Here is a 54,512-nt window from a genome sequence, read left to right as displayed (position 1 = left end):
CGCGAAAGTCCCGCCTGTGGTTAGGGTTAGGGCGGGACGATGCCGAGCAGGGTTGATAGTTTATGGGCGGTTATTTTAGGGGGAACCCCCTAAAATATGTTCGAACTGACTCGAGAACACACCGCCAATTTTGATAAGGGGCGCTGTCAAGATAACGACGGAAGGTTCCTTCCGTCGTGAAATTTAGCTGGCGCTCTTTTAATATAAAGTTCGACGAAAGGAGCTTTGCCCTATATGAGATACTTCTTATATGCTCGTAAGTCTACTGATGATGAGGATAGGCAGATCCTATCTATCGAGGCTCAGCTTGTGGAGCTTAGACAGTATGCTACCCGCGAGAAGGTCCAGGTAGTTAAGGAGCTCGTCGAGGCTAAGACTGCTAAGAAGCCCGGTAGGCCTATCTTCAACGATATGCTCCTACAGATAGAGCGAGGTGCTGCTGACGGGATTCTCGCATGGCATCCTGATAGACTCGCCCGTAATAGCGTCGATGGCGGCAAGATCATCTACTCTGTAGACCAGGGCATCATCAAGAGCCTACTCTTCCCTACTTACCGCTTTGATGATAATGCTCAAGGAAAGTTCATGCTCTCTATAGCTTTCGGGCAGAGTAAGTACTATATAGACGCTCTCTCGGAGAATATCAAGCGAGGGATACGGCTCAAGCTCTCGAAGGGTATCTGGCCACAGTGGGCGCCTATAGGATACCTCAATGATCCGAAGACACACAGTATCATTAAAGACGAGGGCAAAGCTCCTTTCATCGCGAAATCTTTCGCCCTATACTCTACCGGGCAATATACTCTGCAACAGTTGCGGGATAAGATAAACTCAGCCGGCATGAGAGGCCGCAGAGGCATACCTCTTAGCCCCTGGCAATACCAGCGTATCTTGAGTAACCCTCTCTACTACGGAGTCTTCCGCTACAATGGCGAGAGTTACGAGGGAATTCACGAACCAATTATCACAAAGAAACTTTTTGATAAGTGCCAGGAAGTCATGGCCGGGCGAGCTAAGCCGAAGAAGGTAAAACACCCTTTTGCACTGCGAGGATTTATGAGGTGCGGCGAGTGCGGGCGCATGATCACAGCCGAGTTACAGAAGGGTTATGTATATTACCGTTGCACGAAGCGCCAGAGAACCTGCTCTCAGCGATATACACGAGAAGAAATCCTCGCTACTCAGATACATGATATCCTTCAAAAAGTTTCTTTGTGTGATGATTGGACACAAAAAATTTTAAGGGAGCTTGAGAAAGATAAGGCGTTGGAAGTCCAATCATCACGCCCCCAGCAGCAAAATTTCGAGAGCCAAATCGTCACTATGGACGGAAAGATAAACAAACTCATCGACATATATCTTGAAGGCAGTCTCTCGCTCGAAGAATACCAGCGAAAGAAAGAGGCATATCTAAACGAAAAGAAGGATTTACAGGAGAAACGAAAGGATTTTGCTGCTGGGGGCGATACTTGGTTCGAACGGGCGAGAGATTTCGTAACCGATTTAAATAGAGTAGGTTACACGCTTCGAGAAGGAAATATCGAGTCACAGCGTGAAATTCTCGAGAAAATCGGTTCGAACTTTATATTAAAAGAGCGCCAGCTAAATTTCACGACGGAAGGAACCTTCCGTCGTTATCTTGACAGCGCCCCTTATCAAAATTGGCGGAGAGGGAGAGATTTGAACTCTCGAGGCCTTTAGAGCCTACGCGCTTTCCAAGCGCGCGCCATAAACCGGACTAGGCGACCTCTCCGATTTGTTACAGTCTCACTCGGGCAAATCGGATCTCGAGCCCCGAAGGGGCGAGAGATCTCATTTGCCGATTCATATCTCTCACCCCGCTTCGCGGGGTTCGAGATGATTTTGCTGGAAGTGCAGCCATTGCAAAATCACATCTAAATCTTACTACTTGAACCTTATTACACCTACGAGGAGTGTCCCGCCAATTCTTTTACTCGGGGCGGGATCCCGCCCCGAGTCATATTCCGGGCGGGGATTACTTAGACTAGTCACACCTCGCAGGTGATTATTTCGCGAATTCCTTCTTCAACACAGCTAATAACTTGTCGTTCCTGGAGTAGTTCTCGGTCCGCCAGGAATATATCATCCGTCCCTTCTCTTTGGACCACTGTTCGGCGAAGGTCTCCCATCCTGTAAGCGGGCCTTCCCTGTGGACCCACGGCGGATTTTCGATATACCTGTAAATCCCGTCAGGCTGCGTATAATTCGCAACGGTCTTGTATGTCCAATACGTCCAGCTCCATCCGTATTTTTTAAATATAGAGAGCGCATCCTTCAACCACCGCACTTCGCCGTAATATCCGTCGCGGGCGTTAACGCCGAATTCGCCGACGTAGAGCGGCACTTTGACCGACTCCGCGAACCTGTGGTACGGCCATGCTATCATGTTGAACCGGTCCTTGTTCCACGTTATGCCGTACGCCTTGCCCGGATAACGCGAACCCGGCACCAGGTTAAAGACGAACGGCGGAGGAGGATACGCATGCACGCTGTAAACGGTATTGTCGTCTTTCGGCTTCCCCAAAAACTTTATCCTCTGGGCGAAAACGTTGCCCTCCAGGAATATGATCTGCTTCGAACCGCTGTCGCGGATTTCTTTTGTGACCTTTTCGTAAATCTCTTTAAGTTTCGGCTCGTCGAAGACCGGGATAACGGGCTCGTTCATCACATCGTAGCCGGCGACGGCGCTGACGTCCTTATAACGGGTTGCGATGAAGTGCCACAGCCTGAGATACCGGTTCTGGTTAAATTCGTTCGTGAAGAAATCCGGCCCGCCTACGCAATCCGAATGCCAGTCCGGGTTCTGCGCGCCGGGCACCGCATGCATATCCAGGATGCAATAGAGGCCGTTCTCGATACACCACCCGACCGCCTTATCCAGGAATGCCAGGCCTGCCTCGTTAAGGCTGAACGCCCTATCCTCGAATTCCAGCAGCCTGTAATTGAACGGTATCCGGACGCAATTCGCGCCCCAGCTCTTTATCTGGCTAAAATCGTCCCCTCGTATGAACGTCTCCCTGAAACACTGCGTGAAATCCGCGAGCGCGTCCTTGCCCAGCGCTCTCTCGAACGACTCCCTGAACAACTTTTCCGGGATATTTCGGCCGGCGGTCATGTAGCCTTCCATCATGAGCCAGCCGCCCAGGGAAACGCCCTTCAGGATAAGCGGCTTCGCTGCCTCATCGACTACGGTCAATCCTTTGAGCTTCAAAAACGGAAGTCTCTTTGACATCGGCGCGATATTCCTTTCTCTTCGTCGGAGATAGGTTACAACTTAAATCCGATACTGTCAAGAAATTAGTAACAAACCTAGCTGAGAGAAGTTCTCGACTCGCCTGTTTTAAAACCATTGCTCGCTCGAACAATAAAGCATGTCGTTTCTCTATTCTAATCTATTACAGAAATTAGGATTTTACGGGCAGGGTAAAATAAAAGCGAGACCCCTTCCCCTTCCCGGGGCTCTCGAACCACATCTTTCCGCCGTGCAGTTCGATAAATTTTTTGGAAAGCGGCATCCCGAGGCCCGTCCCGGCGTATTTACGCGAATACTCGCTGTCGATCTGCTCGAATTCCGCGAAGACTTTCGCGGCGTCCTTCTCCTCGATGCCTATCCCCGTATCCCAGATCGTTACCGTCACCTCGCCGGAGGCGGATCTCTTCGCCTCGATACCCACCTTACCTCCTTCAGGGGTGAACTTCACGGCATTCGACAGGAGGTTGAAGACCACCTGCTTTATCTTCCTCTCATCCGCCCTGATAGTACCCAGGTCATCTGTGACATCGTTCACGGGATGTATGCCCTGCAACAGGGCCTTCTCCCTTATCAATAAGAAACAACTTTTAAGGAGCTCTCTTATATTAAATTCGCCCAGCTCAAGTTCCATCTTTCCGGCTTCTATCTTCGAAAGGTCGAGAATGTCGTTTATGAGCGACAGGAGATGCTTGCCGCTCGTCGATATATAACCTGCATACTCCTTCTGCTTGTCGGTGAGTTGCCCCGCAAGGCCGTCCTTCATCAATTCCGAAAAACCGATGATCGAGTTAAGCGGTGTCCGGAGCTCGTGGGACATATGAGCGAGGAACGTGCTCTTGGCCTTGTTGGCGCTTTCAGCGGCGTCCTTTGCCTTCAGCATCTCATCCTCAGCCTGTTTGAGTTTCGTGATCTCGTTGCCAACGCAGAGTATCTCGCGCAAGACGCCTTCCTTATTGACAATGGGCCTGTTGGTCCAGGCTATCCAGACGCGATTCCCGCCGCGGACCATGTTCTCGTTCTCATTATTGATGTATTTGCGCGGATTACGCATTATATCGTCGATCATCACCCGCAGATCACGGCCCGCGCTGTCCGTCAAAGGCACTATTGTGCCGATAACGTTTTTTCCTATAATCTCACGTCCCTCATAGCCGAAGAAGGCCTGCGCGAACTCATTAAAGAACGTTACGCGGCCCTCGACGTCCATCCGCATGATTATGCTGTTGGCGTCCTCCACGACCTCACGGTACTTCTCCTCGCTTTTCTTAATCTCCTCGTTCTTGCGGGCAAGCTCATCCAGGCCATCCAGCACCCTTCTTTCCATGGCCGCGCGATCGTCGTCTGTCCGGGAGAGCGTCTTCGCCGTCGATATGGATATGTAGAGGAATGCTATGATGACTATGACTGCGTGAAGAGCCGAATGGTACGTATTGTCATACAGGCCCGCTCCGTGGCCCAGGTCCACCACCCATTCGGCGGCAAGCGGCACTATTAGCGCTAAAAATACAAGCCGCCTGGCTAGCATGCCGCCGGCGTTATCCCTCGTCAATACAGTCATCACGCCGGTGTCAGGTCGGGCGAAGAGCACGGAGAGGAAGATCGTCAGGAACGTGACCGCGCCCGTAAGCGAGAGCATGGTACATGACGCGATACCGTATAATAACCTGACGCCGTAAGTGTACCCCACGATGGCGAGAAAAGAGAGGCTTCCCTCGATGAGGATGAGCGTCTGGGCGGGGCTCGAAGAGCGTTTCGTCCGTTTATCCAATAATAAAAGGGCAAGCCCTATAAGTATGAAATTGACGCAGGAGTTGGGCGACATCCTGCCCGAGGCGCAGGCGATGCCCGAAACGGGATCGGCGGCCTGAGGAACAGATTCCTTGAATATCAATTGGTCGATACCGGGGCCGCTGTTCAATATGTATTCGGACAGGGTGACAAGCCCCAGCAAAAAAATCGCCGCGGCGAGGATGCGCGCGACGAGAACGGTATTTTTATTTAGTCTCTTTGTCTGCAATAGCCATATAGCGGCCGCGGACGCGACAATGGCAAGCGCGTGATTCGGCATCACATGGGCGGAGCCAGGTATCACAGCCTTTAACGCGTCTATATTAAAGGCCCATCCGGCTACTGCGGCGATCCCTAAGACAGCTGAGAAGACAGCGCAAAACTCGGAGGCAAGTCTGAACTTTGAAATTATCGTTTTCCGCCGCTCTTCCATGGCCGACCCTCTACATTAAAGCAGGAATCCTTTTACCTTTTTAGCGAGATCCTTCACGTCGATCGGCTTCGGTATAAACGCGTCGAAACCCGCCGCGTTTATCCTCTCCATATCCTCTTTCATGACTGAAGCCGAGAGCGCCACCACTTTGACGCCGGCAAGGCGGGGGTCCTGCCTTATCCTTTTATGAACCTCAAAGCCGTCTATTCCGGGCATGCCTATGTCCAGGAGGATGAGGTCGGGCACGGACGTCTTTAACGCCGCCAGCGCCGCGTCCCCGCAGGCGCACTGCATTACATTAAAACCGCTGAACTCGAGGAGATCAGCGGTCAGTTTCAGGCTAAGGGGGTCGTCTTCCACGACCATTATAGTCTTTTTCACAAAATTTATTATACCGCGAAGACGCGCCTATGTAAAGGCGTTAAGGAGAGAGCCGAAAGCCTGATAAAATTATTTCGAGAATATCTTATTAAGGGCCGCCTGCATGCGCGGGTTCTTCATAAAGTATTCCCAGATGAGGCCTGTAGTATAATTCTCTATCATAAGGACCTGGGGCCCGACGTCGATGCCGAGGTAGTAAGAACAGTACCCGTATTCGTCGAACGAATCTTTCGGCCCGTAGATCCCCCACAGATTACCGTAATATGTCGTGTAATAGTGCTTGAGGGCCCTGAAGCCGAGGTTATCGTTTTCGGGCTTGAAAGGCTCGTCCCATGTCTTCTTAAAGAACGGCATACAGCTTATCGCGCCGTACGGCGCCAAAATGCCTACATGGTCGGGGTTTCCGCCGTAAGCCTCGCACGGAGCCGCGCCGAAAGTGCCGTTATACGACCACCCCCTCGGATAAAAACACGGAGTAAGCCCCCAGCTGTCCGGACCGTAGGCCGGATTGGCGGAGGCGTTGTTTATGCAGAACTGCCTGTTCGCGAGAGCCGCGTTCACGGAATTCTGCCACCAGTCGACCGGCGCCTTCGTCTTATAGGAAGTCGCGGACGGGTTGTCCTGTCCCAGGCCCTGGAAATCTATAAAACAGTGCGCGAAGAAATACGTGAAGAGCGAGCCGAAATACGAGTTCACCACATCGTACCCGCCGTACCGGCGCACGGTGCGCGGCCAGCTGTACATAGTCTCGAGGAAGTCCATCGCGTCCGGTTCCTTGCCGAGGGCCATCACCGATACGAGTATCGTCTCGTCGCCGGGCCTGTCCCAGGTCTGGGAGATGATACTGCCCGTCTTCGGGTCCCAGCCGTGCGAGAACTGTTTGGAGTAGATGTTCAGGAACAGCCTCCACTGGAGCTTATTATATATAGTCTCGACCTTCTCCTTGACCTCGAGGCCGAAATACTCGCCTGCCGTTACCGCGCCGGCCATGAAGAGCGCCATATCCACCGTGGAAACCTCACGGTTATCATAACACGTCCCGTCCGACTCTATAAAATGCGGCAGGAATCCGCCGTAACCGTATTCGTTGCCGTAGTCCGTCTGCATATTCTGGTACGCGATGCAGTTATCTAGGATCTGTATGACCCTTTCGCGCGCCTGCGCGCCGGTTATCTTCCACGGGGAAGTCGGGGAGTCGATCAGGCTATTGTTCGCGATGGCGCACATCGCGGCGAGACCGAACCCGGTGGCGCCTATACTCGCGCAGTAACTGTTCATGGTGCTGTCTTTCACGAAACCGTTCGACAGCGCTTCATAATAGAAGTAAGCCGCGGACTTTGCCTCCGTTTCCCATAACAATTGCAAATCTGTCAGCGCCGGGTATGGCGCAACGCTTATACTGATGGCCTGCATATCTGTCCTTCCTTTATAGTCCCTCGCCTCCACGATAAATTCGTATGCCCCGGCGGCGCTCGGCCATCCGGTGATCTCGCCCGTCGAGCTTTTGAGGCTGAGCCCCGAAGGTATTGAGCCGCTCACGACAGACCACGTATACGGCAGGACGCCGTTATCCGCGTACAGCGTCTCCGCATAGCGTTCATTGACCACGCCGTCTGCAAGGCCTTTAGTGAATATCTCGGGGGCGGGGGCAAGCACATTTACGCGATTTGTTACGGTCTTCGTGTTCGAACCGCCAGGACCGGTCGCGGTAAGCGCTACCGTATAATAACGCTGCGACGGCGGCTGGCTTAAAGTATTATCTATCTTAATATGGTCCCAGTATGCTTCTATGTATTCGGGCGTCGTGGGCGGATACGGCAAAACAACGCCGGAGGCTATTATCTGGCCGAAATATACGCTCGAAGGATAGCCGTGCGCCGCGGTGTGTTTCATATCGGCGGTCATCCGTCTCACCCCGTCCACATATACACTGACAACACCGTTCAGGACTTTTACGCGGTACGTGTGAAAATCGGAGGTCGTATCCATTTCATAAGTCGCTTTATATTCGGCGCTCCAGCCAAGATTGATGTTATTGGGCGTAATGTCGAGCCTCCAGGCGTAAACGCTGTCGTAGGCGCCGAGGCACATCGCCCCGTATGAAATGCCCGCGAATGACGCAAGCCGCATACGGGCCTCTACCGTATAGAGAGACGCGGCCGAGAAGTCGGCGCTCCTGTCATACCAGGCCGCCTGGCCCGCGGTATAGTTGCACTTATTATGCAGGACTCCGGCCTCTATAGATTCGGTCTCGGGCGTCCCGCGAATATGCCGCGTCCATCCTGCCCCTGCGTCCTGAGGCAGATCATCGGCCTGATAATCGACATCCCACGGGCTCACGAGTGAATAAGCGTGGGCCGGATTTGTCGCTGTGCTCCTGACGCCGTCGCCGAAATCCCACGAACGGCTTGTAACGGATCCTGTCGTCTTATCCGTGAACCGAACCGTAAGCGGGGTATCGCCGCTCGCCGGATCTGCGGTGAAATCAGCGGCCGGTGCCACAACGGCTTCCTTGACCTGCCATGTCCCTTTTTGGACCCATCCGGTCGCGGCGTTCTTCGAATCGGCCGCATAGAGATATATCTTTTTCGGCGTTCTGGAAACGGCGGGGGTTTTAAATGTGACGTTCCAGTTCACCACAAGCACCTTACCCGAAGCGCTCACCCTGGTCCGGGAGCAGTCGAGTTTCGCGTACGAATTTTCCAGGATGACATCCGAGCCGGGAGCGCCGTTTCCGGGCACAAACCCTGTGCCGGCGTCATTATATAGGTACAGCCTGTTCGTAGTCCTGTTATAATAACCGCAGAAAGCCTTTTTGCGGTTAGTGGAGGTATTGACCTGGCATATCGCCGTCTTGATATCCGAATACCCGTTATTGTCTGCATATGAAGACGTAAAGTTGACCGGCGTCGCCGCCAGGGCAGACCCACGCGAAGGCGTAAGGGTATTGGCCCTCGGCGCATAGTTTGCTTTATGCGCGGCGGCATCAGACATCCCGGCACCCGTAACAAGAAAAATCGCTGTTAAAAGAATTACGATTTTAACTTTCATATCCTCTCCTTCTTTTATGTTGAACGCCGTTCTATAAGCCTGAAAGGGAATTTACGCTTTACGACCTTCTTCTGGCTGCCGGAAACTATATCCTTCAGCATCCCGACCGCGGCTTTTCCCATTTCATATAACTCGAACTTTATCGTCGTAAGGGAGGGGTTTGAGAACTCACCTGCCGCTATCCCGTCAAAGCCCGTTACCACGACCTCCTGAGGGCATCTAAGGCCCACCTCGCCTACAGCGCGTAATACGCCGAATGCCATCGCGTCGTTCACGCAGAAGACGACGCCGCGATAGTCGGGCCGTTTACTGAAAAGGTTGATCGCGGCCTTGTAGCCGCCTATCTCCTGAAAATAACCGTTAGCGGCGTCCTGCGCCGGGTCAAAACGTATCTCAGCCTCATTAAGCGCGTCCAGGAAACCTTTTTTTCTCGCGGTCGCGTCGGGGGAATCGTCGCCGCATCCGACAAGAAAGAATTTCTTAAATCCCCTGCCGATCAGGTAGTCGGCCATATACCGGGCAGCGTGTTCATTGTCGCCGTATAACTGGTTCACGCGGAATTTCGGATGGTAGTCGTTTATGACGACGACCGGCCACGGCTTATGCTTGTGCTTCTCGCTCTCCGAGGCCATATCGCGGAATACGTGGCCAAAGCCGTGAGGCAGTATGAGGCCGTCCAATCCGTGCGTCCGTATTATCCCGTCGATAGTATTGTGGTGGTTGGTCGAAATTATCTTGAGATCGAACCCGGTGCCTTTCAATCCGGCCATGATGCCGTCCAGGACTTCATGCACGTAGCCGCTTATCGTATCCATCTCGAAGTTTATAAGGAACCCGAACGTGTCCGCATGCTGTTTCCTTAGCGACCTGGCCGCCCTGTCGGGTATGTAGTCGAACTTCTCCGCGGCGCGCATTATCCTGTCCCGCGTCTGCGGCTTGACCATAGACGCCGTGCCCTCGTTCAATGCCCTGGATACGGTGGCTATAGAAAAACCTGTGGCCTTGACTATCCGGCTGATCTTGCTCTTTCCCGGGCCCATCGCCGTCACCTCTCTTTTAAAATGTAATCGTTTACATAAATCCTGTAAAAAAATATACCATCTGACCGGTTTTCTGTCAAGCGGTATTTGTAATATTTTTATCCTGTCACCATCTCCACGCGGCGCCGGCGTAAACGGCAGATTCGGGCCGCGAAGCGAGCGCCCGAAAGAAGATCTCTCCGTCGCCTTTTAATATCTTATGGGACAGCTTCAACTCAACCCCGAGGTCCTTATTATCCGCTGCGTTCCTGAGCCTGAACGATACCGTATCTTTACCGGTAATCCTCGCGTCGGCACCAAATATTATAGCACGTCTTCTCTTATTTCCAAATCCCATTTCGAAGACGAGGCCCACGTCTTTCTTTAAATTCCATTTGCCGGACAGCGTAACAACCCGCCTTACGGGATCCGGGCAGGCGTCCAGGCCTATCCCTATCTCGTAACGGATCGTGCCTTCCTTGAACATACCGGCGCTCGCCTTGAAATTGAACGTCGAATCCGTCGCGCCGCCCAGGGCATACGACAGGCGCAGCGCATCCCTTATGTCCCAATGCCCCTTGAACGTCAACGTATGGGCCTGTCTCTTCTTTTTTATGAGAGAGGCCTTCTCATACTTATATATCAGCTCGTGGTTTTTATTTACTTCCCACACGCCGCCGAAGGTCAGGATATCGCGCCGGGCGCCTTCCTTCTTTACATAAAAAGTAAGGCGGTTATTTTCATCCGCCTTCCATGATCCGCCCAGGCTTACGTTATAAGCCGATTGTTTGCCGTCCTTCGATGTCGCAGCGACGGCGAATGTGATGGAATTATCGCTCACATCCGAAATGTCCCCTTTCAAAGTTATCCGGTCGCCGAACGTCTCCCTGGACGACTTGTCCAGGGTAAGCCGCAGTTCGTGGCTGTCCGAGAGCGACCATTCGCCTTTCAGCGTGACCTGGTTGGGCAGGCATCCGCGCCAGGCGAGCGGCGCCTTTATATGGTAGGAGAGGTTGTTGTTCCGGCCGATCTTGAACCGGCCGTCCAGGACCTGCCGGAATTTCTGCAGGTCGCTTTTCGCTGAGGGAGCGTCGAGAACCAGCCTGTTGTAAGGATCTATCTCGTATCGAATTTTTTGCATCTACCTATTACATCCCCATATCGTACATCGCGGCGTCATAACCATTGCAAAAATGGGTTAGCGACTATTTATTTTGTGAAAAATGGTCGCTGTCCCTATTATTCTTGTTATAATAACTACTTTTTTAAGAATCGCGTAACCACAGACGCAAATAGATCGGGTTTTTCAACATGCGCGCAATGGCCGGCGTCCTTTATTTTCTCAAGGACGCTGCCTTTGACACCCTTTACAAGCTTCATCGATTCTGCCGGGTAAATGAGTATGTCGTCGCTTCCGATAACAACAAGCGTCCCGGCTTTAATATTTTTTATCCTGGCGCGCGCGTCAAATAAAGCGACGGCTCCTATCTGACTTTTGAACCCTTCGGCCGATTGCGAATACGGATAAGTCGACGCGTATTTTACGAATGCCGCTATATAACTTTTACGTTCGAATGTTTTCGGAGAGAACGACCAGTATGCCCACGACCGCATCAACGCTTCGTTATCGCGGTCTTTTTCGAAGCGGTTTAAAAAATCGTTCAATAACATATTATTGCGGGCCGATGAGACAGGGGCGGTGGCTTCGAGCACAAGTTTTTCGACGCGCTCCGGATAATTTATAGCCAGTTCCTGGGCGATGTAACCGCCCATCGAATGGCCAATACAATGGCATTTCTTTATCCGCAAATGGTCAAGGAGACCTATCGCGTCATCGGCCATGTCGCGAATCGTGAATTTTTTACCAGGGTCATCGCTCCTGCCGGAGGCGCGATTATCGAATGTTATGACGCGGAAATGCTTCGCCAGCTTTCCGCGCACACCGGACCAGCTCGCGTTATCCGAGTTAACGCCCGATATCAATAATAGCGGATGGTCCTTGCCGTAGATCTCGTAATATAGGAATATATTATTCAGTTTTGCTGTCGGCATTTTACTTGAAATAAGGAGATTTATGGTCTATCAGGCCGGCCCTCCCTTTTTCCAGGGCTTCCCATTCTTTATACAGTTTCCCGCAATCCTTTGCAAGAAAACCCGGGCATATTTTAACTCTGCTCCCGCCCTCTTTTTTCATCTTTTTCGCGGATATGGAAAGCTCGTTAAACCCGGCCTTTGCCGCGTCGGCTATCCTGGAGCCGAATATGACGAGGCCTATCCCGGACCAGTGTATGGCGCTGAAACACATCGGGCACGGCTCTGTAGTGGTATACATGACACATCCCGAAAGATCGTATGACTTAAGCTTCTTCGAGGCTATCCTTATGGCATTGACTTCCGCATGGCAGGTAGCGTCTTCCTTAAATACAGTGTTCCCGGCGACAGCCACCACTTTACCGGACTTGACTACGCAGGCGCCGAAAGGGCCTCCGCCCAAAGTCTTGATGCTTTTTTGGGCCGCCTTAACCGCCAGCTTCATATATTCAGGATTTAATCTGTGCTTCATATTATCCGCCGCATTCAAAAATGACCACTCCCGGCTGCTTCAGGTATGGCTCCCAGAATCGGGATCCGAATTTATCGAGGCCCTCTTGAGATACCTTCAGCCCGTGCCACATGATATTTTTGAAACCGGCGGAAATAAAAGCGTCTTCGTAGGTCTTCCTCGCCCAATGATAGTTATCGAAAACACACGCCGGTTTACCATCCTCGTATAACGTGACCTTGATAATGGATCCCTCCTTAACCGGGTCTTCGCAGGTCCTGGTGATGCCATATCTTGGATCCGATTGCAGCGGCTTGTCGGGAGAGTCATTTACTCCGACAAATCTTCCGCCATCCCTAAGATTAGCGTAGATATTCCTGCACATGGCAAAAAGCTCGTCTCTTGTCCTGCTGTAGTGCAGGAGGAACGAGCCCAGCGCGATATCGAACTTGCCTACAACAGGCAGTTTCAGCGCATCCATGCATTCATACCTGATGCCTAATGGGTTCTTCTTCTCTCCGTTTTTTGCAAGATCTATCATCCTGCTTGAAATATCCACTCCGACCACCTCGGCCGCCCCGGAGCGCTTCAACGGGCGGCAGTAATGCCCGTCTCCGCAGGCAAGATCCAGCACGTTTTTTCCCCGCACGTCCCCGATCAAGTTTAAAAAAGTATAATCGACAGTAAGGCGCCTTTTAACGTCGGAAAGGCTCTGCCTGGTGTAACTCTCGGCTATCTTATCGTAAATTTCCATGGCTGTTTCCCGAAACGCGCTATCTAAAAGCAAAATATAATAATATTGGCGGCAAAATAAAGTAACCCGATAAGAATTTCTTTCGGACTGCCGGATTGAGAAAACCGCATTATCCCGGAAACAACGAGCAGTAATGAGCCCAGGGCCGCTACGACCTGATACGGGCTGAATTTAATCATCACTTTTCTCCTAACATAGCCACATCAATACAGACAGCTATATTTGCATTGTGTTATTGGGGCCATCCTGTTTGGGAACAGCCTATAGGGCGTACCTTTTTGACGTCTGCTTAACACTATTTAATAGCGTCCTTTTAGCGGTAGTCCCTCGTAGCCTCGGTCTAACCATAGCTACTCGGGATCAATTTTCGCGTGACTTAGTCTATGGCGAAAACTGGCGGAGGAGGAAGGATTCGAACCCTCGAGAGACTTACGTCTCTAACGGTTTTCAAGACCGCCGCATTCAACCGCTCTGCCACTCCTCCGCTTGCTACAATCTTACTCCGGCAAGCGATGCTGAGACAGCCTTAGCTGCCGAAGCACCTTCTTGCTACAATCTTGCTACTGCGAACCGTATTTCACCTACGAGGAGTGATTACTTAGACCCGTCACACCTCGTAGGTGCTTCGTAGGCGACCTTATTTCGTACGTGTGCGCAACGACATCTGCTTCGCTTTCGCGGACCCTTCTTTTATCCCGTCGGCCATATTCTGAAATATCTGCACTTTTTTCACCGCCTCAATCTCTTTCTTAGCCTCTTTTACATCCGCGCTCTCACTCTTAGCCGGCGCCTTGCACGGCACGTTCATTGCGTCATACATCGACTGGAATATCGACTTGCCGCCGCCGTCATCGGCAAATACCTGCATCGACACTAAAACCACTGCCGCCGCCGCTAATATAACCGCCAGTTTCTTCATCTTCCTGCCTCCTTTTTTTTGCAACCAACCACATCACCAGTAGAGCTTCTTGAACCTCTCCGAATAACGTTTTATCCATTCCCTCGACGCCTCTTCGAGCGACATATCCCTGCCTAGCTGGAGGCTGCGTATGTCGCGGTATTCTATTATCAGGTATATCTGCTCGACAAGCTTAGTCTTAAACGCATCGCTGAACCTGCGGAACGACACGCCTATGTTGTAAAGGCCGGTCTCCTCGTCCTTATCACAGTGGGCGACCTCGGCCTTTATATTGAACACCTTCGACTGGACCGGCATCTTTATCCTTATCACAGTTTTGATATCTACCGGCTGCTTAGCCGAGAACATCAACCCGGCGTGGCTTATATTGAGCGTCGAGGACCGCACTCCTTTAAGCTGTCCGGGCGAGCCTTTTTCCAACACCTTATATTCGAGCGGAAAGTTCAACGGATGTCTTAAGTAATGACGGCGCTCGGCAGTCTGTTGTTCCGACATGCTTTCCTCCTGTTTAATCCTTTATTTGGGCAGCGGAGGCAAGCTGTTTTTCTTCCAGCGTCCTTTCAATATCCACCGCTATAACCCGCCATTCGGTGCCGTACAGCCCGACGGTATCCCAGACCGCCATCTTCCTGGTAAGCGTCTTGTCCTGAAGCCCGTTAGCGTAAAAATCATATGACCCCGCGCCGCTATTAGATAACGCGACGGTCTTGGAAAAAGAGACCAGGTCCTCAAACGGTTTAAAGAGCGGGTCGGTAAATATATTCTTGCCTGTCTCTCCGGGGTCCGGATCGTACATAAGGAGTCCGTTAGGCTGCATTATCCATATCATGCAGGGCTTGCCCTCGACCATAGGTTTCAGGAACAATTCATGTCTTATAAGCATCCTGACAGCCCCTAATAATTCGCCCTTATCTGAAAATATGGGATAACCTATGCTTATAGCGTTAATGCCTTCTGCCGCATAGTAGACGTCGCTCACCACAGGCTTTTTGTCCTTCAGCAGCCTGATCACCGACGGCAGTTCCGCCCTGTCGGCGCCTTCATACTTCTGGTATGTCTGCGGTTCAACCGTAATTTTTAAACCGTTCGCGTCAATAATAGAGCAATTTACCACATAAGGCCGGAATTTGCGCAAGTCGTTCAATATCTTCCGCGCGGCCTCCCCTTTCAGGTCCACGACAGACAGCTGCTTCGCCGCGGAGGCGAGATCTTTGTCTATTTCCGACAACGTAGCGTTGATACTCTGCTTCACCTGCTTAAGTACCGGCATCAATTCGTCGATCCCCGCAGCGAACACGTCCGCGGCGATGAGCATCGATACTGCCATAATAAAAATAAAAAGCCTTTTCATGATATCCCCCAGGTTAAAAAACCGCCTTTTCCGACTGATATTATATTACTTTCCCCAGCAATAAACAAGCATTAGCCGGTTGCGGCCAACCCGTGGCTTCGGAACCAGGTCCACGGGGGACGCGATTAAACCTGCCCTTTTTGGACTTAACCCGGGTTATTGGTGATATTATACAATGTATTTACTCTAACACAAGGCTGAATTTTCTTGGCAAAAATATGCTATATGATATATTGGGTTCGCGTCTGTAATAGAGTACTAGATCCTGCTTGAATTTTTAAAGATTCGGGCGGGATTTTTTGTGCATATAACAGAAGGAGGAATAATAATGAAGCTTGTGTCGATCGAGAAGATTGAGAGCATAATATTTCAGATAAGAGGCAAGAACTTACAATCTTGAGGTCACAATTTGTGACCTCAAGTTGGGGCGGCAGAAGATATATGCTTTGGAGCCATCCTATTTAGGGACAGCCTAGAATCTTAAATTTCGCGTCCATCTTGTAGAGTGCCCTCTTGTAGGATGACCCCAAATTCGGAATCATTGACAATACGTGCGCCGTATTTTCGCGCGATATCTCCTGTAGAGTCTGTACATCGGTTGAGCACAACTATGATCTCGGTCTGCCCCGTATAGGATTGGGATGCGGTAAAATTGACTCCAGACATGCACCGATACGCTCAGCTTCATTTCGGGCCGGGATGACTACCGAGAACTGCATTGTTCATCCCTTTTCAGCATAATAATTTTTCCACTTAACAAATATTTATCCGTAATTCGAATCCCCTTCTGCGCAAGCCAAAACTAGCTATGGCTCTCGTCGGAGGGTTCACCAAAAAAATGGCGGAGAGAGAGAGATTTGAACTCTCGATGCACCTTTTCAAGCGCATGGCGGTTTAGCAAACCGCTGCCCTAGACCACTAGGCGATCTCTCCGATTTACTGTCATTTAACTTGAGGTAAATCGTCCCGAGCATATATTGCCTAATTCATGATGCGAGGGACTACATCTAAAAAGACTTTGTATTTCGTTTCTTCTTAAAGAACTCTTTCAATATCCCGGCGCATCTTTCTTCCAACACGCCTTTTGTTACCGATATCCTGTGGTTCAGCTTCTTCTTATTGATATCCAGGACGGAACCGAACGCGCCCGTCTTAGCATCGGGGGCCCCAAAACACAACCTATTCACCCTTGCCAGGATAAGGGCGCCCGCGCACATCGCACAAGGCTCAATAGTAACATAGATCGCGCTCTCAAGCAACCGTTCGCTTCCCAGATAAGATGCGGCCTGCGTGACCGCTATCATCTCGGCGTGCGCCGTAGGGTCCTTCAGCATCTTTATCTGGTTATGTGCCCTGGCTATTACCCTGCCGCTGTGGACTATTACAGCTCCGACGGGGACTTCGTCCTTTTCAAAGGCCTTCTTTGCCTCCCTCAAAGCCTCCGTCATGTATATTTCGTCGATCCTGGTCATATATGTTCTTCAAGAGTGGCGCGCCCGGGCCGGCTCGAACGGCCAACCTACTGGTTCGTAGCCAGTTACTCTATCCAGTTGAGCTACGGGCGCGCAAAACATTGTCTATTTCCCTTCTACCTTGACCTGATTTGAGAAATTTTTCTCTATTTCTCGCTTCTTTTGAAGTATCACACTCTTCCATATAAATAAGTTCAAATGGCCTATTCTGGCGAGCCCAACTGTTGCATCCCTTGTTATGCTCTTTCAACCTCAACTCCGGAGTTTTGGACGTAAAGCCGATATATCTCTTGCCATTTTTTAGACTAAGCAACGCATACACGTTATACATAAAACATACTCTGGTTCGTAGCCTCCGCCTAAACCCAACTCAAAACTATTCATGGCGGATCCGCCATGTGTTGTTTTTCTGTGCAGCATAGGCGGAAGATACTCTATCCAACTGAGCTACAGGCGCTCCATTCTTACTCCGGCGCCCAGTCCCGCCGAAGCTCTACCATAATCTCACTCTGAAGAGCGAAGGAGGACAGACGCGCAAAACTTTACTTTACGACGCTCCCCGGCGTCATCTCTTTGTCGGGCGTCACTATCGCCATCCCCTTATCGTCGGAAGCGGCCAGTATCATGCCCTGGCTCTCCACGCCGCGCAGCATAGCCGGATCGAGATTATCGACCAGGACGACCTGGCGACCGACGAGATCCTCTTTCTTATACGCGTTCTTTATGCCTGCAACGACCTGTTTTGTCTTATCCCCCACGTCGAGCATTATCACGTATAGCCTGTCGGCATTAGGGTGGTCGTTCACCTCTTTTATCTTCGCTGTCTTGAATTCCAGTTTTTTAAAATCCTCGAAACTGGCCATGGCTCCTCCTGTTATTATAGGTATGTTTTCATATTATATCATAAATAATATAAATCAGAATATTATTTGCGGGTATAAAAAAGACGGAAGATAGCGAATATAACCACGCCATCTTCCGTCTCATTACCGGTACTTCTATTAACGCTCCCAGCCGCCTCTGCCCCGCTCTTTGCGCTCAAGCCTCTTCTTCTCCATAAGCGAATTGAACTTCGCGAACTGCTCTGGCGTCAGTATCTCTTTCACGGAAAAGATACCGTCGATCCTCTGGTCGACCGACTGCGACTCCAGCGCCTTCATCCCGGCGGCGATTGGCTCTACGCTCGAGCGCGTAGCTGCGGGGTTCTCCAGCGCCTTCGCCAGCTCATCCCCCTTCTCTTTCATCGCCTTGCGGAAGCCTTTCATCTTTTCGAATTGCGCCTTGCGGTTGGCCTCGAGCTTCCGGTCCTGCTCCGGCGTCAGGCCGAGCTCTTTCGTCAGGCTCTCCCATTTCTTCCCCATATGCGTCTTTTCGCTGCCGCATCCTTTATCATAGGCGTATACACTCGATGTAAACACCGCAAAAGCCGCGAAAATAGCCATCAGAACACTTGCTATCTTCTTCATATCAATTCACCTCCCTAAAGGAAATATTCCTCAATGGACGTCCCGAAATCCTGCCCGGCGTCGGCCGTGCCGTTCGAAAGGTATGTAATAAATGCGTCCTCACCGCTTATCGTCGTACTGCCCCGCAGCCACATCGAGCTTACGAGCATGATGACGACCACAGCGGCAACCGCGGCCGTCCTCGCAAAAACAAATCTCGGCCCCAGCAGAAACGCCCTAAGGCCCTCCCGGGCTTCCGCGAATATCCCGGGCCGGTACGCCTTTCCGGAGGTCAGATCTGCGCGGATGCGCTCCCATACCTCGCCTCTCGGCTCGGCTGGAACAGCCTTTTTTAAAGACGCGCCCAGCCCCTTAAGGCGTATCTCGATCGCGCGGCACTCCGCGCATCCTTCTATATGGAGCCTTACCTCTTCGAGCGTCTTGCCCTTCAGCTCTCCGTCCAGATAATCGGTCATGATCAACTCACGGATCTCTTTGCACCTCATGATCTACCGCCTCCCCCCGCCGCATATATAAGCAGCTTTTCCCTCGCCCTCTTTAATCTCGAGCGGACCGTATTTATAGGTATATCCAGGGTCCTGGCTATCTCTTTATAATCCATGCCCTCTATCTCCCTCAACACTATGCATGACCTTAACTCCGCGCTTAAGCTCGACAGGAGCGAGTCGACCATCGCTTTACGCTCTTCCTTGTCGGCAGATTCATACACCTGGCTTTCCACCGGAAATGCGTCGTTCCCGCTCCCCTCGTCATAGCTTAAATATCTTCCTCTATTCCTCGCTGAGACCCTGTACCTGTTAATCGCCGCGTTGACAGCTATCCTGTATATCCATGTCTTGAAAGATGACCGGAACGCGAAATCCTTCAGGTTCCTGTGAATCTTCAAAAAAACATCCTGCGTCGCCTCTTCCGCGTCGGGTATATCCTGCGTTATCCTGAGGCATACGTTATAGACAAACCCCGAAGAGGCTTTATATATCTCCTCGAACGCTCCCATGTCGCCGTTCGAAGCCCTCGCGAGGAGCTCCTGCGATATATTGTTCATGCGCGCCTTTCACTACTTTAGACAGCCTGAAGCGGCTGAAAAGTTCCCTTTGTCGAAGATTGCCGGCAGTAACGGGCGGCTATTATATGGGGAGCGCTTTCCTTATCTCGGGGTATTTGTCCAAAAATACCGAAGCCTTGTCCGGGGCTTTCCGGTAAAGCTCATTATACAGGTTGACGGCCTTTGCCTTACTGCCGTCTTTCCAATACGACCATGCGAGCCAACTTCTGGCGAATACGGAACGCGGCCTTATCTTTACGGCCTGCTCTAAAAATTCGGCAGCCTTTGAGTAGGCTCTTGCCACATAACCTGCCGATGCCAGGCATATATCGAATTCCGCATCCTCATCCAGGCGAAGGGACTTCTTCATCTCCGCCGCGCTCCGCAGCCGGTCCCATCGCCACTTATCTTTCGGGATTAAAAGGCCGTTATCGTAAATCGTCCTGGCCAATTCAAGCGCCATCATCGCCTGCCCTTCGATAGTGGGATGGATCTGGTCTATGACCAGGCTGTCGTCTATTATGCCGTCAGGAGAGCGTTCTTCGAATAATTTCTGGGTTCTTATGAAATAGACCCGCGGGACCCTCGAGAGGCGCAGTTTTTCATATACCCGGTTGACGAACGCCGGCGCGCGTATCGGGTAATGGTCTTTATCGTTAGCCGTCGCGTAATATTCATTGGCGCGGCTGAACTGCCTCAGGCCTTCAAAGCATTGTCCCATCCTGTAATAAGTAAGCGCGTACTCCGGATCCGCCTCTTTACAGGCGGCGTACATCTTAAGCGCGCTCTCATACTGCCCGAGACGGAAGTCCGCTTCGGCCGTGTCGAAGCCTCTCGACCATGCGGCCAGAAGCTCCGGGGTCATGAGTCTCCCGTGGAAGGGCCTCACCGGCTCATAACCCTTCCATTTCGACAACCCTTCGAAAAATATTACCGGTATCGAGTTCCGGGCGCCTGCGGAAATGATCCTGTTGATATTATTTTCGAAATTCTTTTTAATGACTTCGTAACCCGGCGAGTCCGGCCGCAGGAGGTCGGATTCATTTTTGCAGATGCCGTCACCCGCGTCCCCTTCAAGATACCAATCGTCGGAGCTCTTTGCCCTGGCGTCCTTTATCGAGCTGCGATACATCTTCCACCTGATAATAAGCCTGTTTAAGAGATTGAGAAAAGCGCTCTTTTTGCGGAGGCGCCTAAAATATTCTCTGCGTTCTTTTGCGGGCGATTCCCCGCCGAGCAGGACGCGCCGGCTGCCCGGCTGTATAAAATCGTTGTGGACGGTGTAAAAGACGGCGAGATCGGGCTTGTAAGGGATGAGGTCGATAAAAGCGGTCGATACAAACCGGCTGTCCACGCCAAGCCTGGCGAAATTCATCACCGTTACGCGCTTATATTCCTCTTCGGGAAGGAGGTCGGCAAGATACATCTTCAGCCACTTGTCTATCGTCGAATACGGATAGAGGGAGCCGCCGAACATGGTCGATTCGCCGAAAAGGAGTATACGTATTTCTCCGCCGGCCTTATTATGTTTCAGGCTCTGCTCCATAGCGCGCCGCTCTATGAAATCATACGAGCCCGGATGGACAAATAGCCTGCTCGCCCCTTCGGCCGCCGCGAATACCAGGACGGTGGCGATCAGCGTAAAAATAATATTTTTCATGATCATTTCGAGAATATGGTATAGAACGCGACTATCAGCAAAAATGCCCCGAAGGCCCTTCTCAATACGAGATTCGATATGCCTTCGGCGATATTCGCGCCGAGAAGCCCGCCGATAAAAAATCCTACGCAGATGAATAACGCGATATACAGGTTGACATGGCCGCCCTTATAATATCGCAGGACGGCAAGAAGCCCTATTGGAAGGAGCAATATGGCAAGCGTCGTGCCTTGAGCTTCATGCTGTGTCAATCCCGCCAGGAAGACAAGGCCCGGTATCAATATGACGCCGCCTCCGATCCCGAACAAGCCGGAGAGCGTACCGGCCGAAAGTCCTAATATAAGGAACAATATTTCTCTCATTAACGGTTATCATAACGCCTGATCCTCATATGGTCAAGAAAATTAAAAAGGACGAGTTTTTTATTTAAAAAACGTGTCTTTTTTAGTAGAATATCCGCTAGCGATGAAAAACCTGGCGCGCAGGCTATTCAAACTTAAAGACCTTAACCAGATCCTGGCTGAAAGCCACGACCCCGAGCATAAGCTCAAGAAGGCCCTCGGCCCGTTCGAGCTCATCCTGTTCGGTATCGGCGTCATTATAGGCGCGGGAATATTCGCGACCGTCGGCACAGCTGCCGCGGGCGACAGTCTCCGTCCCGGCGCCGGGCCCGCCCTAATGCTCTCTTTCGCGATCACCGCGGTGGCGTGCTGCTTCGCGGCGCTCTGCTACGCGGAATTCGCCTCGCTCGTCCCTATTTCCGGCAGCGCGTATACTTATTCATACGCCACATTCGGCGAACTCATAGCGTGGATAATCGGGTGGGACCTGATGCTGGAATATTGCGTCGGAAGTATCGCGGTCGCGATAAGCTGGTCCGGTTATTTCACGGCGTTACTTAACGGTTTCGGAATTTCTCTTCCGGCGTGGGCCACTATCGACTACCGGTCGGCCATACACGGTTTTGTAAAAGCCTCCGACCTGTTAAACAGCGGCGTCGCTTTCGAAGCGCTCAATCCGGCGATGCAGAAGGCCTGGTACGCTGTGCACAACGCGCCCAACATATTAGGATTCCCGCTCATATGCAACGTCCCCGCGTTCATCATCGTCCTTCTCCTGACCGTGATACTCGTCCGCGGCATAAAGGAGAGCTCGCGTTTCAATATAGCGATGGTCACGGTAAAATTGCTTGTACTCGGTTTCTTCGTAGCGCTGGGGTCGTTCTTCGTAAAACCGCAGAATTGGGTGCCGTTCGCTCCTAATGGTTTCGCGGGAATAAAAGCGGGCGCGGCCATAGCGTTCTTCGCTTATATAGGGTTCGATTGCGTCTCGACCGTGGCCGAGGAGACGCGTAACCCCAAACGTGATATGCCGATCGGAATAATAGGGTCGCTTATCATCTGCACCATCATCTATATATTGGTCGCGGCGGTATTTACCGGGATAGTGCCGTTCGCGCAATTAAAGACGGCGCTCGCCCACGAGAAGGCGGAACCGTTGACGCTCGCCATGCAGCACATAAACCTCGGCTGGGCCGCTATCATCGTCGCTTTCGGTTCTATCGTAGCGCACATCGCCGTCCTCCTCGTCCTGCAGCTCGGGCAATCGAGGATATTCTTCTCGATGGCCCGCGACGGGCTCTTGCCGGGAATTTTCTCGCGCGTCCACAAGAAATTCAAAACACCTCACGTCACGACGATCACCGTAGGGATACTCATCGCGTCCATCGCCGCCTTCACGAATATCGACGAAATGGTCGACCTCACGAATATAGGCACGCTCTTCGCGTTCGTCCTGGTATGCTTCGGGATAATAATACTCCGCGTAAAGGACCCGTCCAGGCACCGCACCTTCAAAGTGCCCTTCAGCCCCGTGACGCCGCTACTTGGCGTCGCGTCGTGTATCTTCCTCATGACCGGACTGCCGGGCGTTACCTGGGTGCGTTTTGTAATATGGCTTATCTTAGGCCTTGTGGTCTATTTCTCTTACGGGATAAGGAACAGCGCTCTACATAAGGCATACCAACCCCCGGCGCACCATCAAGCGCATGAGCACCATCACCCGCATCAATAATAAGCGGATCTAATAGCGGCAAAGGAAGTTTTGGAAGCTCCAGACGTTTTTCTTATCCAGATAGAGCTCTGGATTTTCCTTGAAAAATATCTGGTAGTTCTTGAAAGGCGTCCAATCGACAGGCCCTGAAACGAACTTCCCGAGATACGGGATGGCTATCTTCAATATATAGTCATGCGGCAGGTGGTCGGGCAGGCATACGCCTTTACCCTGGTTCTCGATCACCCACATGACAGCCGAGACCACTCCGATAGCCACCTGAACGGTAGTCGCGTTCTGGCCGGGCACCAGCTTCCGCGACTTTTCTATGCTTAAGACACTACCGGTCCACCACGAATTATACCTGTGCCCCATCAGCAGGGCTCCCAGCGTATCTTCTCCGCCTGTTATCTCGTCGCCCATTATCCTCTGCTTCGGCTGCAGTTCATAGCCTCTGGCGCGGAGCTCATGGAGAGACGCTATCGTAGCGTCGCACGGCATGTAAGCGTAATGCACCGTCGGGCGGTATATTACCTTGTTGCCTTTCCTTACCGTAAGGTAGTCGGAGATCGAAAAAGCCTCGGCGTGCCTTATGACCATTCCCACTATCTCGCCGTAAGGAGCCCATGACCTGACCCAGGTATTCATCCCCATCTGCGACAGGAAGATCTGGTTCTTCGGGCCGTACGGTGGCACGTGCGCGTGCCTGGGGAGCTTCTTCTCGTGCGTGCCCCAGCCCATTTCAGCCGGGGCCGTCCCCTCTTCGCGCAGCCCCTCTATGCTCCACGTCCCGACGAACTCGTCCACTTCCTTGGGCCTGCCGCTTATCTGGGTATCGCGCTCACTGCAATGTATTACCTTGACGCCCGTCTCCATGGCAAGCCGCGGAAAATCTTTCTCATGCAGGCATTGTTCTATCTTCTTTTTTTCGGTCTTCGGCACGGCATTATCCTCCAGCATCCTGCCGGCCAGGTCCACGAGGCCCTTCTTCACGAAATGCGAGATGAGCCCCGGATTCGCGCCATGGTCCAACACGGCCGTTATCGCGCCGTTGTTCCATCTCGCGATCATGTCGCGGATCTCCATCTGCTTATAATAGAGTGATTTTTTAAAAGGGCTCTTATTGTAGATGGCCGCGTACGGATCCCATTCCTCGACAGAGGTATTCACATAGAATACCTTGTTATTGTGACACCAGGTAAGCATATCGGTGCACTCGATGTTCCAGGAAAGGTCTATTATAAGCCCTCCTGCGCTGACATATTTTGAGAGCACCTTCGTAAAGTTCAAAGGAGTGATCTTTTCCTGGGAATATCGTATGCCTTTTTTTATCCAGGGGGCAAGGGCGGCGCGTTTATCGGCGAAATCTACGATGGTTATATTCTGGTATGGGACATCGATATGTTCGAGAAGTACGGGAAGGGCGCATTTTCCGACGGATCCGAAGCCTACTATTAATATTTTATTTTTAAATCTCATCACACCTCATGGTTATAAAGACCGCAGAAAAAGTATATCACGCTTTTTTGCAAATGGCAACCGCTCCATGCTTGAGCATTTTCTTATTTGCGCTCTTTCTTGCCACGCCTATCATCTATTCCATTCTTCAATTCTTTTTTTTATCTCATCTCGTATTTTTCTAAATACCACCATTCGTTCTTCCTCGCTACCCTGCGCCTCTGCCGGATCTTCCAGGTCCCAGTGGATTTTTTCATACTTACCGGGAAAGATTGGGCATGTCTGCCTGGCATTGTCGCACACCGTAATCACATAATCAAACTGTTGGCCGATAAATTCCATCGCGGATTTAGATCTGTGTTTAGATATATCTATACCTGCCTCGGCCATTACTTTTATAGCCAACGGATTAACCTGCGTCGGCTTTACACCTGCGCTAAATACCTCAAACTTGTCGCCGGCCAGAGAACGTAAAAACCCCTCTGCCATCTGACTACGACAGGAATTACCCGTACAAAGAAATAGAACTTTTTTCTTATTCACCAAAATGCTTCCTTTTGAAATAGAGCGCCACATTGACCAACCCGATGAGCGCCGGCACTTCGACCAGCGGCCCAATGACCGCGGCAAACGCCTGCCCTGAATTTATCCCGAACACCGCGACGGCCACAGCGATCGCAAGCTCAAAGTTATTACTTGCCGCAGTAAACGAAAGTGTCGCGCTCTTGGCGTAGCCGGCCCTGGCCTTACTGCTCATATAGAATGAAACGATAAACATAATAACAAAGTAAATAAGAAGCGGTATCGCGATCCTTACGACATCCAGGGGTATCTTAACGATATATTCGCCCTTCATAGAGAACATAACGACTATGGTGAATAATAGCGCTATCAATGTCAAAGGGCTGATGCGAGGGATAAATTTTTCATGATGCCAGATTTTACCTTTTATTTTAATCACAACAAAACGCGTCAGCATACCCGCGATAAAAGGAATGCCCAAATAAATAAACACGCTGTGCGCGATCTGTGCCATGGATACCGGCGCAACCATGCCCTTAAGCCCGAACCATGTAGGGGCGATCGTAATGAAGAACCAGGCATACGCTGAATAAAATATTACCTGAAAAAAAGAATTGAAAGCGACCAGGCCGGCGCAATATTCCGTATCCCCCCTGGCAAGCTCATTCCAAACGATCACCATGGCAATGCACCTGGCAATGCCGATAAGGATAAGCCCGACCATATACTCCGGATATCCCCTGAGGAATATAATTGCCAGGACAAACATGAGCGCAGGACCGATGATCCAGTTCTGTATAAGCGATAAAATAAGCACCTTTTTATCGCGCAGCACATCTCCAAGGTCCTCATAACGCACCTTGGCAAGCGGCGGGTACATCATAAGGATCAGTCCTATGGCAATCGGAATATTAGTAGTTCCGACTTGGAATTTATTCCAAAAACCGACGACCGAAGGATAGAAATATCCCCAGAGCACACCGGTCGCCATAGCTAAAAATATCCATAGAGTCAGGAATCTATCCAAGAATGATAGTTTTTTAACAATACCTTCGCCCATATCTGCCTCCTTATCCTTATCAAGCGACGCCTAATGCTTCTGCCATCTCTTGCATAATCTCTCTATTCTCCGCAAATTTTTGTTCTGTTGACAATGGAACGCATTTTGAAAGTTTCTGTTCTCCCAGTAAAAGCCTGCACGCAAAAGCAAGACACGTCGCTTCGCCGCAAGCCCTGCAATTTGTCTTCGGGAGCCAGCCGTAAATTTGAAGAGCGGTTACCTTGATCTTTTCTTCATAACTGGGTTTTATGCTGTCCTTTTGGCTATAAGTATCGTTAATAAGTCTTTTGATCTCATCCAGCACAACCCATGCGTCAATAATGTCGTCAGCCTTGGCAATCGTTACCTTAACATTATATAGATTAATAAGGCGCTTTTCTTTTGCGTAGGTTAATGTAGAAGCGTTTTTATTATACGAAGCTCTTTTTATAACTGCATTCAGATACGGCAGGATTTCTGTTATGTTGCGGTCAAAATACGCGATCAGCCGTATCTTCTTCTCATCAGCCATACAGGGCGCGACATAACACAATGTGATATTCTTTAAAAATTCACCGCCCTTGTCGGATGCCTTGTAACTCTCTGCCTTCCTAAAAAAATCATCTTCATAATCACGGTAGAGGAAATCATAATAACCGCTTATCGAAGCGCCTTCATCGATAAGAGTTTTACAGATCATCTGCCGCTCGGATCCGGGCACCACAACCGCTAATGTCGAAATATGTTTAAAACCTATGCCTTTTGTAACCAGTATCCTTTGGGCCTTCAGGCCTTCCTCTTGATTAGAAAAAACTATTATTTCGTAACGCTTATCTTTGTCTATTTCCACCGTCTACCTTAAAACAATTTCCAGATGTAAATCCCCGCGTAATACAACCCGACAAGAATAAAAATCCCTCCGGTGATCCTGCGGGTATAGTATTCAAGCTTTGTGATCTTACTAAACCAGCGGCTCATTGAAGTGACGCCTAATGCAATAGCAATAGCGAATATCAAGACCGGAAGCCCTGTCCCTACACCGTAAATAAACGGCAGCAAAGTTCCCGCCTTACTATTAAGCGCCAGAGGAATAAGACTTCCGAAGAATAACGCCGCTGAAACCGGACAAAACGCCAGGGCGAAGATAAGGCCCAAAAGAAAAGCCCCCGGTGCGCCGGACTCCACCAGCTTATTGTGATGCTTTTGAGATAACGCCACGCCGGGCAATTTTATCGTAAGCGCTTCCAGCAAAAATAATCCGGTGATTATGAGTAGAGGGCCTAAAGCCTTAACCATGTATTTCTGCAAAAACTGAGCCACCTGCGGCACGCTTAAAAGAGAACTTATAATGATCCAGCCAAGAACCGCATAAGCAGCCATCCTGCCCAGCGTATAGGCGAGCCCGGATACAAACACCATAAATGGATGGGCTATCTTCTTTGAAAGAAACGACACCGCCGCGATATTCGTGGCCAAAGGACAAGGGCTGATCGAGGTCAATATCCCCAGCCATAATGCCGAACCGAAAGCGATTAATAATTCCATTATCGAGCGTCCTTCATAAAAGCGTTCACTTCTCCGGCAACGTACTCGATGAATTTCTGCTTATTGCGGGCGAGCTCCCAAATCTTATCAAGATTTTTTGATTTAACTTCCTTACCATCCTTGATCATCGAGAGGATAAGCGTTTTGGTATATAGCTTATAGTCATTCACGAAATGCTCGTTGCCGCGCTCCTCCACATCAACAACCTTGAACTCAAGATTGCCTGAAGCAAGAGCGTCTTTGAAATTTGAATCAATCGCTTCCCTTGAATACTTCTCCATATTCATACACGTGGGGCAACGGAATGACCCATGAAAATAATACGCTATGACTTTCACTGAATTGCTATCTGCCGCGAAGGCTATCGCGGAGCTAATTACCGCAACAGCCGCCAGAATTACGAGAAGAAGTCTCTTCACTTTTACCTCCTGAAATTTTATTAGCCGCTTTTTCGATAATTTCCTCAGTAATCTGAGTCTTGCCTTTCTCAAATCCCATTTCTTTAAGATTAAAAGAAATTGGATTGAATCCAGCGTGTTCAAGAATCTTTTTCGAACATAAAACCTGACATCCGTCGATAGCGATAATTTTATTCGCCGCCTTTGTTGACTCAATCATCCCCGGGATATGCGCCCCAACACCAGCCAGACAAAACATCTTCGCCTGCCCGCATTTGGCCATCTTGCGAGCTACGCGGTCAGACAGTTCGCCCACATCCGACCCGCCGGAGCACGGAAATATCAAAACACCCGCCTCTTGACACATGCAATTGCCCATTAATGTCCTCCCTTATTTCGATAAAATCTTTTTGATCTCGTCTTTGCTCAATACCTTGCCCGCTGAAACCACTGTTCCATCGACCGCAAGGCCCGGAGTCATCATCACTCCATATTCAGTAATCTTGTCGATATCCGTAATTTTCCCAATCTCCGCCTGAATGTTCAGCTCCTTGACAGCCGCCTCAGCATTAGCGGTAAGCTGTTTGCATTTGGGACAACCGACACCTAATATTTCGATTTTCATTTTATGCCTCCGTTATTTTTTAACCGCCGCGACTTTGACACTTACTATCGCGTCCTGAGCGGCCTCAAGATCATCAAACATGGCATCTACCGGATAACTCGATTCGCTTATAATTTTGATATCTTGGAATCCCGCCTGTTCAATACAACACAGATATTCCTCTTTTTTAATGGCTCCGGCAAGGCATCCCACATACGCCTCGACAGAGTCCTTGATTTCTTGTGGCAGATCTTTTGCTAACACCAAATCCGAGACCATCAATCGGCCTCCTGCCTTCAAGACCCTGTAAGCGTCTTTAAATACTTCCTCTTTATCAGGCGAGAGGTTAATAACACAGTTTGAAATGATCACATCGATAGAATCATCTTCAACCGGAAGCTTTTCAATATCACCTAAGCGAAACTCCACGTTGGTATACTTACCTTTCTTCGCATTTTCCTTCGCCTTTGCGAGCATCTCCGGAGTCATATCAACGCCGATAACCCTGCCTGTCTTGCCGACTCTCTGCGCTGCCAAAAATGCGTCAAACCCCGCCCCGCTGCCCAGATCAAGCACAACATCGCCTTCTTTTAACGAGGCAAGCGCAACCGGATTACCGCACCCAAAGCCTAAATTCGCCCCTTCGGGAACAGCGTTTATTTCTGAATCACTATAGCCGACGATCTTGCTTATATCTTTAGCTTGGTCTATGCCTCCGCAACAAGATTTAGTAGAACAGCATGAAGACTTCTGTGTCACTGCCTTCGCATAGCCATCCCTGACGATCTTTTTAATTTTATCAGCATCGTTTCTCATTTAACTATCGCTCCAAATATCATGCCGCTTATCGTCGCCATAACCACAACGAGACTGACATAAACAACGGTTTTCTTTGTGCCTATAACTCCTCGAATAACCAGCATACTCGGCAGGCTCAAAGCGGGTCCGGCCAGTAGAAGCGCCAGGGCGGGCCCTTTACCCATCCCGGACCCGATCAAGCCCTGTAAAATAGGCACCTCGGTAAGCGTGGCGAAATACATAAACGCCGCCACAATTGAGGAAAAGAAATTCGCTCTTAAAGAATTTCCTCCAACCAGCGCCTCCACCCAACGGGAAGGAATAATGCCTTCATGACCAACTCTGCCCAGAAGGAATCCGGATATTAAAACGCCTCCCAGAAGCAGCGGTAATATCTGTAAAGCGAATCCCCAGCTGGCTTGAGTCCAATCTTTTAACTCATCTTTCTTGAACCAGCTAAAAAGAGTATATGTTAAAACCGCTAAGAAAAATCCTGTTATCCACCATTTATAGCCGTAGATTACGCTCCATATTCCCGTATCACCCTCTAAAGGCTTCCCCCAATTAGCGAAAACAAGTATTGCGACCATAGAGAAGAAATAAACCATATCTTTCCAAAGCGGCCTTGTTGTTTTAACTTCGCCAAACTGAAGATCTCCGGAAACATGGCGCGCGCGTTCCTCCTTTAAAAATATAAGGTGCATAAGAATGCCGATAACTACGCTAAATAGCACCGCACCTATGGTTCTGGCCAAGCCTAACTGCCAGCCAAGAATGCGTGCGGTCAAAATGATAGCTAAAACATTTATAGCCGGCCCCGAATACAGAAAAGCCATCGCAGGGCCAAGCCCTGCCCCTCTTTTATAAATCCCTGAGAATAGAGGCAAAACAGTGCAGGAACATACGGCGAGGATTGTTCCCGACGCGGAAGCCACGCTGTAAGAAAGAATTTTATTCGCCCTGGCTCCAAAATATTTCATGACGGAAGCCTGACTGACAAATACCGATATAGCTCCTGCTATAAAGAACGCCGGCACGAGGCATAGAAGAACGTGCTCGCGGGCGTACCATTTAACCAAAGCCAAAGCTTCAAATATAGCGTTGGTAAACCGCAAATTCTCGATCGGCAGGTAGAAACACGCCAAAAAAGCCGCTACAACGTATAAAAGTTTCTTCCAATCTTTCACTTTCCGCTCCCTTTGATGATTTGACAGCAGCCGCCTTCTATCCTGATCGCCTTGATATTGACCAGGCCGTCAGCTATCTTATTACGCGCCGCCGACAATATCCTCGAGAACGTCGGACGCGATATCTTAAACTGTTTGGCCGCGGCAAGCTGTTCCAACCCTTCCAGGTCGGAGAGCCGTATCGCCTCGAATTCGTCCAGAGTAAGGCATACGCTCTTTACCTTACCTAAAGGCTTGCACATCGGCTTAAAACACCTCTCACCTGGGCGGCACTTTATCCATCTCGTCTTTTTCGGGCGCATACCGCCTTTCAGTTATGAAGTAATATATCAGCGTAAAAAGTGTTTCGTTGATGTCGTAGCCGACATTTAAATGTCGGCTACTCGAAGAAATTATTTTGGATGATATATTACATTATGAACGTATGTTCATAACTAATTATATCATACCTTTCGGATTATGCAAGGGTATTTTTTAGAGAGGATGATTTGATTTGTTTCATGGCTTGCGGCGGGACAGAAAAGCCAATAATGTTTTAATTATCGTAGCCGGATCCGGCGGACATCCCGGTATGTGTAAAACGACAGGCAGGACATTCTTAACGCCGCCGCAGGTATAGTAGGAACCCTTAAACAGTCCCCCGTCTTTCGCGCAATCGCCCAGGCTTATCACGAATTTCGGGTCGGGCATCGCGTCGTAGGTTTTTTTGAGCGCAAGCTCCATATTTTTTGAGACCGGACCCGTGACCAGGAGCGCGTCCGCATGGCGGGGGGAAGCGACAAAATCTATCCCAAAACGCTGTATATCATACAAAGGATTCGAGCAGGCGATTATCTCCGATTCGCATGCGCCGCAGGAGCCTGTATCCACTTCACGGATATGGAAAGACCTCCCGAATTTCGCGTGGATCGCCCTCTTAAGCGTCGGCCCCATCTTCTCTATCTCGGGAGGCAGAGGCGAAAGCTTTGGGTCGAGCGAAATAGTGACTCTCCCTTTTCTAAAACTGTTCTTAATGATATTTATGCTCATAGGTCGTTACCTGAATATGACAGGTCGAAACTTTTATTGCACAACGGGAAATCCGGGATTATATTGCCGATGACGGCGTAAGAGAGCCCCTCCCAATTGTGGAAAGAAGGATCTACTATCTTACACCGCGCGATCCTGCCTTCGATGTTCAGCCGCGTCCATACGAGCACCGGGCCGCGCCATGCCTCCACAACTCCCAATGCGATGCCTTCCTTATATTGCGCCGCGGCTTTAAGGGAGCCTTCACAGCTTCCTAGCTTCTCTATGCACTGCCGGACGAGACTGATCGATTCCTTCGCCTCTATGCACCTGACCTTCAGGCGTGCGGCCACATCTCCCGAATGTTCTTTTGCGATATTGAAAGAAAATTTGCCGTACGCGCCGGGAAAACCCTTTCGTATATCGAGCGCTATGCCGCTAGCTCGCGCGGCAACTCCGGTTACCCCGAGATCGCGCGCCGTTGTGACACGCAGTGTCCCGGTTGTGTCTACCCGGTCCATAAAAGATACGCTGGAGAAGAGCATCTCTTCGAGGGCGAGGAGATCTTTTTGAATATTCGGCAGCGCTTTTTGAATAAGCGCTATCTTCTCCGGGCCGATGTCCTGCTCTACCCCTCCGATGGCGTTAATGCCTTTAAGATACCGCGAGAGGCTAAGGCTTTGGTTAAGCTGAAGGATATTCTCTTTAACAAGGCTTGCGAATTGCGCGGGAAAGCTGAAACCGACATCGAGGGCGATCCCGCCCATGTCATTGGCGTGATTGTACAGCCGCTCGAGTTCGAGACATAATACGCGTATAATTTGCGCCCTATCGGGGATCTCTAAACCAAGGACCTTTTCGACGCTCTGGCAGAACGCCTGGCTGTATCCGAACGCCGTGTCGCCGCTTACGCATTCGAATATCTTTACCGCCTCACGCGGGTCTTTGCCTTCGAGCAGTTTCTCTACGCCTCTATGCGTCCAGCCAAGCCTTGTCTCCAAATTGATTATGGGCTCGCCCGCCACGCTGAACCTGAAATGTCCCGGGCCTATTATGCCCGCATGGACGGGACCGACAGGGACTTCAAAAACGCCCTCGCCTTCCACGCGCTTAAATTGGTAGAGCGACTCCCCGCCAATGTCGTCCCGGGGAGGGATAAAATCTTTGCGCAGAGGATAATATCCTCCGGGCCAGACCTCATTGTGAAGCTTGAGCCTCCTGGTGTCGGGATTGCCTGACGGCTCAATACCGAACATCTCTTTTACCTCGCGTTCAAAAAGGCTGGCGGAGTATATGTCCTTCGCGAGAGAGTAGAACTTCATATCGCCGGGCGCGATCTCCTGCCGCACAAATATCCAGCAACGCGTATGGACGTTCAAGAATACGCAATAAAGCATATATACGCCCGACGACGGCCGCATGTCTTCCGCGAATAACATCATTACCGGAGAGTTTAAGGCCTTATGCAGAAGGTTGCAGGCCTTTACGAAATGTTCTCCGGACACGGCAATATACAATTCGTTCCGGTGCAGAACAGCCAGATCCGTCACATCGATCTTTTTGGAAGCCAGTATATCCGAAACAATTTTTATATTATCCATCTATCTGCCCAAAATAAGCCGCTCGCAGCCGGCAAGCAGGTTCAAAAACGTTTGAGGAATATATAAACCGAATCCCAGGATAAATATACCTAAGAAGAGTAAGGCTATCTTCGAGCTAAGCGGCTCTTTTTGCGCCCACGCTGTATGGGGCACATTCCCCAGGGCTATCCTTGATATGTGATAGAGAAGCCCGGCGAAAGCAAGGGCTATAAATATAAGCGCGAGGCTCGCGATGAGAAAATACCCGCCCTGGAACGCCGCTATGAGTATCGATAATTTGCTTACAAATATGGAGAAAGGCGGCATCCCGACAAGAGCGAAAAATCCGAGGAAGAGCGCCGTCCCCGCGAAAGGCATAAGCCTTATCATGCCCTGCATCTGGTTCATATTATTACCGCGGTAAGCGCGAACGGCTTCCCCGGCCGAGAAGAACATAAGCGCCTTGGTCACGGCGTGGTTAAATGCCTGGAGGAGGCCGGCGAATATCCCGCCGAACGGCCCGAATCCCAGGCCTAAAGATACGAGCCCTATATTCTCTATGCTCGAATAAGCCAGAAGCCTCTTCAGGTCTTTCTGCACCAGGATAAAGGAGCCCGCTATACCCATGGAGACGATGCCAAAGAGGATAAACAGCTTCGCGCTGTACGCATATCCTGCCGAGAGGTTAGCGAGCATCACGAAACGCAATATAGCGTACAACGATATCTTGAGAAGCACCCCGGATAATAACCCGCTTATAGGAGAAAGAGCCTGGCTGTGGGCATCCGGTAGCCAGTTATGCATCGGCGAAAAACCCGCCTTCGTGCCATATCCGACCATGATGAAGACGAGCGCGAGCTTCACTATCTTAGGATCGAACATTCCCGACCCGGCAAGCATGCTTGCCCACTCCAGGGACTTGACCCCTGCGTCCCTTGAAGAGGTGTAATAAAAGAATATTATTCCCAAAAGCGCGAAGGTGATCCCGACAGAGCAGATGATGATATATTTCCACGCCGCCTCGATCGACTCCTTCACGTTATGGAACCCGACAAGGAACGCCGATATGAGCGTCGTCATCTCTATTGCGATCCACACAAGCGCAAGGTTGTTCAGAAGCGGGACGACAAGCATTGTTAGTGAAAAGAGGTTAAATAATTGATAGTACGCGCATGCCTTGTGGGCGGATATCTTCCCTTCCTCCACCTCCGAGGTGATATAACCGATAGAATATACGGCCGCGGCAAAACTTACTATTGCCGTAGTAAACAGGAAGAAGACGCTTAAAGAATCGATGTAGACCCATCCCCATAGGCTTACAGCGGCGCTCCCTGCAGCCGAAAAATCCTTTAAGAAGAAGACGCAAGCTGCAAGCAAAACCAGGTAACCTGAAGCGTTTATGACCCCCAACAACTTCACCTTCTTTACAAGCGGAGAGAGGATCAATAAGATCACAGGTATAATTACTATCGAAGCGATAAGCATGTCTATCCTTTTAACGATTTCATCTTAGAGGTATCGATGTGCGTAAAGAGCCTGTTCACTTTATATATGAATATTTCCAATATTATAACGAAGACGAAGACGTCGAAAAAGAGCGCGATCTCGACGAAGAACGGCATGCCGCCGGCTATGGCCGCCGCGGCGAGAAATATGCCGTTTTCCATAACCAGGAGCCCGATGATCTGGCCGAATGCCTTCATCCGGCTTACCATTATGAAGAAACCGACGCACAGCGCCGTTATCGAAACTACGAACGCCGCGGATTCCGGAGAATTCCCGAGCGACATCGCGTTATGGGCAAAAAGATACGAAAGGTACGCGAAGATGAGCGCTATGACAAGCGAGATCTGGGGATTCACCAGGAGGCCCAGGTCCTCTTCCGCTTTGATGCGCCGCATAATGCGAAGAAGTACGAACGGGATGACCACCGCTTTAAGCGCGAAGACCAGGCCGCATACGACAAAGAGCTCAAGATGATTCTGGTTATATGCCATATAAAATGTGTAAAGGAATAAGAATACGGACTGGATCCTGAACGTCCGGATGAGCGCCGTGATCCTCTTCGCGGTCACGAGGAGAAAGGTTACTATCAAAAAACCGCTAAGTATGAATGTGAGTGTCATTTCTTATCCCGCTATTTGTCCTGCTCGGGGCGGGATTCCGCCCCGACGATTATAACCATGGGCTTCATAGCCCCAGGCCCGCCGCGATCGTTGCGATGAGCGCTACAAAAAAAGAAAAAGTCAGAAAATCCACCACCCTGAAGAGCCGCATCTTTGCCACCGATATTTCTACGAGCGCAAAGACTAAAGCGATCACCGCTATTTTGACCGCAAATTGCGGCCATGCCGGGCATAAGGCGGCAGGCGCTATAAAAAAGAAGGTGATCAGAGTAAAGAACGCCATCTGTTTTATATGGCTTGCCAATTCTATGAGCGCCAGCGACCTGCCCGAATATTCGAGCACCATCGCCTCGTGGACCATCGTCAATTCCAGATGCGTCTCCCGGTTGTCCACAGGTATCCGCGAAGTCTCGGCGAGCGCGACCATCGAGAGCGCGAATCCCGCCAGAACGTTCGAGATCCTGAATCCGTCCCCGCCGCCCATGCACAGGACAAATACGGCGATGAAAGCCGCCGGCTCGGCAAAACTTGAAATGAACATCTCCCGGGACGAACCCATCCCGCCGAACGAGGAGCCTGCGTCGAGACCGGCCAGGGCCAGGAAGAAGCGTCCCAGGCCCAGCACAAATAGCGCGGCTATGAGGATCGCCAGGCCGTCATTCATTAAAGGCGCCTTGCCCGCGGCTAAGATCATTGTAAGCGCGCATACGCTCGAGGCAAAGACTATGACAGGCGCCGCGTAAAATATCCACGACGCGTTATTTGAAACGACCTCATCCTTCAGGAAAAGTTTGCGCGCGTCTAAGTAGGGTTGGAATATGGTCGGCCCTTTCCGCATGCGGAGGTTGTTTTTGATCTTTCGTATGACGCCGCTCACGAGCGGCGCGGCGAGCGCCAGCAGAACCGTCTTCCATATGACCGCGATAATATTATCCATATTTATCATAGTTAGAAGACCGCCGTGATTATCAGCAACGTCGCCAGGGTGATGAAGATATAAAGGATATACAGATGTATGCTCCCCGGCTGCAGCTTGCGTATCTTGACCGCTGCCTGGTAGACCATGCGCACCAGCGGGTCGTAAAAATAATTTTTAAATACCAGGGTAGTATGCGTCTCGTATGTAAATTTGCGGATATGGTAGAAAGAATCTCTTATCTTCTCGCTCTTCCGGTATGGCAACAGGAAAAAGCTGAACGCTATCCTGAACGGCTTCGAGAATGCGGTCGCCGTATATTCGTTACGGCTGTCGAGGGCATAATATCCGCAATCCCACGTATTGTAGCGGACCTGTTTTCGGCGTAACCCGAATTTGAACCACAGGAAGATCACACCTCCTATAACAAGTAATGCCGCCGCGATCATCGGAGGCAGGGCCGATACGAGATGAAAAGGCCCCGCGGCCTTTTCCATCCCAAGCGCATCCTGTGAAACTCCCATGATCAAGGGCGCGACAAATCCTGCCCCCATGCCGAATACCACCACACCAACGGCCAATAGCGCCATGCCTGCCTTCATCGAAAATGAAACCTCTTTCGATTCCCGGGCGCGCTTACTCCGCGGCATGGCAAGGAATGCGATGCCGAACGCCTTAACGAAACAGGCCGCCGCGAGACCGCTCGTCAGGGCCAACACCGCCGCGGACAGGACCATAAATATCTTTACGGCCCCCTGCGACTGCAGGACGCCCAAGAAGAACGCCTGGAAGGTGAGCCACTCGCTGACAAATCCGTTCAAGGGGGGAAGCGCGGAGATGCCCATTGCCCCGACCAGGAAAAAGAAGGCGGTCTGCGGCATAGTCTTGATAAGGCCTCCCATCTTCTCCATGTCGCGCAGCCCCGTCGCCTTAAATACGCTCCCCGAACAAAGGAATAGAAGCCCTTTAAATAACGCGTGGTTTATCAGATGGTACAGCCCTGCGCACATGGCCAGCGCCGCGACGGCGCCTAAGCCGAGGTTCCCGAAAAAGATGGCGGCGCCTACGCCCAAAAGGATTATCCCGATATTCTCGACGCTATGATAGGCCAGCAATTTCTTCAGGTCGTGGTCCATGAGGGCATATATTACGCCGACAAGGCACGATATCATTCCGAGGACCAAAATAAGCGCGCCCCACCACGCGGATCCGGGGCCCAGAAGCGTCACAAAGAAACGTATCATGCCGTATATCGCGATCTTTATCATCACGCCCGACATTATGCTCGAGACGTGGCTCGGCGCTTGAGGATGCGCGTAAGGCAGCCAGATATGTAAAGGCACGACGCCCGCCTTCGTCGAAAATCCGGTCAATAGAAGCAGGAAGACGACATTGCGTATTTGGGGAGGCATTACTGCGGCCCCCTGAATGACCGCGGAAAAATCGAAGGAATTACTGTAATTATAAAGGGTGAAGAAGGCCGCCATGAGACAGGCTGTGCCCACATGGGTCATGATGAAGTATATCGTGCCGGCCTGTATGGACCTTTCATGCTTATAGTCGGATACTACGAGAAAATATGAAGCGAGCGACATCAGCTCCCAGAATATGAGGAATGAGAAGAGGTTGCCTGCGGTTACTACGAGGCACATCGATATTATGAATGCCGCCAGGAGCGCCCAGTCGAGCAGTTTCTTCCCCATCGATTCGCCGCTCATATAACCTATCGAAAATATCGCCGAGGGTATCGAAACGAAACCTATGACCGCAAGGAAGAATATTGCCAGGGGATCCAAAAGAAAGAGTTCTTTTGATAAAAAATTTATCATATTAATTTCAGGCGCTTTTAAGCGCAAAAAACCTTCGCTATCAGGCATCGCCTAATTAGCAAAGGTTTCTCTTTATTCACGATCCAGACCCACCTTCAAACTTGGGACTACTACAACGTTATCGGCTCATATTTTACCGCTTTTTCACCAAAAATCAAGACAAATCCGGGTCCGGGCGGGGCCTATTTTATAGACTTTGATACGGCTTTGAAGTTTTTGGTGAGCCACGATAGGACGGCCATCTGTTTTTTTGTCTGGTTGATCGGCCTTGCCGGCATTCCCCATACGACAGAGTTCTTTTTTATGTCTCCTATGACGGCGCTGCCGCCGCCTATAGTCACATTATCTCCTATCGATACATTATCGACCACCCCTACTTTGCCGGCCATAGTGACGTCGTTGCCGATGACCGTGCTGCCGGATATGCCGCACTGGGCCGCTATAAGGACATTCTTACCGATCTTGACATTATGCGCGATCTGGCAGAGATTATCTATCTTTGTTCCCGAGCCTATTATGGTATCGCTCAAAGAGCCGCGATCTATGGTGGTATTGGCGCCGATCTCGACACCATCTCCGACGATAACAGACCCAAGCTGAGGAAATTTATAGATATTGCCGTCATCTTTTACATAACCGAACCCATCCGACCCTATTACAACCCCGGCATGCAGGATGACGTTCTTCCCCAGCTTCGTATTCTCATAAAGTGTAACATTCGGATAGATGTGGGAAAATGCCCCGATCGCGGAATTCTTCTTCACTACGGAGTTCGATTCGATAATAGTATGATCGCCTATGTCAACGGCATCCTCCACCACCACCCCGGGCCCTATCCAGACATTGTTCCCGATATGCGCGGAAGCCGAGACGACCGCCGTGGAATGCACAAAAGCGTTCTTGATCTCCTTCGTGTGAAATTTATTATAGATAATGAGAAAAGAGAGCTTCGGGTTTTTTACCCTTATCAGAGGCTTGGTAGATTTTCTAAGGCGGTCGTCGGTCAGGACGCAGGAGACGTCGCTGTCCTCGGCGCTTTTTAAATGCGCCTCATCCACGGCAAAGGTGAGATCTCCCAGACGGGCGGACTCTATGCCGCTCAATCCCGTGATATTTATATCGTCGTCGCCTTCGGATACTCCCTTTACCAATATAGCCAACTCTTTGATCTTCACCCCGCCCCTTCCTTTCCTTTTAAATCATGAAATGGTTACCCGGTATGTCTTTTCGGACGGTGGAATTGCGCCGCGAAGTGGTGTTTCCTGCGGTGAAATCCGCCGGGCCTCGCGCCGCTCCCGCGGACGCCCTGCGGTAAATTCTGGCTTGAGACGAAGCTCTCCGTAGCGAATTCCGGATGCTTTGAGATCGGCAATACAGTCTTGATTATCCGTTCGATGCTCTTAATGTCGTCTTTCTGGTCCGGCGTGGCGAACGATATGGCGCGCCCTTCGCGCCCGGCCCTTGCCGTCCTGCCTATGCGGTGCACGTAATTTTCGGCGTCTTCCGGGAGATCGTAGTTGATGACGAGCTCTATCCCTGTGACATCGATGCCCCTGGAGGCTATGTCCGTCGCGACAAGCACCCTGTATTTCCCGTTCTTAAAACCTTCCAGCGCCTCTTTTCTCTGGCCGAGCGAACGGTTTGAATGTATCTCGGCGGCGGAATGTCCCATCCCTCTTATTAAACGCGTGATCTTCGCCGCGCCTATCTTCGTTCTGGTGAACAACAGGACCGAACCGTTATACTGATTCAGCAATTTACCTAAAAGCGGCCGTTTCGAGTCTCTTTTTACTATAAAGAGCTCCTGAATAACACGCTCGGCTGTCGTGCCGGAGGGCGCAACTTCTATATTGATGGGAAGCTTCATGTGCGCCGTGCCTATCGATATGATCTCCGTAGGTATCGTCGCGGAAAACAGCATCGTCTGCCGGTCCTTAGGCACATATTTCAATATCTGCTCGATCTGCGGCAGGAATCCCATATCGAGCATGCGGTCCGCTTCGTCCAGGACCAGTATGCTCATAAACGCGAGAAGAATGTTGCGCTGACCTATATGATCGACAAGCCGGCCCGGTGTGGCTATTATGATGCGCGGGCTCTTCCTCAGCGCCTGTATCTGCAGATGCATGGAAGCTCCGCCAATGATTACAGCCGACTTCATGCCGAATAGCGGCGCCAGTTTCTGGAATGTCTCGTCGACCTGTATGGCAAGTTCCCTGGTAGGCACAAGCACCAGGCAGTTGCCTTTTCTCTGGGACAGGCGCTGGATGATCGGTATGGCGAAAGCCAATGTCTTACCGGTCCCGGTCTGCGCCACCCCTATGATGTCCTTACCCTCTAACGCGACAGGGATAGCCTTGTGCTGTATAGGCGTCGGAACGGTGAATTTCATACGGTCCAGGATCTCAAGGATCTTCGGCGCTATGCCAAGACCGTAAAAAGAAGCGTTCGAATGTTGGATCTGCTGCGTCATCTTTAACACCTCGCGAATGAGGCTGTATACAGCCCTTTTGATATTGCGGCCTGCTGGTGGACATGGCAATAAGACTCTGAGTTATACATGCTCAACGTCTGCTTGCAGCCGGGGAACCGGCACACCCTGTGTTTTTTGTTAGTTTTTATCTTTTTCGACATGATATCACTGTTGGACCACGCGCACATCTATGGCGCGCGGACCCTTATCGCTCTTCTCGACTTCAAATTCGACCTGCTGGTCGTCGTTCAATGCCGTAAAAACTACGTCTATCAGGCTGGATTGATGGAAAAATATCTCCCTGCCGTCCGTATCGTCTATAAACCCGAAGCCCCTGTCGCGCACGAGCTTCTTTATCTTTCCTTTGTGCATTTTAACGGTCCTTTCTGTTGGTCCGGCCACGGTTGAGCTAAAAACAAAAGGCCGCCCGGCAAATAAACGCTCACCAAGCGGCAAAAAGACGATTATCGGTCATGGCTTATCTTACCACGTTCTCCCCCGCCTGTCCATCTTTATCTGAAAATAGCCTGCTTCGGAGGGTTTCTCTATCCGGCAGGTTTTTGCCGAACCTATTGATATATTTGGGGTTAAGAAACAAGCGCGATCCTCAACCCTTGGTAAATATGAGTATATCCATCTTATCGGCGGAATCCTTCCTCCCGCACCAGGACCCGTAATGAATAGGCGATTGTGTTATAAATCCATGCCGGGCGAAGAGTTCTTTCACGAAATTTTCGTCATACGCTATGATGCTTTCCTGTATATCCTTGTCGTCCACCCTGTAGATATCATTGCCTGTCCGGCGGAAGGTATGGCCGGCCTTGCCTTTATTCATCAGATCGATAGATTCCGGGTTCAGCAGGAAAAATGTAACGAAACACCGCCCGGATCTTTTGGTGACGCGGCTTATTTCAGACACATAATGCTCCATGTCCTCAGGGAGCATGTGAGTAAAAACAGACAGGAGAAAGACCATGTCAAACGAATCGCTTTGGTACGGGAATACATAATCCCGCGCTTTGTAACGGCCTGTCCGGTTATAGAATTTATTATATACATCCGAGTGCGTAAAACGGAAGTTGGGATATCGCGCCGAGATGTGCCGGGAGCACCATTTTATATTATACCCGATGACGTCGAACCCTTCATATCTCCCGTTCTTTGTTAAATATCCGGTGAGCGGGATCGCCAGCCTTCCTATGCCGCACCCGACGTCAAGCACGGCGTCCCCCGGGGCCAGGCCGCCCAGGTCTACGAGATGGCTAAGCAGCCTCCGGCCGCTATCCTTAAAATTCCCGGAACCGGACCCATAGTTCCCCCCTATGGCCCATCGGGGCGGCCGCAGTTCGCCGTCTCTCTTGAATATCGATTCAAAAATATCCAGAGGCGCAAAGAGCGCCTGCCTTATAAATTTCTTAAAGGATGACGGCAAGAACCATTTGACCTTCTCGGCGATATTCATGCGAGACTCCTGCAGAGCAAGTAGCAATTATAACCGAAAAATCTCGCGGCCATGACAGGCATGATCCTCAAAAGGGCCTCTTTCGGTAAATATCTAAGGGCAGCCTTCCTGCCGTATTGGTATTCGTACATCTGGTACGATATGTTCGCGAGGGCCTGCGATAATACCTCGAGGCGGGAGGTCTGCGCGAGTCTCCTTATCGTCTTATACGAATACGGATTGATATGGCCGATCGGGCCGGGGACATAGTCTCTTTTAAATCTCATCGTGTCTTCCAGCGGCACCTCTATGAAGACATACCTCGCCACGCGGGCCGCTTCATACAGCAGAATCCTCGGGAACTCCAGATGCTCCACGACGTGGCTTAAGATAGCCAGGTCAAAGGCCTTGTCCTCATAAGGTACCGCGTATCCGTCGAAGAGCTTAGCCTCCGCCAATGACCCGATCTTCCTTGCGCGTATGGCCTCGAGGCCGCTCTTGGACACTTCGAGCGAATACAGGGCGTCGCAAAATTTAATATCCGACAGCCTTTCCAGCACGGCCCCCTCGCCCGAACCGATGTCCAATACCCGTCCGTGCGGATACTTGGAGCAGGCGGCAAGTATGTGGTCTACCGAATCCGCCGCGGCCAGGCCCCTCCACTGCGAGCTGCCGTCGTAATAATTATCGTAGTTTTCCCTGATGTCGAAGCTTATCGTCTGTGTTTTCATTTTATGCGATACCCATTTTTTTAATTACCCACATCATCGGGCACCAGTTCGTAAAAGCGGATTGCAGAAGATTAAGCCCCACAAAAGCCGTAAACCATAACCACAGCGGGCTAATATAGTACGCAAGCGCGAGGCTCCCGAGAATAAAAGATCCCGCTATGCCCCTTAATATTCTTTCAGCCATCATATACCTCCAAGTTTATTCAGCCACTTTGTTGGCTAAGTGCCGATGTCTCTGACATCGGCCTTTAGTAGCTGTAACGCAAACGCCCGTAAATATTCGAATCGCCTTTATACTGCCCCCAATCGGCGTTATCCTGGTCCCCCAGGAATATATTACCGCCGACAACGAGGCTCCATGAGTCGGTGGCTTTCCATGAGAGCACCGGCCTTAAGTACGCGTCGTTATCGACGGGGCTGTAAAACACGAATAAAGACGCGTTGACCGTCTGGCCCGCGAAAAGTTTCGTAAGCCTCAACGTGTACTGCTGATACACCTTGTCATCCTGGTAGTCGCCGGGCAAAAGGCTTTTCTTGTAGGCGGTGTAATGCAGCATCTGGATGATGTAGTACTGGATGCCGACCTCAAGATCGTTCTTGAAACCCCGCTTATATCCGGCAAGATACTGCATGGTCGAATCCTGAACCAGCCGGTTCCTGCCATAGTCGTCCTCCTTTGAATTGAAAAGGCCGGTCTCAAAATTGGCGATACCTCCGATCATGGGGACGGGCCCCTGGACGCTCGCGCCGTAGACGTCGAGCTGGGGATAATAGAGGATGCCGGTCCGCTGATTTTCATAGCCTGCAGGGTTCTTATAGAAGCCGTGGTTATAATACAGCGCCCATTCGTAACTTTCTATCGTGCCGTAGAGCCGGAGGGCTATTTCGGTATTCTCGAACTGCGCGGCGGGTTCGTGCAGGTACCTGTCCGACTGCGCGCCGACTATCCGGCCAAAGAGCGGGTCGAAGAACGATATCCTGCCGCCGTCCGGCACTTTATTCGGCGTAAAGTACGGGATGGCGATCAGGTCAAGCGACGCGATCCTGGTAAAGAACGTGAGTTTCGCCGCGTAGGAAGGCAGTTTGAGATAGTCGTCGTCTCTTCCTATTATAAATGAGACGTAGTCTTTCGGAAATTGATCATTTATGAATATGTAGTCGCCGGTGCCCCACGTGAGTATCTGCTCGCCGATCTTAAGATCGAGAAAATCGAGCGGGGTAAAAGCCGCGTAGAGTTCCCGCGGAAGCCACCATTTCGGCCGCTCGGTATACTCGTCGATAAGGACGTCCGTCTTGAAGAATATCTCGGTGTTCCACTTCTTGAGGATATACAACTCGTCCGGAAAATAACGGAGCGTGAACTCGGCGCGCTGTTCGGCCATGTTATAGCCGTTCTTCGCCGCCAGCTTGTCGTCATTGACCTTCAACCCGATATTGGCTTCGACAAAACCATGCAGCTTCGGCATATCGGCCGCGTACGCCGCGCCAAAGGCGTACAGGATAGCCATAGCGGTAAATAAGGCGGCTCGTATCTTCATCATATTAACCCCTACTGCCCGATCCATTGCGACGGAGCCCTGCGCAGATACCGCTCCGTGAATATCCCGTCATTCAGCCCTACATCGTACTTAATATCCGTGAATTCCGTAACAGTCGAGGAGTTGGAGTTGAGGTCCGAGGCTTTCATCTTCGTTATTGTCGGATGCCCCTCTATCTCCTTGACCTCGAGGGCCTCGACGATCCGGTAGACCTTGCCGGACTTGTCATAATAATCGGCCTTCATCGGAATGAAGTTCTTCTTGTCGATGCGCGCGGTATAGTACGCGAACTCGACAGAGCCGGGATTCTTCGGCGTGTTCTTCAATTCATAGAAATCCCCTCCCGAGCCGACAAGCTCATGGTCATCCTCATCCGGATTCCTGCCTGAGATATCCTCATACCGGAAGTTCGTCCCCGCGAAACTCGACCGTTTATCGCTCGCCGCCACCCTGCGCACCAGATCGAGCGCCGGCAGATAGAGCCACCTGTCGTCGTCTCTTCCTATGTATTTCCAGACCAGGTAGCTCATATTCTTAACGTCGCTCGGTTTGTGGAAATAGACGTAATACTTCTGTTCGCCGCCGTCCGCTATATTGAGTTTAAGTATTGTAATGACCCGCTCCCGCGTCCTGCCCTGGGAATCGGTGATGACCATCCTCGCCTTCGCCCTGCCGTCTTTGCCTTCGTAATACGCCGCGTGGTTGGCGTTCTTTACGATCTCCCCGGCCGTTATTTCCGCATTAAGCGGCCCCGCCGCCATCAGGGCGGCCGCCGCGCAGAGCGGATACAGTATCTTCTTCATGACCGTTCTCCTCGTTTTTTCGGTTTTCCAAGCATCAGCGCCGGCATCGCTGTTATTATGGCCGGCAGTATTATCATCGTCGCGACGCTCGATGCAAGCATGATCAGGAACATGAATATGCCCACCGTATTATAGGGTACGAGCGGCGATAACAAGAGGGGTAAAAACCCGATGGCGATAACCAGGGCGTTGCGCATGAGGGCCCTGCCCGGGCCGCCGGACATCTTACGGGAGACCGCGAGCCAATCCGGATTCTTTTCGTAATATTCTACGGAATGCTGCAGAAAATGGATAGCGAAGTCGATCGAAAGACCGAGCGTAAGCGCGGAGAGCACCGCTACAGGCATGTCGTAATTCCTGCCCGTAAAGCCAAGCGTGGCGTAGATGAAGAGGACCGTCACGGTCATAGGGACCATCGATATCAGGCCCTTGACCGGAGATTTAAAGAGCACTATCATCATGAAGAGCACTATGACAAAACTCCCGATGAAGTTGAAGAGCATGCCGACTACCATGCGGTCCTGCCATATCATATTTATATAGGTAAGGCCCGACCAGTTATACTGAAGCGGGTACGGCGGCGGGTTGCTCCTAAAAAACTCCTCGACCTGCCTGACGACGCGCGTCATATCCCTGTTATCACCGGATCTTAGCTGCAGCCACAGGTTCAGTTTCCCGTAATCGGGGGTCACAAAATGCCAGAGATCGTCGGGCTTATGTGAGTTCTCGTACGATATCAGGCACTGCGCTACCGCCTCTTTGGTCGGAGGTATCGACGCCCGGCTCTTGTCCCCTCCGAGGAGCTCGTAATAGACCTTCTTTGTCACATCGGCCAGAGACGTCGACTTGCCGACGTCGCCTTTCCGGTAAAGGTATTGCTGCAGCTTTTCTATGTACTCAAGCATCCGCGGTTCCTTAAAGACCTCGCCGGACTTATCGCGCGCCTCGAGGATAAGATACGCGGTATAGGTGCCGCCGAAATGCCGGTTGAGGACGGTATCGGCAAGGCGTATCGGATGTTTAGCGGTAAACCATTTGACGGGGTTGTCGTTAATTTCTATCCGGGTTATCCCCCATATCGAGACGGCGATCACGGCCCCCGTGACCGCGAGAACGGCCTTCCAGCGCTTCACCGCCGTATCTTCAAACAGCGATAGTATCTTATTGGTAATGCCGCCCTCCATCTGTTTCTCCGTCTCTCCGTACCCTTTAAACCGCGACGGATCGAGCAACGTTATGAACGCGGGGATGAACGTCATCGTCAGGATCCAGGCGATAGCGACTCCGATCGCGACAAATATGCCGAAGACCTGTATTGGCGGTATCGGGGCGAAGGACAACGAGAAGAACCCCGCTACCGTCGTCAGCGACGTAAAGAGCATCGCGCTGAAGAGCCCGTTCATTACGGCGGCGATGGTCTTTGCCTTGTCGTTATATTTCTTGAACTTATCGGAGAATTCGCTCAAAATGTGGACCGAATCAAGGACCGCTATAGGCATGAGAAATATCGGTATCATCGAGCTCATGATGTGTATGGGAAACCCCATCCCTACCAGGAGCCCCATCGTCATGACGACCACAACGCCGGCCAGTATCATGGGCGCGATTACAAGCTGTATATTCCTGAAGAAGAGGAGCAGCAGAAGAAATATGATAAGCATCGCCGCGGGGGCCGAGACGGCCATCTGGACGAACATCTCCCGGCCAAAAGCGTCCTCGGCGAGCGGCAGCCCGGTCATGTAATATTTTTCGCCGCCTTTAAAGCCCGAAACGAAGGAGCGTATCTTCTTCGATACGGCATAACTGAGATCTTTTGACTTTATCGGGACGTAAATGCAGAGCGCTTTCCCGTCTTGCGATACGACCGTATTATAGAAGAGCGGGTTCTCCATGGCCCTGGCTCCTATCTTAGCGGCGTCTTCTTCCTTATACGGCGGTTCTTTCATAAGCCATTTGAAACTGACGGTCCCGGGCCCCGCTTGCTCGATATCATCCTTAGTGGTCGGGCTGATGAGCTCATAGGCTATAACGCCGTCCAGGCTCTTCGCGTACTCTGAAATACGGTATATCTTATCCAATGTCCGCGGATTAAAGACGCCGCGGCTGTCCTGTTCATTCACTATGCCGAGCACGACATGGTCGTAGAGGACGAATTCTTTCTTTATCTCTTTATGAAATACGCGGACGAACTCCTTCTCCGGAAGCATGTTCTCGGGATCCGTGTCGATCTTGACCTTAAGGAACTGCGCCGCGGCCAGCAATGTCAAAACCGCTGTGGCCGCTATGACGAGTTTCGGCCGCCGCATTGAAAAACCGATGATCCCTCTCATATCCCCTCTTTCCCGGCGCACTTCTTCATGCACGCCATGACCTTCAGGACATTTTTATTCCGTATCGAATAGAATACCCTGTTATCCCGCTTCTCGGACAAGAGCACTCCCCGCGCCTTCATGGCCAAGAGGTGCTGGCTTGTCATCGACTGAGTGAGCCCCACCCCTTTTTGCAGTTCTGAGACGGAGAGCTCTTTCCTGCAGGCCAGGAGCATCAATATCTTCAGGCGATCCCGGTGGGCGATGCTCTTAAGCGCGAAAGCCATGTCCGCTATTTCCGCGTTGCCGTTTCTTCTTCGCATAGGCATAAGTATATTGCAATATTCTAATATTGTCAAGCATTATTTTTGCGCCGTCTGCGCGCGGGGTTTATAACTCTGCGGACGTCCTACTTTGTGACACCCTGCTCTGCAGGGTGTACCTAAATAGGACGTCTATAAACCTTGGTGTAGTCAATATAGGCGGGTAAAGTCCGGCCTGCCGAGTACCTTCATTATTTTGTGATAATATCGATGCGGTCTATTTCGAGCTTGATTGGAGGAGATGCTCTAAACTATAAGGGAGAATAAAATTTACCCGGGTATAGCTCAATTTTACATTCTTTTCTAAAGACAGGTTTACAACGATCGCTTTTGATGGTTTATACTTATCAATAAACGCCCTTAGGCCTTTGGTAATGTCCGGAGAGTTAAGCTCAGCTGCCTTTACCTCGATTGGTGTAATATGGCCATGGTAATCCTTGAGGATAAAATCTACTTCGGCCTTGTCCTTTGTGCGCCAGTAATTGACTGCCGTCTGGGGTTGCCTTACTAGAGATGCGGCTACAAAATTCTCCAGAAGCTTTCCTTTGTCCCTGTTTTCAGAAAATGGCGCAAAATATTTCACGGCAAGATTGCGCAGCCCCGGATCGGCAAAATATACCTTGGGCATCTTGGTCAATTCTTTTCGCGCATTGGTAAAATATGGACGGGCCAAGTTTATTACAAATGTATTCTCAAGCGCGAAAAGATAATTTTCGGCGGTTCTGAAATTGAGGCCAAGAGTTGCGCTTATTTCGTGAAGGTTTACAAGGCCTCCTATTTGATCGCCAAGCAGCGCGACCATTTTTGAAAACGCTATCGGACTCTTCACCTTCATGAAGCCGACAATGTCCTTTTCTATATAGCTTGAGTATATTTCATTCAGGATAGCCATGCGATCTTCATTATTCTTAGCCGATACAAGCCGCGGATATCCTCCAAAGACCAGGAAATCATGCATATGCTCTATTATCTTCCTTTTATTCACACCTGACATATCATCTCTATTAAGAGGATTTGTAAGAGTAGGCGCGTAATGGCTTATATATTCTGAGAACGAAAAAGGCCAGAGATGGAAAATGCGCTTTCGTCCGGTCAAAGATTCGGACACCCTGGATCTTATCTCAAGCGATGATGATCCACTGACGATTATCTTAACGGGGAGTTTTATATCGTAAATACCTTTAAGAAATCTTCCCGGATCGGTTAATCGCTGGACCTCGTCTATAAATACATAAAGGAATTTGTGCTGGGCTATCTCTTCCCGAAGATATTTAATAAAATCTCCCTGACTCTGAAGGTTTGTGAAATCATTTATAAGATCCAGATTAAAAAATAATATTTGGGTCTCTTTTATACCGCAGCTATTAATGAGCCATTCTTTTAGTTGTAAAAGAAGCGTGGTCTTGCCTGTCTGACGCGCGCCGGTAACAACCGTCACTTCACGCTCTTTAAGGTGCGCGGATACATCCTTGAATATTTCCCGAGTAACTAATCTTTTATCCATGATACAAGTATAGCACGAGTTTTAATGTAGTCAAGTGCATTATTAGTATTAAGTAGGCCCGGGGTAGCTAAAGGTCTGCGTAGCTCTAATTGAAGAAAATGCTTGACTTCTTCAATTACGATTTGTACAATTGAAGTCAACTTCAATAGCACGAAAGGGGAATTTATATGGATAACGATGCCTTCAGGGATAGCTCGGCTGGTAAAGTAATCAATACTCAAAAAGGATACTTTGCTTTTATTCCCAATCCGTTGCCTCCAAAAATTACTTATGATGAAAGTTTTGTACAATTGTTGTCTGAGGCAAGCCGGAATCTGGGAAATCTGAACGGTGTAGGAATGCAGCTGCCCAATCCGGCGCTTTTGATTATTCCATACGTTAGGAAAGAGGCTGTCCTAAGTTCCAGGATAGAAGGTACCCAGACATCTCTTTCGGAATTATTCTATTTTGAAGCAGCCCGTAAGGCCGAGCAGAAAAAAGAGGCCGGCAGGACAGATGTGCTGGAAGTCGTCAATTATGTCAAGGCCGTCGATTATGGGATTAAAAGACTCGGTACATTGCCAATATCGCTGCGCCTTATTAAAGAAATACACTCTATTCTCATGAAAGGTGTAAGAGGTCAGCATTTGACACCGGGAGAATTCCGCAAAAGTCAAAATTGGATCGGTCCCGGAGGCTGCACTCTTAATGATGCAACCTATGTACCGCCTCCCGTTGAAGCAATGAAAGATGCGTTAAGCGATCTTGAAAAGTTTATTCACAATAGAGACGCCCTCGACGGACTGGTGCAGTGCGCGGTAACGCATTATCAATTTGAAGCGATACATCCATTTCTCGATGGCAACGGAAGGATGGGCAGGTTATTAACCATGATTTTTTTGTGCGAAAGAGAATATTTGAAATATCCTTTGTTGTGCTTAAGCGCTTATTTCGATAGGAATCGTAGCCAGTATTACGAGAGGCTTCTTGGCGTAAGCCAGAGAGGAGACTGGCCAGGATGGATTAAATTCTTCTTAAAAGCGATAGCGGATGAGTCGAAGAATGCTGTCGAAAATTCAAGGGCCATACTCGCCTTGTTGGATAATTACAGGAAACGGGTTGAGCAAAAAAGACCTTCCATGTATGTGTTTAAATTGCTCGACCTTATATCAAAAAATCCATACATAAGCATACCAAGAACCGCTGAGGCGCTTAAGACCTCGTTCCATACGGCCAAGGCTGCCGTAGAGAAGTTAGAGTCGATGAATATACTAACTGAAACTACGGATAAAGAACGCGGGAAGATATACTGCGCGGAAGAACTATTAAAAATATTTGACCCGAAGTAACTCCTGCTTGTGCAGACCTGACTAGTGGGGCCATCCCACTTAAATTTGGGGGACACAATACCTAATTCAACTGAATTAAATAATGTGTCCCGTGAGATCTCCTAAAGAATTTATGTTTCAACTTACCGATGAGGAATGGAAGGAACTGGTGCCAATTTGGCACCAGTTCAAAACAAGGAAACATTCTTACATATTACCGTTTGCATTCACTGAACATGATGTAGCTATGCTTTCAAGCGTGCTAAATAGGACGTCTGTCAACTTACTAATTCTCAAAACACGCAAGACAAATAAAATAGCCGTAACCAGTCGTGTTATCAACTTGTTACGGCTAAAGGGCTGGTATTTAACCAGTTACTACTTTTATATGGCGGCGGATAAATTTTTCGTCGGAAGGTACCTTCCGACATTATCTATCGAGCGCTCCCTTTACCAATTGGCGGGGACGACGGGGGTGTGTGACGTGAAGTGGTCTCTCCGTCGGTAAATTGGTGTGAATTTTTCGCAGCGTGACAATTTCGTGACAAAATCCCATCCCATCGTATTGTAGGGCACACTTTAGTGTGCCCTATCGTTATTGCGAGCGAAGCGAAGCAATCTCTATTCATCGATCCAACCTCTCCAATTTCTTTATTTTCCTATTGGCTTCCGGCCTAAATATATGCGCATACCCTTCCGTGGTCCTCATCTCTGTATGCCTCATCTGCTCCATGACTTCTCGCGTATTGAGCCCTATATTGAAAAGGTAGCTGCAATGTGTATGCCTGAGCTCGTGAACGGTGCTTATGCTGGCAATATTGGCCGTTTTTAGTATGTTTTTCAGCCGTCGTATGATCTTCCGGGTCCTAAATCCAAACGGCTCGCCTTTTTCATCGGTAAAGACATATTCGCTGTCGCTCTCTTTCTTTAAATCCTCCAGAGTCCTTATAAGACTATCGTGCATACTGACAAAATCCGGCTTCTTCTTGCACTTGGGCTTCATGATCCATAGCACTTTATTCTCAAAGTCGATATCCTGCCACTTTAATTTGATCAGCTCCGTAAACCTAAGGCCGGTATGGATAAAGGTGTAGTATATCGGATAGTAGTGTGGGTGTTCCTTTTCCGCGATCGCCATAAAACTCTTATATTCATCTGGCGAAAGGGCGCTCTTCTTCTTAGCGTCGTTTACTTCGACCTTCCGGCAACTCTTGGCCGGATTCTCTCTCATTAAATTATGACTGATCGCAAAATTGAACTGGGTTTTGATATTCTTCAGGTGGTTATTGCAGGTATTGGCCCTATTCCCCTTTGATTCTCTCAGGTATGTAATATATTTATCTATTACCGCCGTCGTGATCTCGGATAATCGGCTTATACCGGCAAAGTTTAAGAATTTGGTGAACTCATTGACCGCGCTGCTGTGAGATTTAAATGTCTCATAGGGATACCGCGCTTTATAGTGCTTTAGAAATTCCGCTGAGAAATGTGCATACGGCATATCGCTGACTGTCTTATTGCCGTTTTGCAGGCTTTGAAATTCGATAATCCTGCTATGAAGTATCTCCTCTGCCAGCTTCTTATTATTTGTCTCGGTGCTCTCTCTGTGCCTTTTCCCGTTGGCATCATAGTACCAGATCCATAAGAACGGGCTGTCGTTCCGACTGTATATCCTACCAAACTTTAGAATTGACACTCGATCTCCCCTGGTTGATCCAATTTTCTATTTCAACAGGGTTAAATTTTCTTCTGCCCCTTATTTGATAGTGCGGGATCTCGTTCCTTGAGACATAGTAATAGACCGTTCCCGGGGGAATGCTATACTTCTCCGACACCTCTTTTGCCGTTACAAGCGTCATCTCCCACCTCCATGGTTATGTGCTTTGGCACATGCTCATTTTTTAGACAAAAAAATATTGTCTTATGCTTGGGCATATGCTAATTTTGAATCCAAAAAAAATCATATAATCCCTTTTGTCTTTAACACAGCTCTATAGGCGTTCGAAATCTTAGTCTTTCTCTTCAGCCATCTATTAATCGTTGATTCTGGAACGCCTATCTGCTTTGCTAGCTCGTACTGCCGGAGATTATTCTTTGACAGGTATGTCTCTATCTTCCCTACGATCTCCTGATCTGTCATCGTTTAAATAATAGCATATGCTTGGGCATCTGTCAAGTACTTTTTTAATTATTTTATTTTTTATGAGAGCCCTTGACTTGCGTTTATTTTAGGGTATACTAATACTCGAGTCTTCTAATAGCGAAAGCCGGCGTCATGCCGTGTGTGGGAAACCACCTAGCTATAGAAGGCTTGTTTTTTTGCTATCAAGTTCATTCGCCTTGCTATAAAAGTTCTTAGGGTATTTGCCCGTATCATAAATATCCCAGACAAAACTCACCTTATCCTTCACAAAATTAAAGTACCTCATCTCACCCTTTACAAATACTCTCTGTATGGCCCAGTTCATGTAATCGATTACCTGTAAACACGGCTCCCCTGTAGGAACCTGAGACTGAATATCAACGTTAGAGCGTACTTTAATAAAAAACTTCTTCTCAAACTGATTCTTGGCGCGGTCAATCGCCTTTTCCAGCGGCTCTTGCCTGGTGCTGGATCCGCGCTTTGAAAAATAGATGTGGTTCGTCTCCGCTCTGTGAAGAACGTTTTTGAATAAATGCTCTATGAGCGAATCGTAGAACTTATTCTCATCGCAGTCGTGCTTCTTAAAAACACCTTCGATTTTACGTGCAACCACGAATTGGGCCTTAAAATTAAGCGTGCTCAAACAATTATATACTGCCTGCCTCACCTCTGGACAGTCATCGGTAGCGTGGAAATGTTTCAATGATTTTTCAATGGATGGGATCTCTTTTAAATACTGATCATTCTTAATTTTCTCCCGCACCTCGTCAAGAGCCTTTCTTATATGCTTAGGTTCATCCGTTTGGATAAAGCCAAGCATAAGCATTTTTGAACACCCTTCTTGTCCTACGATATAATTGCCGTTCTTATCATAGAAACAGGGATCGCCCGATTCATCCACAAAATAATATATATCACCTTTAAGCGTTTTCTTCATTTCGATCTCATTTTATTACTATTCTACCTCAATAGTAATGGATTTAACATCTTGTGGCAATGCTTTTTCTTCCTTCTCATTAACCGTATATTTCCATTCATCGTAATCGAACGCCACCGCATAACATCGCTTAATCTCTTTTCCGTTAAACTTTATTATGAATCCTCCGTCAGCCATATTACTCTCCCCTCATTTATCTTTCCCCTATATTCCCTTTTAACATGTCCCTTCGCGCGTCACAAAACATCCGCCGGCTGGCGTAAAACCGGCCGGCAAGCTCATAGTCGGAGATTGCATTTATATCCTCGCCGCGTGCATCGAGATATGCCTTAATCATTCTCATGAACTTGACTCGCGCCGAAAGCTTGCCGTCGGTCGCAGGGAGCGTTATCGCCGAACCTATCCGGAAGCGGGGCCCCTCAAGCGTGACAAGTTTCACATGAGCATCCTTGCCATGGAAGAAGCGGACCTCTATGAGTTTGTAGTTCTCATCGAGATCTTTCAGCCAGCGGATCGCCTGGCGCCTGAGATCGCTGTCCGTGGCGTCTGCCTTGAGCCCCAGGCTGACAGCCAGCGACTCAAGATCCACGAAAAATTCATTGTCCCCACCCGCGGCCGAGATAGCCGACAAGACTAGATACGCGTCCATAGCGCGCTCATCTCTCTCTGTTACCATTTTCGGGAAGTACCGCCTATCGGTAAGAAGAACTTCGGGTAGTCCTATTTCGGCAGGCATCTTATCCGAATATAATGAGCGCTTTATCTCGAGCGCTCCCGGAGCTTCTT

Annotated in this window: 58 protein-coding genes and 4 tRNA genes (1 of these 62 running past the window's edge); 4 read left to right on the top strand and 58 right to left on the bottom strand. The window is 50.0% G+C overall.

Features of this window, described 5'->3' with window-relative positions:
- Window positions 1–234 precede the first annotated feature (234 nt).
- The gene (locus WC592_00625; protein MFA4980960.1) at window positions 235–1,701 is read left to right on the top strand and encodes a recombinase family protein; all 1,467 of its coding nucleotides are present in this window, start codon (window positions 235–237) and stop codon (window positions 1,699–1,701) included.
- Here WC592_00625 and WC592_00620 read toward each other — a convergent pair.
- The 25 genes from WC592_00620 to WC592_00500 form a co-directional block, all read right to left on the bottom strand.
- Window positions 1,663–1,753 (bottom strand) — tRNA-Ser (locus tag WC592_00620). The genes WC592_00625 and WC592_00620 overlap by 39 nt on opposite strands.
- A 273-nt stretch (window positions 1,754–2,026) precedes the next feature.
- Window positions 2,027–3,253, bottom strand: coding sequence for a glycoside hydrolase family 5 protein (locus WC592_00615; protein ID MFA4980959.1), 1,227 nt, complete (start codon window positions 3,251–3,253; stop codon window positions 2,027–2,029).
- Window positions 3,254–3,425: 172 nt separating this feature from the next.
- Window positions 3,426–5,495 carry an ATP-binding protein gene (locus tag WC592_00610; protein MFA4980958.1) on the bottom strand — a complete coding sequence of 690 codons (2,070 nt, stop codon included), beginning with the start codon at window positions 5,493–5,495 and terminating at the stop codon, window positions 3,426–3,428.
- Between the two features lie 15 nt (window positions 5,496–5,510).
- The gene (locus WC592_00605; GenBank protein ID MFA4980957.1) at window positions 5,511–5,876 is read right to left on the bottom strand and encodes a response regulator; all 366 of its coding nucleotides are present in this window, start codon (window positions 5,874–5,876) and stop codon (window positions 5,511–5,513) included.
- Window positions 5,877–5,945: 69 nt separating this feature from the next.
- Window positions 5,946–8,927 carry a glucoamylase family protein gene (locus WC592_00600; GenBank protein MFA4980956.1) on the bottom strand — a complete coding sequence of 994 codons (2,982 nt, stop codon included), beginning with the start codon at window positions 8,925–8,927 and terminating at the stop codon, window positions 5,946–5,948.
- A gap of 14 nt (window positions 8,928–8,941) precedes the next feature.
- The gene (locus tag WC592_00595) at window positions 8,942–9,967 is read right to left on the bottom strand and encodes a LacI family DNA-binding transcriptional regulator (protein ID MFA4980955.1); all 1,026 of its coding nucleotides are present in this window, start codon (window positions 9,965–9,967) and stop codon (window positions 8,942–8,944) included.
- Window positions 9,968–10,073: 106 nt separating this feature from the next.
- Window positions 10,074–11,087: a hypothetical protein gene (locus WC592_00590; GenBank protein ID MFA4980954.1), complete on the bottom strand. Its 1,014-nt coding sequence runs from the start codon at window positions 11,085–11,087 to the stop codon at window positions 10,074–10,076.
- A gap of 116 nt (window positions 11,088–11,203) precedes the next feature.
- Window positions 11,204–11,998 carry an alpha/beta fold hydrolase gene (locus WC592_00585; protein ID MFA4980953.1) on the bottom strand — a complete coding sequence of 265 codons (795 nt, stop codon included), beginning with the start codon at window positions 11,996–11,998 and terminating at the stop codon, window positions 11,204–11,206.
- A gap of 1 nt (window position 11,999) precedes the next feature.
- Entirely contained in the window at window positions 12,000–12,509 is a 510-nt protein-coding gene (locus tag WC592_00580; protein ID MFA4980952.1) for a nucleoside deaminase, read from the bottom strand.
- Between the two features lies 1 nt (window position 12,510).
- Complete coding sequence (locus WC592_00575) at window positions 12,511–13,242, bottom strand: class I SAM-dependent methyltransferase (GenBank protein ID MFA4980951.1); 732 nt, start codon at window positions 13,240–13,242, stop codon at window positions 12,511–12,513.
- Window positions 13,243–13,265: 23 nt separating this feature from the next.
- Window positions 13,266–13,421 carry a hypothetical protein gene (locus WC592_00570; protein ID MFA4980950.1) on the bottom strand — a complete coding sequence of 52 codons (156 nt, stop codon included), beginning with the start codon at window positions 13,419–13,421 and terminating at the stop codon, window positions 13,266–13,268.
- Window positions 13,422–13,636: 215 nt separating this feature from the next.
- Window positions 13,637–13,726 (bottom strand) — tRNA-Ser (locus WC592_00565).
- A gap of 153 nt (window positions 13,727–13,879) precedes the next feature.
- Entirely contained in the window at window positions 13,880–14,161 is a 282-nt protein-coding gene (locus tag WC592_00560) for a hypothetical protein (protein ID MFA4980949.1), read from the bottom strand.
- Between the two features lie 33 nt (window positions 14,162–14,194).
- The gene (locus WC592_00555) at window positions 14,195–14,656 is read right to left on the bottom strand and encodes a PilZ domain-containing protein (protein ID MFA4980948.1); all 462 of its coding nucleotides are present in this window, start codon (window positions 14,654–14,656) and stop codon (window positions 14,195–14,197) included.
- A gap of 13 nt (window positions 14,657–14,669) precedes the next feature.
- A complete protein-coding gene (locus tag WC592_00550; GenBank protein ID MFA4980947.1) occupies window positions 14,670–15,488 on the bottom strand; it encodes a cache domain-containing protein in 819 nt (272 codons plus the stop codon).
- Window positions 15,489–16,351: 863 nt separating this feature from the next.
- Window positions 16,352–16,445, bottom strand: a tRNA-Ser gene (locus WC592_00545).
- Between the two features lie 74 nt (window positions 16,446–16,519).
- Window positions 16,520–16,984: a tRNA adenosine(34) deaminase TadA gene (tadA, locus tag WC592_00540; protein MFA4980946.1), complete on the bottom strand. Its 465-nt coding sequence runs from the start codon at window positions 16,982–16,984 to the stop codon at window positions 16,520–16,522.
- 16 nt (window positions 16,985–17,000) lie between these two features.
- Window positions 17,001–17,077, bottom strand: a tRNA-Arg gene (locus tag WC592_00535).
- Complete coding sequence (locus tag WC592_00530; protein ID MFA4980945.1) at window positions 17,055–17,315, bottom strand: GIY-YIG nuclease family protein; 261 nt, start codon at window positions 17,313–17,315, stop codon at window positions 17,055–17,057. Before WC592_00530 ends, WC592_00535 begins: the two co-directional genes overlap by 23 nt.
- 211 nt (window positions 17,316–17,526) lie before the next feature.
- Window positions 17,527–17,847: a methionine--tRNA ligase subunit beta gene (gene metG, locus WC592_00525; GenBank protein ID MFA4980944.1), complete on the bottom strand. Its 321-nt coding sequence runs from the start codon at window positions 17,845–17,847 to the stop codon at window positions 17,527–17,529.
- A 138-nt stretch (window positions 17,848–17,985) separates the two neighbouring features.
- Complete coding sequence (locus WC592_00520; protein ID MFA4980943.1) at window positions 17,986–18,450, bottom strand: periplasmic heavy metal sensor; 465 nt, start codon at window positions 18,448–18,450, stop codon at window positions 17,986–17,988.
- Window positions 18,451–18,464: 14 nt separating this feature from the next.
- A complete protein-coding gene (locus WC592_00515; GenBank protein MFA4980942.1) occupies window positions 18,465–18,935 on the bottom strand; it encodes an anti-sigma factor in 471 nt (156 codons plus the stop codon).
- Window positions 18,932–19,495, bottom strand: a complete 564-nt coding sequence (locus tag WC592_00510) for an RNA polymerase sigma factor (GenBank protein MFA4980941.1) — start codon at window positions 19,493–19,495, stop codon at window positions 18,932–18,934. The genes WC592_00515 and WC592_00510 overlap by 4 nt, the downstream gene beginning before the upstream one ends.
- A gap of 82 nt (window positions 19,496–19,577) precedes the next feature.
- Window positions 19,578–21,155: a hypothetical protein gene (locus tag WC592_00505; GenBank protein MFA4980940.1), complete on the bottom strand. Its 1,578-nt coding sequence runs from the start codon at window positions 21,153–21,155 to the stop codon at window positions 19,578–19,580.
- A 2-nt stretch (window positions 21,156–21,157) separates the two neighbouring features.
- A complete protein-coding gene (locus WC592_00500) occupies window positions 21,158–21,517 on the bottom strand; it encodes a sulfite exporter TauE/SafE family protein (protein ID MFA4980939.1) in 360 nt (119 codons plus the stop codon).
- Between the two features lie 103 nt (window positions 21,518–21,620).
- Here WC592_00500 and WC592_00495 point away from each other — a divergent pair, with 103 nt between their 5' ends.
- Window positions 21,621–23,228, top strand: a complete 1,608-nt coding sequence (locus WC592_00495) for an amino acid permease (protein MFA4980938.1) — start codon at window positions 21,621–21,623, stop codon at window positions 23,226–23,228.
- A gap of 9 nt (window positions 23,229–23,237) precedes the next feature.
- On the opposite strand, the gene WC592_00490 is transcribed toward WC592_00495, so the two are convergent.
- From WC592_00490 to WC592_00355, 28 genes are all read right to left on the bottom strand, one after another.
- Complete coding sequence (locus tag WC592_00490) at window positions 23,238–24,686, bottom strand: saccharopine dehydrogenase C-terminal domain-containing protein (protein ID MFA4980937.1); 1,449 nt, start codon at window positions 24,684–24,686, stop codon at window positions 23,238–23,240.
- Between the two features lie 111 nt (window positions 24,687–24,797).
- Window positions 24,798–25,208, bottom strand: a complete 411-nt coding sequence (locus tag WC592_00485) for an arsenate reductase ArsC (GenBank protein MFA4980936.1) — start codon at window positions 25,206–25,208, stop codon at window positions 24,798–24,800.
- Window positions 25,201–26,247, bottom strand: a complete 1,047-nt coding sequence (arsB, locus tag WC592_00480; GenBank protein MFA4980935.1) for an ACR3 family arsenite efflux transporter — start codon at window positions 26,245–26,247, stop codon at window positions 25,201–25,203. Before arsB ends, WC592_00485 begins: the two co-directional genes overlap by 8 nt.
- Before the next feature lie 19 nt (window positions 26,248–26,266).
- A complete protein-coding gene (locus WC592_00475; GenBank protein MFA4980934.1) occupies window positions 26,267–27,076 on the bottom strand; it encodes a (Fe-S)-binding protein in 810 nt (269 codons plus the stop codon).
- Between the two features lie 8 nt (window positions 27,077–27,084).
- Window positions 27,085–27,771, bottom strand: a complete 687-nt coding sequence (locus WC592_00470; GenBank protein ID MFA4980933.1) for an aromatic aminobenezylarsenical efflux permease ArsG family transporter — start codon at window positions 27,769–27,771, stop codon at window positions 27,085–27,087.
- Entirely contained in the window at window positions 27,771–28,190 is a 420-nt protein-coding gene (locus WC592_00465; protein MFA4980932.1) for a nitrophenyl compound nitroreductase subunit ArsF family protein, read from the bottom strand. The genes WC592_00470 and WC592_00465 overlap by 1 nt, the downstream gene beginning before the upstream one ends.
- Window positions 28,144–28,548, bottom strand: a complete 405-nt coding sequence (locus WC592_00460; protein ID MFA4980931.1) for a putative zinc-binding protein — start codon at window positions 28,546–28,548, stop codon at window positions 28,144–28,146. The genes WC592_00465 and WC592_00460 overlap by 47 nt, the downstream gene beginning before the upstream one ends.
- Window positions 28,549–28,560: 12 nt before the next feature.
- Window positions 28,561–28,794 (bottom strand): thioredoxin family protein, encoded by a 234-nt coding sequence (locus WC592_00455; protein MFA4980930.1) that lies wholly within the window; start codon window positions 28,792–28,794, stop codon window positions 28,561–28,563.
- A gap of 12 nt (window positions 28,795–28,806) precedes the next feature.
- Entirely contained in the window at window positions 28,807–29,589 is a 783-nt protein-coding gene (gene arsM, locus WC592_00450; GenBank protein ID MFA4980929.1) for an arsenite methyltransferase, read from the bottom strand.
- Window positions 29,586–30,758, bottom strand: coding sequence for a permease (locus tag WC592_00445; protein ID MFA4980928.1), 1,173 nt, complete (start codon window positions 30,756–30,758; stop codon window positions 29,586–29,588). Before WC592_00445 ends, arsM begins: the two co-directional genes overlap by 4 nt.
- On the bottom strand, window positions 30,755–31,060 hold the full coding sequence (locus tag WC592_00440; GenBank protein MFA4980927.1) for a DUF134 domain-containing protein: 306 nt from the start codon (window positions 31,058–31,060) through the stop codon (window positions 30,755–30,757). The genes WC592_00445 and WC592_00440 overlap by 4 nt, the downstream gene beginning before the upstream one ends.
- Before the next feature lie 196 nt (window positions 31,061–31,256).
- A complete protein-coding gene (locus tag WC592_00435; protein ID MFA4980926.1) occupies window positions 31,257–31,787 on the bottom strand; it encodes an NADH-quinone oxidoreductase subunit B family protein in 531 nt (176 codons plus the stop codon).
- Window positions 31,784–33,367 carry an NADH-quinone oxidoreductase subunit C gene (locus WC592_00430; GenBank protein MFA4980925.1) on the bottom strand — a complete coding sequence of 528 codons (1,584 nt, stop codon included), beginning with the start codon at window positions 33,365–33,367 and terminating at the stop codon, window positions 31,784–31,786. Before WC592_00430 ends, WC592_00435 begins: the two co-directional genes overlap by 4 nt.
- On the bottom strand, window positions 33,368–34,831 hold the full coding sequence (locus tag WC592_00425) for a proton-conducting transporter membrane subunit (GenBank protein MFA4980924.1): 1,464 nt from the start codon (window positions 34,829–34,831) through the stop codon (window positions 33,368–33,370).
- 2 nt (window positions 34,832–34,833) lie between these two features.
- The gene (locus tag WC592_00420; protein ID MFA4980923.1) at window positions 34,834–35,472 is read right to left on the bottom strand and encodes a hypothetical protein; all 639 of its coding nucleotides are present in this window, start codon (window positions 35,470–35,472) and stop codon (window positions 34,834–34,836) included.
- 64 nt (window positions 35,473–35,536) lie between these two features.
- Window positions 35,537–36,409: an NADH-quinone oxidoreductase subunit H gene (locus WC592_00415; GenBank protein ID MFA4980922.1), complete on the bottom strand. Its 873-nt coding sequence runs from the start codon at window positions 36,407–36,409 to the stop codon at window positions 35,537–35,539.
- Between the two features lie 11 nt (window positions 36,410–36,420).
- Entirely contained in the window at window positions 36,421–38,217 is a 1,797-nt protein-coding gene (locus WC592_00410; GenBank protein ID MFA4980921.1) for a proton-conducting transporter membrane subunit, read from the bottom strand.
- Window positions 38,218–38,399: 182 nt separating this feature from the next.
- Entirely contained in the window at window positions 38,400–39,392 is a 993-nt protein-coding gene (gene lpxD, locus WC592_00405; protein MFA4980920.1) for a UDP-3-O-(3-hydroxymyristoyl)glucosamine N-acyltransferase, read from the bottom strand.
- Window positions 39,393–39,427: 35 nt separating this feature from the next.
- On the bottom strand, window positions 39,428–40,690 hold the full coding sequence (locus WC592_00400; protein MFA4980919.1) for a DEAD/DEAH box helicase: 1,263 nt from the start codon (window positions 40,688–40,690) through the stop codon (window positions 39,428–39,430).
- A gap of 165 nt (window positions 40,691–40,855) precedes the next feature.
- A complete protein-coding gene (locus WC592_00395; GenBank protein ID MFA4980918.1) occupies window positions 40,856–41,062 on the bottom strand; it encodes a cold shock domain-containing protein in 207 nt (68 codons plus the stop codon).
- A 235-nt stretch (window positions 41,063–41,297) separates the two neighbouring features.
- The gene (locus WC592_00390) at window positions 41,298–42,152 is read right to left on the bottom strand and encodes a class I SAM-dependent methyltransferase (protein ID MFA4980917.1); all 855 of its coding nucleotides are present in this window, start codon (window positions 42,150–42,152) and stop codon (window positions 41,298–41,300) included.
- Entirely contained in the window at window positions 42,149–42,862 is a 714-nt protein-coding gene (locus WC592_00385; protein ID MFA4980916.1) for a class I SAM-dependent methyltransferase, read from the bottom strand. The genes WC592_00390 and WC592_00385 overlap by 4 nt, the downstream gene beginning before the upstream one ends.
- Before the next feature lies 1 nt (window position 42,863).
- Complete coding sequence (locus tag WC592_00380; protein ID MFA4980915.1) at window positions 42,864–43,049, bottom strand: DUF2892 domain-containing protein; 186 nt, start codon at window positions 43,047–43,049, stop codon at window positions 42,864–42,866.
- Between the two features lie 61 nt (window positions 43,050–43,110).
- On the bottom strand, window positions 43,111–44,403 hold the full coding sequence (locus tag WC592_00375; GenBank protein MFA4980914.1) for a hypothetical protein: 1,293 nt from the start codon (window positions 44,401–44,403) through the stop codon (window positions 43,111–43,113).
- Window positions 44,404–44,411: 8 nt separating this feature from the next.
- Window positions 44,412–45,203 carry an outer membrane lipoprotein-sorting protein gene (locus WC592_00370; GenBank protein ID MFA4980913.1) on the bottom strand — a complete coding sequence of 264 codons (792 nt, stop codon included), beginning with the start codon at window positions 45,201–45,203 and terminating at the stop codon, window positions 44,412–44,414.
- On the bottom strand, window positions 45,200–47,533 hold the full coding sequence (locus WC592_00365) for an MMPL family transporter (GenBank protein ID MFA4980912.1): 2,334 nt from the start codon (window positions 47,531–47,533) through the stop codon (window positions 45,200–45,202). Before WC592_00365 ends, WC592_00370 begins: the two co-directional genes overlap by 4 nt.
- Window positions 47,530–47,835 carry a metalloregulator ArsR/SmtB family transcription factor gene (locus WC592_00360; protein MFA4980911.1) on the bottom strand — a complete coding sequence of 102 codons (306 nt, stop codon included), beginning with the start codon at window positions 47,833–47,835 and terminating at the stop codon, window positions 47,530–47,532. Before WC592_00360 ends, WC592_00365 begins: the two co-directional genes overlap by 4 nt.
- Window positions 47,836–48,052: 217 nt before the next feature.
- Window positions 48,053–49,339, bottom strand: coding sequence for an ATP-binding protein (locus tag WC592_00355; GenBank protein MFA4980910.1), 1,287 nt, complete (start codon window positions 49,337–49,339; stop codon window positions 48,053–48,055).
- 167 nt (window positions 49,340–49,506) lie between these two features.
- Here WC592_00355 and WC592_00350 point away from each other — a divergent pair, with 167 nt between their 5' ends.
- Both WC592_00350 and WC592_00345 read left to right on the top strand, forming a co-directional pair.
- Window positions 49,507–50,667, top strand: a complete 1,161-nt coding sequence (locus WC592_00350; GenBank protein ID MFA4980909.1) for a Fic family protein — start codon at window positions 49,507–49,509, stop codon at window positions 50,665–50,667.
- An 82-nt stretch (window positions 50,668–50,749) separates the two neighbouring features.
- Window positions 50,750–51,154, top strand: coding sequence for an ORF6N domain-containing protein (locus tag WC592_00345; GenBank protein ID MFA4980908.1), 405 nt, complete (start codon window positions 50,750–50,752; stop codon window positions 51,152–51,154).
- Window positions 51,155–51,271: 117 nt separating this feature from the next.
- Here WC592_00345 and WC592_00340 read toward each other — a convergent pair whose 3' ends face one another.
- From WC592_00340 to WC592_00320, 5 genes are all read right to left on the bottom strand, one after another.
- A complete protein-coding gene (locus WC592_00340; GenBank protein ID MFA4980907.1) occupies window positions 51,272–52,342 on the bottom strand; it encodes a site-specific integrase in 1,071 nt (356 codons plus the stop codon).
- Window positions 52,343–52,606: 264 nt separating this feature from the next.
- The gene (locus tag WC592_00335) at window positions 52,607–52,786 is read right to left on the bottom strand and encodes a helix-turn-helix transcriptional regulator (protein ID MFA4980906.1); all 180 of its coding nucleotides are present in this window, start codon (window positions 52,784–52,786) and stop codon (window positions 52,607–52,609) included.
- Window positions 52,787–52,946: 160 nt separating this feature from the next.
- Window positions 52,947–53,726: a DUF3800 domain-containing protein gene (locus WC592_00330; protein ID MFA4980905.1), complete on the bottom strand. Its 780-nt coding sequence runs from the start codon at window positions 53,724–53,726 to the stop codon at window positions 52,947–52,949.
- An 18-nt stretch (window positions 53,727–53,744) separates the two neighbouring features.
- The gene (locus WC592_00325; protein MFA4980904.1) at window positions 53,745–53,903 is read right to left on the bottom strand and encodes a hypothetical protein; all 159 of its coding nucleotides are present in this window, start codon (window positions 53,901–53,903) and stop codon (window positions 53,745–53,747) included.
- A 16-nt stretch (window positions 53,904–53,919) separates the two neighbouring features.
- Window positions 53,920–54,512: the 3' portion of a phospholipase D-like domain-containing protein gene (locus tag WC592_00320; GenBank protein MFA4980903.1), read on the bottom strand. It continues 547 nt past the right edge of the window; only the last 593 of its 1,140 coding nucleotides appear in the window; its start codon lies off the right edge, out of view; its stop codon occupies window positions 53,920–53,922.

The organism is Candidatus Omnitrophota bacterium (genome assembly GCA_041648975.1).
Taxonomy (GTDB): domain Bacteria; phylum Omnitrophota; class Gorgyraeia; order 2-01-FULL-45-10; family 2-01-FULL-45-10; genus JAQUSE01.
Note: the sequence above shows the minus strand (reverse complement) of the source record. Positions and strands in the feature narration are given on the sequence as shown.

Excerpts from the sequence above, each read along its gene's own strand:
- WC592_00625 (MFA4980960.1), top strand. The coding sequence starts at position 235 with ATGAGATACTTCTTATATGCTCGTAAGTCTACTGATGATGAGGATAGG.
- WC592_00615 (MFA4980959.1), bottom strand. The coding sequence starts at position 3,253 with ATGTCAAAGAGACTTCCGTTTTTGAAGCTCAAAGGATTGACCGTAGTC.
- WC592_00610 (MFA4980958.1), bottom strand. The coding sequence starts at position 5,495 with ATGGAAGAGCGGCGGAAAACGATAATTTCAAAGTTCAGACTTGCCTCC.
- WC592_00600 (MFA4980956.1), bottom strand. The coding sequence starts at position 8,927 with ATGAAAGTTAAAATCGTAATTCTTTTAACAGCGATTTTTCTTGTTACG.
- WC592_00595 (MFA4980955.1), bottom strand. The coding sequence starts at position 9,967 with ATGGGCCCGGGAAAGAGCAAGATCAGCCGGATAGTCAAGGCCACAGGT.
- WC592_00590 (MFA4980954.1), bottom strand. The coding sequence starts at position 11,087 with ATGCAAAAAATTCGATACGAGATAGATCCTTACAACAGGCTGGTTCTC.
- WC592_00585 (MFA4980953.1), bottom strand. The coding sequence starts at position 11,998 with ATGCCGACAGCAAAACTGAATAATATATTCCTATATTACGAGATCTAC.
- WC592_00580 (MFA4980952.1), bottom strand. The coding sequence starts at position 12,509 with ATGAAGCACAGATTAAATCCTGAATATATGAAGCTGGCGGTTAAGGCG.
- WC592_00575 (MFA4980951.1), bottom strand. The coding sequence starts at position 13,242 with ATGGAAATTTACGATAAGATAGCCGAGAGTTACACCAGGCAGAGCCTT.
- WC592_00570 (MFA4980950.1), bottom strand. The coding sequence starts at position 13,421 with ATGATTAAATTCAGCCCGTATCAGGTCGTAGCGGCCCTGGGCTCATTA.
- WC592_00560 (MFA4980949.1), bottom strand. The coding sequence starts at position 14,161 with ATGAAGAAACTGGCGGTTATATTAGCGGCGGCGGCAGTGGTTTTAGTG.
- WC592_00555 (MFA4980948.1), bottom strand. The coding sequence starts at position 14,656 with ATGTCGGAACAACAGACTGCCGAGCGCCGTCATTACTTAAGACATCCG.
- WC592_00550 (MFA4980947.1), bottom strand. The coding sequence starts at position 15,488 with ATGGCAGTATCGATGCTCATCGCCGCGGACGTGTTCGCTGCGGGGATC.
- tadA (MFA4980946.1), bottom strand. The coding sequence starts at position 16,984 with ATGACCAGGATCGACGAAATATACATGACGGAGGCTTTGAGGGAGGCA.
- WC592_00530 (MFA4980945.1), bottom strand. The coding sequence starts at position 17,315 with ATGTATAACGTGTATGCGTTGCTTAGTCTAAAAAATGGCAAGAGATAT.
- metG (MFA4980944.1), bottom strand. The coding sequence starts at position 17,847 with ATGGCCAGTTTCGAGGATTTTAAAAAACTGGAATTCAAGACAGCGAAG.
- WC592_00520 (MFA4980943.1), bottom strand. The coding sequence starts at position 18,450 with ATGAAGAAGATAGCAAGTGTTCTGATGGCTATTTTCGCGGCTTTTGCG.
- WC592_00515 (MFA4980942.1), bottom strand. The coding sequence starts at position 18,935 with ATGAGGTGCAAAGAGATCCGTGAGTTGATCATGACCGATTATCTGGAC.
- WC592_00510 (MFA4980941.1), bottom strand. The coding sequence starts at position 19,495 with ATGAACAATATATCGCAGGAGCTCCTCGCGAGGGCTTCGAACGGCGAC.
- WC592_00505 (MFA4980940.1), bottom strand. The coding sequence starts at position 21,155 with ATGAAAAATATTATTTTTACGCTGATCGCCACCGTCCTGGTATTCGCG.
- WC592_00500 (MFA4980939.1), bottom strand. The coding sequence starts at position 21,517 with ATGAGAGAAATATTGTTCCTTATATTAGGACTTTCGGCCGGTACGCTC.
- WC592_00495 (MFA4980938.1), top strand. The coding sequence starts at position 21,621 with ATGAAAAACCTGGCGCGCAGGCTATTCAAACTTAAAGACCTTAACCAG.
- WC592_00490 (MFA4980937.1), bottom strand. The coding sequence starts at position 24,686 with ATGAGATTTAAAAATAAAATATTAATAGTAGGCTTCGGATCCGTCGGA.
- arsB (MFA4980935.1), bottom strand. The coding sequence starts at position 26,247 with ATGGGCGAAGGTATTGTTAAAAAACTATCATTCTTGGATAGATTCCTG.
- WC592_00470 (MFA4980933.1), bottom strand. The coding sequence starts at position 27,771 with ATGGAATTATTAATCGCTTTCGGTTCGGCATTATGGCTGGGGATATTG.
- WC592_00460 (MFA4980931.1), bottom strand. The coding sequence starts at position 28,548 with ATGGGCAATTGCATGTGTCAAGAGGCGGGTGTTTTGATATTTCCGTGC.
- WC592_00455 (MFA4980930.1), bottom strand. The coding sequence starts at position 28,794 with ATGAAAATCGAAATATTAGGTGTCGGTTGTCCCAAATGCAAACAGCTT.
- arsM (MFA4980929.1), bottom strand. The coding sequence starts at position 29,589 with ATGAGAAACGATGCTGATAAAATTAAAAAGATCGTCAGGGATGGCTAT.
- WC592_00440 (MFA4980927.1), bottom strand. The coding sequence starts at position 31,060 with ATGCGCCCGAAAAAGACGAGATGGATAAAGTGCCGCCCAGGTGAGAGG.
- WC592_00435 (MFA4980926.1), bottom strand. The coding sequence starts at position 31,787 with ATGAGCATAAATATCATTAAGAACAGTTTTAGAAAAGGGAGAGTCACT.
- WC592_00430 (MFA4980925.1), bottom strand. The coding sequence starts at position 33,367 with ATGGATAATATAAAAATTGTTTCGGATATACTGGCTTCCAAAAAGATC.
- WC592_00425 (MFA4980924.1), bottom strand. The coding sequence starts at position 34,831 with ATGCTTATCGCTTCGATAGTAATTATACCTGTGATCTTATTGATCCTC.
- WC592_00420 (MFA4980923.1), bottom strand. The coding sequence starts at position 35,472 with ATGACACTCACATTCATACTTAGCGGTTTTTTGATAGTAACCTTTCTC.
- WC592_00415 (MFA4980922.1), bottom strand. The coding sequence starts at position 36,409 with ATGGATAATATTATCGCGGTCATATGGAAGACGGTTCTGCTGGCGCTC.
- WC592_00410 (MFA4980921.1), bottom strand. The coding sequence starts at position 38,217 with ATGATAAATTTTTTATCAAAAGAACTCTTTCTTTTGGATCCCCTGGCA.
- WC592_00400 (MFA4980919.1), bottom strand. The coding sequence starts at position 40,690 with ATGACGCAGCAGATCCAACATTCGAACGCTTCTTTTTACGGTCTTGGC.
- WC592_00395 (MFA4980918.1), bottom strand. The coding sequence starts at position 41,062 with ATGCACAAAGGAAAGATAAAGAAGCTCGTGCGCGACAGGGGCTTCGGG.
- WC592_00390 (MFA4980917.1), bottom strand. The coding sequence starts at position 42,152 with ATGAATATCGCCGAGAAGGTCAAATGGTTCTTGCCGTCATCCTTTAAG.
- WC592_00385 (MFA4980916.1), bottom strand. The coding sequence starts at position 42,862 with ATGAAAACACAGACGATAAGCTTCGACATCAGGGAAAACTACGATAAT.
- WC592_00380 (MFA4980915.1), bottom strand. The coding sequence starts at position 43,049 with ATGATGGCTGAAAGAATATTAAGGGGCATAGCGGGATCTTTTATTCTC.
- WC592_00375 (MFA4980914.1), bottom strand. The coding sequence starts at position 44,403 with ATGATGAAGATACGAGCCGCCTTATTTACCGCTATGGCTATCCTGTAC.
- WC592_00370 (MFA4980913.1), bottom strand. The coding sequence starts at position 45,203 with ATGAAGAAGATACTGTATCCGCTCTGCGCGGCGGCCGCCCTGATGGCG.
- WC592_00365 (MFA4980912.1), bottom strand. The coding sequence starts at position 47,533 with ATGAGAGGGATCATCGGTTTTTCAATGCGGCGGCCGAAACTCGTCATA.
- WC592_00360 (MFA4980911.1), bottom strand. The coding sequence starts at position 47,835 with ATGCGAAGAAGAAACGGCAACGCGGAAATAGCGGACATGGCTTTCGCG.
- WC592_00355 (MFA4980910.1), bottom strand. The coding sequence starts at position 49,339 with ATGGATAAAAGATTAGTTACTCGGGAAATATTCAAGGATGTATCCGCG.
- WC592_00350 (MFA4980909.1), top strand. The coding sequence starts at position 49,507 with ATGGATAACGATGCCTTCAGGGATAGCTCGGCTGGTAAAGTAATCAAT.
- WC592_00345 (MFA4980908.1), top strand. The coding sequence starts at position 50,750 with ATGTGTCCCGTGAGATCTCCTAAAGAATTTATGTTTCAACTTACCGAT.
- WC592_00335 (MFA4980906.1), bottom strand. The coding sequence starts at position 52,786 with ATGACAGATCAGGAGATCGTAGGGAAGATAGAGACATACCTGTCAAAG.
- WC592_00330 (MFA4980905.1), bottom strand. The coding sequence starts at position 53,726 with ATGAAGAAAACGCTTAAAGGTGATATATATTATTTTGTGGATGAATCG.
- WC592_00325 (MFA4980904.1), bottom strand. The coding sequence starts at position 53,903 with ATGGCTGACGGAGGATTCATAATAAAGTTTAACGGAAAAGAGATTAAG.